This is a genomic window from Streptomyces sp. NPDC047072 (assembly GCF_040643855.1).
Classification (GTDB): Bacteria; Actinomycetota; Actinomycetes; order Streptomycetales; family Streptomycetaceae; genus Streptomyces.
Window position 1 is genome coordinate 1 of the sequence record NZ_JBEYVC010000008.1, and the last position, 57,279, is coordinate 57,279.

Genomic DNA, 57,279 nt, shown 5'->3' on the forward strand with positions numbered 1-57,279 from the left:
GTCGCCGCGGCCCGCCGCAACAGCCCCGGTGGCCAGGGCGGCGGTGCCCTCGGCGCCGGTGCTCCCGGCGGGGCCGGTGCGGGCGGCGGCGCCCTCGGTTCCGGTTCGCCCTCGGGCGGGCTGCTCGGTGCCGGTCAGGGTCCGCGGGCCGCGCTGCCCGGCAGTGGTGGTCAGGGTGGTCGTCCCGGTGCGCCGGGCGGACCGCGCGGGCCGCAGGGTCCGGGTATGCCGCCGCAGGGCCGGCCCGCTCCGGCGGGTGCCGGCGCCGGTTTCGGCGGTCAGGCCCCCGGTGCTCCGCAGGGCCTGCAGGCCGCGGGCACCGGTGGTCCGGGCCAGGACGCCTTCAGCAACCAGGACGCCTTCGGCAGCGGTCAGGACGCGTTCGGCGGCAGCCGGAACCCCGTGCCCCCGCAGTCGGCCCCGAACCAGGGCGGCGGTGAGCAGGGCCGGCGCCGTCGGCCGCTGCTGCCGGGCCGCGGTGGCCCCCGGGCCGAGCTGCCGGGCGGCGACCCGCAGCCGCGCACGCCGAGCTGGAGCGACGAGAACGCCCAGCCGCCGGTGCCGCGCGCCTCGCTGGACGCCCCGCGCGGCCACGACGAGCAGGACGTGGCGCAGACGTCCCGGATGCCGCGGATCGACGACCGCCAGAACCCGGCGACCACATCCGAGTTCCCGCGGCCGGACTTCGACGCCCCGCAGAACACCGGCTCCTACCCGCGCCCCCAGGACACGGGATCCTTCCCGCGCCCCGGCACCAGCAGCCCGCAGGACACCGGTTCGTTCCCCCGTCCCGGCACCAGCGGTCCGCAGGACACCGGCTCCTTCCCGCGGCCTCCGGCTCCGCAGAACCCGTCGGCCGGCAACGGGCAGTACGTCCGCTCCGACGTCTTCGGCACCCCTGGCGGGCAGCCGGGCGGGCAGCACAACACCGGTCATCAGACGGGCCAGTTCGCGAGCCCGCAGGCGTACGACAACAGCTCGACGGGTCAGTTCGCCGTGCCGGGCTACGACGGCAGCTCCACGGGTCAGCACTCCCTGCCGGGCCGTCAGAACCCCGGTTCCACCGGGCAGTTCGAGCGCCCGCAGGACTTCGGCGCCCCGCGGCCGCCCATGCCGCCGCGGCCGCAGCAGCGTCCGGCCCGTCCGGAGCCCGAGGCGCTGCCGCCGGCGTCGGGTCCCGGCGACGGCCGTACCCCGCTGTACGACACCCTGGAGACCAACTGGTTCCACGGCAGTCAGAACGGCGGCCAGAACGGCGTTCAGCAGGGTGCCCAGCCGACGAACGGCAACGGCGCCCCGGCCCCCCGGCAGCCCCAGCAGGCTCCCGCGGCGGCCGCCGCTCCCCAGCGTCCCACGGCCACCTCGTCGTGGCGCTCCTCCCCGAACGACGAACTCGTCCGCCAGGCGGAGCGCGTACGGCAGCCGGCCGCGGGCGGTGTCACCACCTCCGGTCTGCCGCGCCGGGTCCCCAGGGCGAACCTCGTCCCGGGCACGGCTCAGCAGCAACAGCACCAAACCGGTCCGCAGGTCTCGCGTGCGCCCGATGACGTACGCGGCCGGCTGACCAATCTCCGTCGGGGTATCGCGCAAGGTCGTCAGGTCGGCGGTAACGGCCAGACGGGCAGCTTCCCGAACCCCACTCACCAGCAGGAGCGTTAGTTGAGCCCGATGAGCCAGGCGGCACAGAACCTCAACTGGTTGATCACCAACTTCGTGGACAACACCCCCGGGGTGTCCCACACCGTCGTCGTGTCCGCCGACGGTCTCCTGCTGGCCATGTCCGAGGGCTTCCCGCGCGACCGTGCCGACCAGCTGGCGGCCGTCGCGTCCGGGCTGACCTCGCTGACCGCGGGCGCCTCCCGGATCTTCGAGGGCGGCAACGTGGCCCAGACGGTCGTCGAGATGGAGCGGGGATTCCTCTTCCTCATGTCCGTCTCGGACGGCTCGTCGCTGGCCGTGCTCGCCCACCCGGAATGCGACATCGGCCTCGTCGGCTACGAGATGGCGCTGCTGGTCGACCGCGCGGGCGCCGTGCTCACGCCCGACCTGCGCGCCGAACTGCAAGGCAGTCTGCTCCACTGAGCCCCACCGGCACCACCCGTCTCACGAAACAACCGTCCGGCCGCCACAAACCCCCCACCGGCCCCCCGACGGCTCGCCCGATCGACTTGCTGTCCTGCCCGGAGGATTCATGACCCCGCCCACCGCCTCTCATGATCCGTACGCGGAGTCGTACGAGGATGAGGGCGACCAGCCGCTGGTCCGTCCGTACGCGATGACCGGCGGCCGGACCCGGCCGCGCTACCAGCTCGCCATCGAGGCCCTGATCAGCACCACGGCCGACCCGGCGGCGCTGATGGGGCTGCTCCCCGAGCACCAGCGCATCTGCCACCTGTGCCGCGAGGTGAAGTCGGTCGCCGAGGTCTCGGCGCTGCTGGCCATGCCGCTGGGTGTGGCCCGGATCCTGGTCGCCGACCTCGCCGAGGCCGGCCTGGTCGCCATCCACCAGCCGGGCGGCGACGAGAACAACGGCGGCGCTCCGGACGTGACGCTGCTCGAAAGGGTGCTCAGTGGACTTCGCAAGCTCTGACGGGGGCCGGGCCACCACCTCCGCGAAGATCGTGGTGGCGGGTGGCTTCGGTGTCGGCAAGACCACGTTCGTGGGTGCCGTCTCCGAGATCAACCCGCTGCGCACCGAGGCCGTGATGACGTCCGCGAGCGCGGGCATCGACGACCTCACCCACACCGGGGACAAGACGACCACCACGGTCGCCATGGACTTCGGCCGCATCACGCTCGACCAGGACCTGATCCTGTACCTCTTCGGTACGCCCGGACAGGACCGCTTCTGGTTCATGTGGGACGACCTGGTCCGCGGCGCCATCGGCGCGATCGTCCTCGTCGACACGCGCCGTCTCGCCGACTGCTTCCCCGCCGTCGACTACTTCGAGAACTCCGGCCTGCCCTTCGTCGTCGCCCTCAACGGCTTCGAGGGACACCAGCCGTACACGCCCGAGGAGGTGCGCGAGGCCTTGCAGATCGGGCCAGACGCACCGATCATCACGACGGACGCCCGACACCGCTCGGACGCCAAGAGTGCGCTGATCACGCTGGTGGAGCACGCACTCATGGCCCGTCTGCGGTAACGCCCTCAGGGTGTGCCGTTCCGTCCCAAATCAACAGTGCTGTACGGCAGTTGTCGTAGATGCACCGGAGCCGGCTGTGGCCTTGGACACGGTCGGCCCCGGTGTTCATAACGTTTCGGCAGAGGAATCGGTTCAATCGGCCACGCGTGGTTGCCGACCGGTCTCACTGTGCTCACAACGGCCCCGCCTTTTGGCGGGGCTCGCTCTTTATGACCGTTTTATCTGGGGCTTACATCACTCGGAATCCGCGCGTACCAATGTTTGGAGGTGCGCACGCCGTCGTGCTGGAATGCCTGAACTGCCCAATAGTCAAAGACGTACTCATCAGTCGATGACGAACCGGGCTCTGAGACACTGCGGCACAACGTAGGTGCCGACCGCCGGAAGGTTGTTGGTCGAGTGAGGCGAAGCAAGAACGGTCCCGAGCCGTCGGCGCGGGGCAACTTCACCCCGCCGCCGCGCGGAGCGGCGCCCGCCCCTGTGCCCGTACCCGAGCCGACGGCCGCGCCGGCGTCGAGCGGAGGCCGTTTCTCGCCGCGCAACTGGCGCGTGCCGACCCGGCTGAACGCGATCCTGCTCATACCCGTGATCGTCGGGCTCGTCATGGGCGGCTTCCAGGTGAAGAGCTCGATCGACACCTGGCAGCAGGCCGAGGACGCGGAGAACACCGCGCGCCTGGTCCGGGCGGCCCTGAGCTACGGCGACGCCCTCTACAACGAGCGTGACGTCTCCGCGGCCCCCCTCCTGGAGGGCAAGGGCCAGGACGACCCGACGGTCGTCGCCGCCCGCAAGACCACCGACAAGGCCGCCGACGTCTTCGACGAGGCCGCCCAGAACATGCCGCAGAAGGCGGGCCTGGAGCGCCGCCTCAAGCTGTTCCGGGACGTGGAGCCGCAGCTTCAGACGCTGCGTGCGGGCGCCTACACCTCCTCCAAGCTCACCGGCGTCAAGACGGAGGAGGGCTACGTCCAGGTCGCCCACCCCCTGATGGAGTTCGCCAACGAGCTGGGCCTGGGCACCGGAAACATCACCAGCTACGGCCGTACGGTCTACGCCATCGCACTGACCAAGGCGTCGCTGTCGCTGGAGCGGTCCATCGGCATGCACCTGCTGATCAAGCCCGGCCCCGGTCTGAGCAGCTTCGCCAGCCAGAAGGTCGCCCTCTCCTCGTACGCCTATCTGGAGGGCATCGCCGTCGAGGAGTACATCGGCGGTGGCACCGAGGCCGACGCGGCCAAGCTCGACGCGGCCAAGAAGCAGATCCAGACCGACGGCGCCGCCCTGGCCAAGCAGGCCGCGGCCAAGGACCCGAGCTACGTCCCGCCGCCGTCCGACCCCGTCCAGATGGTCACCGGCATCGCCTCGCTGCCCTCCATGGACCCGAGCGCCCGCCAGGCCCTCGCCAAGGACGGCATCTCGGCCACCAACTGGTGGGCGGTCAACACGCTCAAGTACAACGCCTACCGCCAGATCGAGTCGGACATGGCCGACACCGCGGTGAACGAGGCCGCGAGCATCGCCGACGACGCCAAGCGTGACGCCCTCATCGTGGGTGCCGCCGTCGTGGTCGCCCTGCTGCTGGCCTTCATCCTGGCCGGTGCGGTCGCACGCCAGATGTCCCGCTCCATGCGCCAGCTGCGCAACGCCGCCTTCGGCATCGCCGAGCAGCGTCTGCCGATGCTGGTCGACCAGCTCTCCCGCACCGACCCGGGCCGGGTCGACACCCGGGTCGCCCCGATCCCGATCCACACCAAGGACGAGATCGGCGAGGTCGCCCGCGCCTTCGACCAGGTCCACCGCGAGGCCGTACGGCTCGCCTCCGAGCAGGCCCTGCTGCGGGGCAACATCAACGCGATCTTCACCAACCTGTCCCGGCGCAACCAGTCGCTGATCGAGGGCCAGCTGACCCTGATCACCGACCTGGAGAACAACGAGGCCGACCCGGACCAGCTGGAGAACCTCTTCCGCCTGGACCACCTCGCGACCCGTATGCGCCGCAACGGCGAGAACCTCCTGGTCCTCGCCGGCGAGGAGCCCGGCCGCCGCTGGGACCAGCCGGTCCCGCTGGTCGACGTGCTCCGCGCCGCCTCCTCCGAGGTGGAGCAGTACGAGCGCATCGAGCTGTCCGGCGTCCCGGAGGCCGAGATCCACGGCCGCGCGGTCACCGACCTCGTGCACCTGCTCGCCGAGCTCCTTGAGAACGCCACCACGTTCTCCTCGCCGCAGACCAAGGTCCGCGTCACCGCGACCCGGCTGCCCGACGGCCGCATCATGATCGAGATCCACGACAAGGGCATCGGCCTGACCGCCGAGGACTTCGCGGACATCAACCACAAGCTCGCGAACCCGCCGACCGTCGACGCCGCGATCTCGCAGCGCATGGGCCTCTTCGTGGTCGGCCGGCTGTCCGACCGGCACGGCATCCGGGTCCAGCTGCGCCCCTCGGGCGAGCAGGCCGGCACCACCTCGCTGGTCATGCTGCCCGACGCGATCACCCACGGCGGTGGCGGCGAGCAGCAGCCGCAGCACGACGAGTTCACGGTCTCGCAGATCATCCCGGAGCAGCAGTACCAGGGTGAGGACTTCAACACCGGTCTGCCGATGCGGACGGCCGCGGAGCTCGGCTTCGACGACAGCCGCTACTCCGAGGTCCCGGACGACATACGCGAGCTGGACCCCGTCGGCCGCTCCCTGATGCGTGAGGAGCGCCGGGCGGCCCTGGAGTCCCAGGCGCAGCCCTCGGCGCTCCAGGGCCCGGAGAACGGCTCGTACGGCGAGTCCTTCGACGGCCCGCAGACCGGCTTCGAGGGCCGGAACGGCTACCCGGAACAGCAGCCCGCCGCGTTCGACCAGCGGACGGCGTACGAGGAGCCTCAGCAGGCACCGTACGAGGAGCCCCGGCAGCCGTCGTACGACGAGCCGTACTACGCGCCGAACGGCGGTCTACCGCAGAACGACACCTTCTCGTCCAACGGCGGCTACCCCGACCCCGCGTATGCGGAGCCGGTCCGCGAGGAGCCGGCGACGGCGCACGCGGCCGCCCCGGAGACCTTCCCGGGTCTTGAGGAGCGCCGCTACCAGGATGACTGGCCGCAGCCGGACGGTTACCAGAACGGCTACCCGGACCAGTACGCTCCGGAAGCGGAATCCGTGCAGGCCGCTGACGCGGGCGAGCGGGACCGCGTAGGCTTCGAACGTCCGGGACCGGCCCCCTCCGCCGTCCACGAGATGACCGACGCCGGGCTTCCCCGCCGCGGCTCCACCGGGAGCGGCGCGAACGGCTCGCCCGCCTCGAACGGCACGAGCAGCGCGGGCAACCTGTTCGGCGCGCGGCCCGTGGACCCGGAGCCGTCGGCCCCCGCGGCGGAGACCAACGGCAGCGACATCTGGCGCTCGGCCAACGACGAGCGCTGGCAGCAGGCCTCCCAGCTCCGCAAGCCCAAGGCGGGCGGGGTCACCTCCTCCGGCCTGCCGCGGCGGGTACCCAAGGCCAACCTGGTCGAGGGAGCCGCCGAAGCCACCCCCCAGGGAGGCCCCTCGGTCTCCCGTGCCCCCGAGGACGTCCGGGGCAGGCTGAGCAACCTGCGTCGCGGTGTGCAGCGCGGCCGCAACGCAGGCAGTGAAACGAACGGTCAGGGCTTCGGCTCTGACAGCACCTACAACCAGGAGCGTTAGTGTGAGCCCGATGAGCCAGGCGGCACAGAACCTGAACTGGTTGATCACCAACTTCGTGGACAACACCCCCGGGGTGTCGCACACGGTGGTGGTCTCCGCCGACGGACTCCTTCTGGCGATGTCCGAAGGCTTTCCGCGCGACCGGGCCGACCAGCTCGCGGCCGTCGCCTCCGGTCTGACCTCGCTGACCGCGGGTGCCTCGCGCATCTTCGAGGGCGGCGCCGTGAACCAGACGGTTGTGGAGATGGAGCGGGGATTCCTCTTCATCATGTCCGTTTCCGACGGTTCCTCCCTCGCGGTTCTCGCACATCCGGAGGCGGACATCGGCCTCATCGGGTACGAGATGGCCCTCTTGGTGGACCGTGCCGGTTCGGTCCTGACCCCCGATCTTCGTGCGGAGCTCCAGGGCAGCCTGCTCAACTGACAGACAGACGGTGCGTTTTGGCGTCCCGGGGCCGTAAGGTTTCGGGACGCGGCTCCACAGTGATGGGTGCCCGGCGCAGTCGGAGGAGGAGAGAAAGTGGCAACACCCCCAGGTGGTTCATCTGGCAATTGGTCGTACGGTCCTGGCCAGGGCCAGAACGACGGTTCCCAGAACCCGAACCGCTACAACTTCCCCTCCGCACCGAGCCAGCGGCGCCAGCAGCCGTACGCGCCCCAGGGCCCCCAGGGTCCCGGTCCGTCGCCGTACGACCAGCCGCCGGCCCCGCGCATCCAGCCCGTGCAGCCGCAGCGACGCTCTGAGCCGGCGCCCGCGGGGGCGTCGAACAACCCCTTGGTGCGCCCGTACGCCATGACCGGCGGCCGGACGCGCCCGCGCTACCAGCTCGCCATCGAGGCGCTGGTGCACACCACCGCGCAGCCGCACCAGATGCAGGGCCAGTTGCCCGAGCATCAGCGGATCTGCAACCTCTGCCGAGAGATCAAGTCGGTGGCCGAGATCTCGGCCCTGCTGACGATCCCCCTCGGCGTGGCCAGGATCCTCGTCGCCGACTTGGCGGAGGCGGGACTGGTCGCCATCCATCAGCCCGGCGGCGACGAGAACGCCGGCGGCCAGCCAGACGTGACACTGCTCGAAAGGGTGCTCAGTGGACTTCGCAAGCTCTAGCGGCGGTCCTTCCCGCTCCACCACCTCGGCGAAGATCGTGGTGGCGGGTGGCTTCGGCGTGGGCAAGACCACGTTCGTCGGGGCCGTCTCGGAGATCAACCCGCTGCGTACCGAGGCCGTGATGACGTCCGCGTCAGCCGGCATCGACGACCTCACCCACACCGGGGACAAGACGACCACGACGGTCGCCATGGACTTCGGCCGCATCACGCTCGACCAGGACCTGATCCTGTACCTCTTCGGTACGCCCGGACAGGACCGCTTCTGGTTCATGTGGGACGACCTGGTCCGCGGCGCCATCGGAGCGATCGTCCTCGTCGACACGCGCCGTCTCGCCGACTGCTTCCCCGCCGTCGACTACTTCGAGAACTCCGGCCTGCCCTTCGTGATCGCCCTCAACGGCTTCGACGGCCAGCAGCCGTACAACCCGGACGAGGTGCGCGAGGCGCTGCAGATCGGCCCGGACACCCCGATCATCACCACGGACGCCCGGCACCGGGCGGACGCGAAGTCCGCGCTCATCACGCTCGTGGAGCACGCGCTCATGGCGCGCCTGCGGTAGCAAGACCGCGGAACGACAGAAGGGGGCGCCCTCTCCGACGGGAGAGGGCGCCCCCTTGCTCTGTACCCACTCATGCTTGAGGGGGCCCACCCGGACGGGTGGGCCCCCTCAAGGAGCTCAGTGCCAGCTGTGCGGGGCCCTGAAGCCGCCCTCGCGCTCCAGGCGGCGCCAACCCGCCTTGGGGTGGGGGCGGGCGGGCTCGGTGGGGTGGGCGGCGGCGCGGGCCAGGAGGACGGCCGTGATCGCGGCCACTTCCTCGGGCTCGGCGTGGCCCTTCTCGACGCGGATGTCGGGGAGGTTCATGGGTGTCAGTCTCCGTGAGAGAGGTTTCCGCCGGATTACTGCGGGGGGTTGCCGTGTTTACGGGAGGGCAGGTCCGCGTGCTTGGAGTGCAGCATCGCAAGGGACCTGATGAGGACCTCGCGGGTCTCCGCGGGGTCGATCACGTCGTCGACCAGGCCGCGCTCCGCCGCGTAGTACGGGTGCATCAGCTCGGACTTGTACTCCTTGACCATGCGGGCCCGCATGGCCTCGGGGTCCTCGGCCTCGGCGATCTGGCGGCGGAAGATGACGTTGGCCGCGCCTTCCGCGCCCATCACGGCGATCTCGTTCGTCGGCCAGGCGTAGGTGAGGTCCGCGCCGATGGACTGGCTGTCCATGACGATGTAGGCGCCTCCGTACGCCTTGCGCAGGATCAGGGAGATCCTGGGCACGGTCGCGTTGCAGTACGCGTACAGCAGCTTCGCGCCGTGGCGGATGATTCCGCCGTGCTCCTGGTCGACGCCCGGGAGGAACCCGGGGACGTCCAGGAAAGTGACGATCGGGATGTTAAAAGCGTCACACATCTGGACGAAACGCGCAGCTTTTTCCGACGCCTCGATGTCCAGGACACCGGCCAGCGACTGGGGCTGGTTGGCGACGATGCCGACGACCTGGCCGTCCAGGCGGGCCAGCGCGCAGATGATGTTGCGCGCCCACCGCTCGTGGACCTCCAGGTAGTCGCCGTCGTCGACGATCTCCTCGATGACCTTGGCCATGTCGTACGGCCGGTTGCCGTCCGCCGGGACCAGGTCCAGGAGGACGTCACCGCGCCGGTCCGCCGTGTCCGTGGGCTCCACGCGCGGCGGGTTCTCACGGTTGTTCTGCGGCAACAGCGAGAGCAGGTAGCGGACTTCGGCGATGCAGGTCTCTTCGTCGTCGTAGGCGAAGTGGCAGACGCCGGAGGTCTCGGCGTGGACGTCGGCGCCGCCGAGGCCGTTCTGCGTGATCTCCTCGCCGGTCACCGCCTTCACCACGTCGGGACCGGTGATGAACATCTGGGAGGTCTCGCGGACCATGAAGACGAAGTCGGTCAGGGCGGGGCTGTAGGCCGCGCCGCCCGCGCACGGGCCCAGCATCACCGAGATCTGCGGGATGACACCCGACGCCTTGGTGTTGCGCTGGAAGATGCCGCCGTAGCCGGCGAGGGCTGAGACGCCCTCCTGGATACGGGCGCCCGCGCCGTCGTTCAACGACACGAGCGGCGCCCCGGCCGCGATGGCCATGTCCATGATCTTGTGGATCTTCGTGGCGTGGGCCTCGCCCAGCGCGCCGCCGAAGATGCGGAAGTCGTGGGCGTAGACGAAGACCGTACGGCCCTCCACCGTGCCCCAGCCGGTGATCACACCGTCGGTGTACGGCTTCTTGGCCTCCAGGCCGAAGCCGACCGCGCGGTGCCGCCGCAGCTGCTCGACCTCCTGGAAGGACCCCGCGTCCAGGAGCAGCTCGATGCGCTCGCGCGCGGTCAGCTTGCCCTTGGCGTGCTGTGCCTCGGTCGCCTTCTCGCTCGGCCCGGCCAGGGCCGCGGCACGGATCTCGTGCAGCTCGGCCACCCGTCCGCGCGCGTCCGTGGGCTCACCCGTCGACTCACCCGGCGCCTCATCCAAAACGGTCATGTAGCGACCTTACGAAGCCCCGCGAGGAAAGCGAGCCGTCGACTCCGTACAGTCTCCGGCCCGTTTTCCTGGTGCGACTGAACAGAACCCCGGAGGCATGCAAGCCTTCCGACTGCTCAGGGGGGCTGTCGGTTGTAGGGGTCGTACAAAGTCAGGTCGTGAGAGTCACCTCACACCGGTGGGTGGCGCAGGTCGTGCCCGGGGTGATCCGCAGGTGCAGCCGGCGGCCCGTCGCCCGTACCTCGACCGTGTCGTCCGCCCGGATCACCGCGCGGACCGGGTGGTCCCAGACGATCTCCAGCGGTTCACCCGTTCGGGGCGGCTCGCTGACGCAGAGGGTAGCGGTCCGGCCCCTGCGCCGGACCAGCACGCTCGCCCCGGCGGAGGCGGTCAGCGGGCCCGCGGTGCCGGCCTGCCAGAAGTTCGCCGCCGTGAGACCGAGGGGGCCGAGGTGGACGGCCTGGCGGGTGCCGTCGTTGGCGAGGACCGACAGCCAGTGCCGGTCGGCGGCGCGGGTCGCGACGGTGCGGCGGGAGGCTCCCGGCAGCAGGACGTAGGCGTAGGTGGCGTCCACCGGGTCGGTGCCGTGGTCGAGCCAGAGGGTCTGCCAACGCCGGGTGCGCTGTTCGGTCGTAGAGCCGGTGTTGATGTCGGACCAGGCTCCGGTGCGGTCCTCACGGAGGGCGCGGAGATCGCCGTACGGGATGAGCCAGCCGCCGTGGCCCTCCAGGTGCGCCCAGCCCCTCCCCCGTACGAAGGGCTGCGTGCCGCCCTCCCCCAGGTTGCGGTTGTCCACGACCGTCTCGACCGGGACGCCGTCCGCGCAGGTGATGCCGGCGCCGAGGCAGATCACCGCGTCCGCCGCGCAGAACCAGGACTTGCGGGCCTCAAGGGTCGAGCCGAGGCCCTTGAGGTGCTGGCCGATCGCCGCGTACTCGCCGTCGGTGGTGCCGCCGACCCAGCGGACGTCCGGTTTGGGCTCGCCCCATTCGCCGCCCGCGCGGTCGGGAAGGGGCTTGGTGGAGACGGTCGTGCCGGGGAGGCGGTACCAGTCGACGGTGGGCCAGTACCAGTCCGTGTACTGATCGGCCCGGCCGCCCGTGCCCTCCGCCCACCAGGAGACGAGACCGGCTCCCGTGTGCCAGCCGCGCGGGTTCTCGCCGTTGCCGCACTCGTAGTGGGCGATGCGGTCACTGGCCATGGCGATGTTCGCGACGAAGTGCGGGCGGCGGTGGACGGCGCGGTCCATGGCGGCGAAGAGGTGGTGGCCGGTGGGTTCGGGGAGGGCGGGGGTCTCGGATGCGGCGACGGCGTGGAGTCGGGCGAGGTCGGCGACGTCGAACTGAGGGGCCGTCAGGATCGGTGTGACGGTGTCCCGTTGGATCCATCCTTTGATACGGCCGTGCCAGCGCGTTCGCTCCGACTCGCTCGCGCCCGCCGCCAGCAGCGCGATCGCGGCGATGATGCCCTGGCCGTGGAAGTGGTCGCCGCGCATCACATGGCGGTCGTCGCTCTTGAGGTAACCCCTGCTGATCGCACGGCCGTTGACGCTGTCCATCACCAACCCGTCGTGGATCAGCGGGGCGTAGGCGTGCTCGACGCTGTCGAGGACGATCTGCCGGTTCGGGTCGGTCACCTCCCACGGGGAGCCGGCGAGCAGGGCGAAGAGGCGGCCGAGGCCGTCGAGCATGACCTGGCCGTAGGTGCCGGAGTAGGCGACCCAGGTGTGCTGGACGAAGGAGCCGTCGGCGTGGAGGCCGTCGCCGTGGGTGACGTACGGGAAGACCGGCGAGAGGCCGTCGCGGGCGAGGGCGGTCTTGGCGTCCTCGCGCCCCAGGATGCCGCGCAGGGCGACCGAGCGGCACAGGTCGACGCGGTTGGCGCCGGTGGAGGTGCCGGAGTAGTCGGTGAGCATGGTGTCGGGGATGAAGTGGTCGACGGCGGCGCAGGCGGCCTGGACGCGGGCCGGGCCGAGGTCGTCGTAGAGGGCGGCCGTGATGTCCATGAGGAGGCGGGGGCTGCCGATCTGCCATTCCCACCAGTTGCCGTAGCGGGTGGTCGTGGGGTTGTAGACGGTTTCCGTGAGGTGGTCGAGGCCGCGCAGGACGTCCGCGAGCAGTCCCGGGTCCCCCGTCGAGCCGGTGCCCTGCTGGACGTAGGCCCGGGCCATGGTCCACAGGCGGCTGTAGCTCTGGGTGATGCCGGCCGGGGGGTCGTAGGGGAGGCCGGGCCAGAGGGAGGTGGGGGTGGGGGCCATGGTGTCGCGGAAGCCGCGGGCGAGGGTGCCGGTCTCGGCGAGGCGGGAGGCGTAGGGCTCAGCGGTGGGGTCGTAGCCGGTGCCGAGGGCGATGTCGAGCCAGCGGCGGCGGAGGGTGTCGTGGGGGTCGGGGGCGGCGGCGCGGCTCACGGAGGTGCTGGTCGCGAGGAGGGCCGCCGCGAGGAGGACGGCTCTGCGGGTGAGGTGCATGGGGTCCCCGTGGGGTGGGTTCATGCCCTGGGCATCTACCACCACAGAGGCTTCACGCCAACACTTTGCGGATGATGTTGAAGCCGCAACGGAATAGGTCTACGGTCTCCCGTGTTGAGTAGTTCAACATTCAACGTCCTGACCCCGAAGGAGCACGTCATGACGAACGCAGACCTCTCCGCGCTGACCGGCGACTACACGATCGACACGGCCCACTCGACGATCGGCTTCACCGTCCGGCACGCGATGGTGACCAACGTCAAGGGGAAGTTCCTCGACTTCAGCGGCTCGCTGCACCTCGACGGCAGTGACCCGTCGGCGTCGACGGCCTCGATCGACGTCAAGATGGACAGCATCGACACGGGGTCCGCGGACCGGGACGGTCACCTGAAGAGCGCCGACTTCTTCAAGATCGACGAGTTTCCGACGATGACCTTCCGCTCCACCAAGGCGGAGGCCCTCGGCGACGAGGACTACCGGATCACCGGTGACCTGGAGATCCTCGGCACGACCAAGCCGCTCACCATCGACCTGGAGTTCAACGGCTCGGCGAAGGACCCCTTCGGCAACGAGCGCGTCGGCTTCGAGGGCAAGGCCGAGATCAAGCGCTCCGAGTGGGGCCTGACCTGGAACGCGGCCCTGGAGACGGGCGGCGTCCTGATCTCCGACAAGATCAAGCTGAACTTCGACATCTCGGCGATCAAGAACGCGTGAGGCGTCGGCGCGGGCACCGGTGAGTCGTGGACTCGCCGGTGCTTCGTCGTTTCCTCACCCGCCGCCGAGACGGCGCCGGAAGTCCTCGGCCACGGTGGTGCCAGCGGCGTCGAGCAGGCGGACGGTCACCGGGTGCAGCAGCAGGCTCGTCACCGCGCTGGCGAGCTCCGGCAGCCTGCGGCGGAACCAGCCCAGCGCGTACTCCATGGTGGTCAGGTCCGGCTCGGGCGCCGTCGCGGACTCCTCCACCTCGTCGAGGAGTTCACGGGCCCGCCCGGCGTCCGGCGCGTCCGCCGGGACGAGCTCCCGCAGCCGGGCGAACTCGGCGCGCAGCACGGCCAGTTCGGCGTCGGTGACCGGGTCGGGCGGGGGCCCGCCGACCGTGGCCTGCGAGACGGTGTTGTGCCGGCCGACGACCACCTGGCCGGACACGGCGTGCGTGCGGACGTCGTAGTGGTCGGGCCGGTCGGCGGGGTGCTCTCGGTCGGGGGCGGGGCGGTCGGCCATGGGCGGTCTCCTTCGGGTGGGGGGTCAGGTGGTCGGCGGGTCAGGTGGCCGACCAGGTCAAGTGGCCGACGGGTCAGGTGGTCGACGGGTCAGGTGGTCGACGGTGTCGGCTCGGTGGGCCCGGGGCCCGGTGTCGTCTCGGACGGCGGGGGCGAGACGGGGACGTCGGTCTCCGACGGCGGTGCGCTGGGGCCCACGGGCGAACTGGGGGCGGCTGCCACGCCGACCCCGGTGACCTCCATGTACAGGTCGTCCTGGCCCCAGTCGTCGCGGATGGTGACCCTGGCGTGGTACGTGCCCGGCGCGCCGGGCTTGAAGGTCACGGTGAACCGGCACTCCCGGGACCCCGCCGGCGGCGGGCAGGCCGTCCGCCGGACCTCCCAGTTGGTCTTGTCGGACACGGCCAGGGTGTTCTCGTCGTCGCAGGGCAGCCAGGCGTCGAAGACGACCTCGTGGGTCTCCCGCTCATGCGCCCTGACCTCACCGAAGGTGGGTGCGGGCATCTCGAAGCGCACGCACTGCCCCGAGCCGTCGGGCGTGGCCGGCCTCGGGACGGACGCGGGGTCCGAGGCCGTCGGCGACGAGACGCTCGGCCGCGGCCCGGAGGGTAAGGGGTACGAGGGGTGCGGCCTCGGCGGCGGGGAGTACGCGCTGTACACGGAGGCCGCCGGAGCGGACGGTCCGGCGACGGCCGCGTGCCCGTCATCGGCGTCGGCCATGGAGACGAAGACCCCGCCCCCGATCAGGGCCGCCACCGCGGCCCCGATCACCGCCGGGTTCGTGGCGAGCGCGCTCAGCCCGGACTTGCCCGCGGTGACGGTGCCCTTGCCGCCCGCGCCGAGCGAGTTGTGGAGCGCCGCGGCACCGGCTCCGGCCCCACCGCCGACCGCCACCCCGGCGACCAGGGCCGCCAGCCCCAGCGCCTTTCTGCGCACCTCCTCCTCGTGCGTGAAGTAGGCGTGGTCCGCGGCCGAGCCCAGCGCCACGGCGGCCGCCCCGCCGTGTTCCAGGACAAGTCGCCAACTGCCCCAGCGCAGTGACCGGGCCAGCACGGGAGCCGCGGCCCGGGCCAGATCGCGTACGGCGGTGTGGTCCTGGCGCCGGGCCGCGTCCGTGAGCACCCTGCGGATCACGGGAGCCTCGGCCGCGGCCTGCTGCCGGGTGGCACTGGCCCCCAGCCAACGGGTCACCGCGGCCGCGAACTCCCCCGGGTCCGGCGCCCGCCCGGTACGCCGGGCGACGAGCGCGGCGAGTTCACCCCGACCGCGCCACGCCGGACCGTCCCGCTCGACCAGGTGCAGGTTCTCCAGGGTCTGGAGGGCGGGGGTGGTGGAGGCCGGGGCATCGACAGTGGAGGTGGGCGAAGGGCCGCCAGACAGCGCGTCCAGGAGCCGTGAGGACACCGGCAGGGGCGCCAGGGCCGACAGCACCCGCAGCAGTCGTACGGCGATGTCGTCCAGCCCCTCGGCCAGACCCACCGCCCGCGCCGCCTCGTCGGGGGCCCAGAGGCTCATCCCGGCACCGTCCCCCGCGGTCTCCACCCCCTCCCCCGCGCTCTCCCCCGCCCGCACCGCGGCCGCCGCCTGTACCAGGGTGAGCGGGTGTCCGCGTACCGCGCCGGTCAACTCCCGTACGGTGGCGCGCTCTTCGCCCTCCGGTGTGCGGCGCAGTTCCCGGGCGAGCAGGTCCAGGGCGGCGGCCTCGGGCAGTCCGCCGAGGCGCAGGGTGCGCGCCTCCTCCGAGGGGCAGCGGTCTACGCCGGCCACCAGGAGGTCGCAGCCGGGGGCCGCGTCCGCGAGGGCCGCGAGGTCCTGTGGTGTCCCCGCGAAGTCGTCGACGACGAGCAGCGCCTGGACCGTGCCCATCAGCCGGCGCATCCTGGCCGGTTCGGGCTTGTAGTCCTCGGTCTCGAAGCAGGCGTGGAAGAGCTCCTGGACGACGTCCTCGACCGGGAGCCCGGCCGCCGGCAGGTAGACGAGGTCGCGCTCCCGCGCGGTCTGTTCGGCCGCGTAGTGGCGGAGCAGGGCGGACTTGCCGATGCCCGGGGGCCCGTACACCTGGACGAGGTGGCCCGCGCCCAACCACTCGTCCACGGTGGCGAGTTCGCCCTCCCGGCCGAGCAGGGCGGCGGGCCTGCGGGGCAGGGCCCGGCCCGCCGGACGGTCGCGGCGGCGCACCGCGGGCGGACCGTCGGAGCGCAGGGCCACGGAGGAGCCCTGCTGTGCGTTGATCACCACGTTGTGGTCGCCGACGACGATCTGCCCCGCGACGTCCCCCTCGACCCGCAGTGTGCTCGAACCGGCCATGTGCTCCCCGTGCTTCTCGCGTTCGGGGGACCATCGTGCGGCGGTGCGTGCGGCACCCACGGGACAGTTCGCTTATTGCGGGGAAGTTGAACGTTTCTGTCCGTACGGGACACGGACCGGGCGCACAGCGCGGGCAACGGCGGTCACGCGTCCCGGGTCCTGAGCAGTACCGACCCCGCCGCGAGCAGCGCCGCCGCGTACGCCGCGAGGACGCCGAGGCCCGGCCAGGGGCCGATCGGGAGGTGGTCCAGGTTCTTCGTGGACTGGATCGCCAGGCCGGCCGGCATCGGGGCCCAGCGCTGGAGGCGGTGCTGCCAGGTCGGGGAGGTCAGGAGGTCGGACAGGAGGGGGATGACGTAGAGGAGGGCCAGGCCCGTGGTGAGGGCGGCGGCCGTGTCGCGCAGGAGGGCGGCGAGGGCCAGGCCCAGGAGGGTCACCAGGGTCAGGCAGAGGACGGAGCCGGCCGCCGCGCGGAGGGTCGCGGGGGCGGTGAGGGTGGGGGCGGGGAAGCCGTTCGCCGGGAGGATGGCGCGGGCCACGGCCAGGGAGGCGAGGATCGCCGCCGCGGCCGCCGCCCCGACGCCCGCCGACAGGGCCGTCGCCTTCGCGGTGAGGACCCGGGTGCGGGCGGGCATCGCGGTGAAGGTCGTGCGGATGGTGCCGGTGCCGTACTCCGCGCCCATCGTCAGGGCGCCGAGGACCAGACAGGTGGCCTGGCCGAGCCAGACGCCGGTGAGGCTCAACTTCACCGTGTCCTCATGGCAGTCGGCGGGCAGCGGGCAGACCCTGGAGGTGAGGGAGGCGGTCGCGGCGGCGCCGACCGCGACGGTGAGCGCCACCGTCGCCGCCAGCAGCCACCAAGTGCTCGGCAGGGTACGGAGTTTGGTCCACTCCGCGTGCAGCGCCCTCACGCGTCCCTCCGGCGCAGGCTCCAGGCGGCGAGCAGCAGCGCGGCGAGCGCGTAGGCGGCGAGGACCGCGAGCCCGTGCCAGGGGGCCAGGGGGTAACAGCCGCTTCCCGGGATGCAGTTGTGGTCGACGAAGCGGGGGTACGTCACTCCCTGCTCGATCGCGAAGGCCGCCGCCGGGGTCGCCCGCAGCAGCCAGTGGGCGACCGGGAGGGGGAGGGCGAGGGAGAGGATCTGCGGGAGGATCACGAGAACGGCGACGATCGCGATCGCGCCCGCTCCGGTACGGAGCAGCACCCCTGTGCCCAGGGCCAGGACGGCGACCAGGGTCAGCAGCAGCGCACTGCCCACGACCGCGTGCAGGGCCGGTTCCGCCAGGAGGGACAGGTCGGGGAAGGCGGGCGGGGTGAAGCCGTTGTCGCGCAGGGTGGACTGGGCGAGCGTGAAGCCGAGGGCGGTCGCGGGCAGGGCGACGGCGAAGGTGACGGCCGAGAGCACCAGGGCCTTCGCCGCGAGCACCTTCGTCCGGGCCGGCGTCGCCGTGAACGTCGTGCGGAGCAGGCCCCGTTTGTACTCGCTCGTCACGAACAGCGCGCCCAGCGCGACCATGAACAGGACGCCGACGAAGACCCCTTGGAAGCTCATCTGGACGGTGTCGCCGCGGGTGAGGTCGGGGGCGATGTCGCCGCGCCCGGTGAGGGTGTAGGTGCCGGACGCGGACACGTGTGTGGTGCCGGGCCGGGCGTCGGCCGCGGTCGGGCCGCTCGGGATGCCGCCGCTCACGTCCGCGCTCGCCCACCGGGCGCCCGCCGGGGCACCTTCGGCGGTGAGGTGGTCGAAGGTGCCGGTCGCCTCTCCCCCGCCGGCGGTCTGGGAGGTGCCGCCGAAGGAGCGCTGCACGACCTGGTGCATCGGGGTGGCGACGAAGGCTCCGACCTGCACGGTGTCCGGCAGTCCGGCCAGTCGTACGGCCTCGATCGCCGTCCAGTCCCGGCCGTCGTGTGACATGTAGCCGGTCACGCGGTCGCCGCCACGGGTCAGCCGCAGCCAGACGGGGCCGTCGGTGGCTCCCCCCGAGGTGTCATGGGTGAAGTCCCACTGCATGCGCACCCCGTGGTCGCCGGTGGCCATGACGGCGGCGTACGGCGATCCCGGCTTCAGGCTCTCCTTGAGGATCAGGCCGGCTTTCGCCCAGGGCTCCAACTCCCCGCCGTCCGCGCTCTTCAGGCCGGTCACGCGGACCGTGACAGTGCCGTCGCCGGTGAGGGTGCGGTGGGCGGTGTGGAAGCCGTCGGTGACGACGGTGCCGTCGGGGGCGAGCGTCACGGCGGGGCCGCCGCTGGTGACCGAACCCGCGGCGCCCAGCTGGGAGACGGCGACGGTCACGGCCGCCGCCAGGGCGAGGACCAGCGGCCAGGCGCGGACCGTACGGAACTTGGTCCACTCGGCCAGCAGCAGACGGCCGAACCCGGCCTTGGCGGGGTGCAGTTGAGAGCGGTACGACGTGCCGGTCGGGGTGGGGGTCGTGGTCACCGTGTCACCTCGTCGGCTGCGGTGGTGCTGCTGAACTCGGCGGCGTCCCTGGTGAGTTCCATGTACGCCTCCTCCAAGGTGGCGCGGTGGGCGCCCACTTCGGCGAAGGGGATCTCGGCGGCGGTGAGGAGTTCGACCGTGCGGCGGGCGGTGAGGCCGGTGACGGTGAGCGCGTCGCGGCCGGTGACGGCGACGGTGGCGCCCTCGCGGGCGAGGAGTTCCATCGCCTGCGTACGGGCGTCGGTGCGCAGGGCGACCCGGTCGCCCGAGGCGGCGGCGAGCAGGTCGGCGACCGTCCGGTCCGCGATCAGGCGGCCGCGGCCGATGACCACCAAGTGGTCGGCGGTGTCCTCCAGTTCGCTCATCAGATGGCTGGAGACGAGGACCGCGCGGCCCTCGGCGGCGAGGCGGCGCAGCAGGCCGCGGATCCACTGGATGCCCTCGGGGTCGAGGCCGTTGACGGGCTCGTCGAGGATGAGGACCGGGGGGTCGCCGAGCAGGGCGGCGGCGATGCCGAGCCGCTGACGCATGCCGAGGGAGTAGCCGCCGGCCCGGCGGCGGGCGGCGCCCGTCATGCCGACCTGGTCGAGGACGTTGTCCACGCGGTGGGTGGACAGGCCGTGGGAGTGGGCGAGCCAGCGCAGGTGGTCGCGGCCCTTGCGGCCGGGGTGCAGGGCGGCGGCGTCCAGGAGGGCTCCGACCTCCAGGAGCGGGGTGCGCAGGGCGTGGTACGGGCGGCCGCCGACGAGTGCCTCGCCCTCGTCGGGGGCGTCCAGGCCGAGGATCGTGCGCAGGGTGGTGGACTTGCCGGCGCCGTTGGGACCGACGAAGCCGGTGACCGTGCCGGGCTCGACCGTGAAGGAGAGGCCGTCGACGGCGAGGGTCCGGCCGAACCGCTTGCGCAGGTTGCGGACTTCGATGGTTGCGTCGCTCATGGGGAGGGAGGCTAGGTCGGGGTGCGGGGTGGTGTCGTCACGCTGCGGGGGTCCCCCGTGTGGGGGACGTGGCGACGGGGTGGGGTCGGCACAATGACCGTTCGGGGGTGCGGTGGGTCCGGCACCGCCGGGGAGCGCCGTGGGGGTGCGGGCCGTCGTGGCGGAGAGGGGGACGGCGAGTGATGAAGGTGCCGGGTGGGGTTCGTGCCCTTCCCGCCGTACTGGCCGTGTTCGCCACCACGGAGGTGTTCGTCCGCGGTGGTCCGGGCAGCGGTCTGGCCACCCTCGTGCTGCTCGCGCTCGCCACCACCCTGCCGCTCGTCCTGGTTCTCGGGGGTGAGCGGCTCGCGCGGGTGGGGGCCGCCCTCGCGCTCAGTGCGGTCGCGGTGCTCGCGCTCACGTCCTTCCGGGCCCTCACGCTCGCCGGGGTCGTCGCCCAGCTCGTCTGCGTGTACGTCCTGGGGCGGGCCGGCGCCGGACGGGTGGCGGCCGGGCTCGTCGTGCCGTACGTCGTCGTCGCCCTGGTCGTCGGGGACGAGGGGACCCGGATCGTCGCCGTGCTGGTGGCGACGCTCGCGTCGGCCGCCGCGGCGACCGGGGTCGCCCACCACACCCGCAGCACCGCCCTCGCGCACAGCGCCACCGAGCGGGCCTTCGCCGACACCCTGCTGGAGCACGCGGCCCGCGGTGAACGCGCGCGCATCGCACGGGAGTTGCACGACGTCGTCGCCCACCACATCTCGATGATCGCCGTACAGGCGGAGTCCGCGCGGCTGACCACGCCCGGGATGCCCGCCGAGGGCGCGGCGCGGCTGCTGGCCATCGGGGACACCGCGCGCGGGGCGCTGACGGAGATGCGGCGGCTGCTGGGGGTGTTGCGGGAGGACGCCGACCCCGGGGTGCAGCGGCGGCCCCAGCCGGGGCTCGGGCGGCTGGTCGAGCTGATCGACGAGTCCCGGGACGCGGGCGGCTCCCGCACCCGTCTGATCGTCAGCGGACCGGTGGCCCCGCTGGACCCGGGCGTCGAGGTCACCGCGTACCGGATCGTCCAGGAGGCACTCACCAACGCGCGACGGCACGCGAGAGGGGCGGCGGTGGATGTGGAACTGCGGTACGGAAAGGGCGAGTTGAGCGTGCGGATCAGGGACAACGGGCCTGGGCCCACCGGCTCCGGCCCGGGCGACTCCGGCGGGTCCGGCAACTCCGGCGGCTCCTCCGACTCCGGCGAGTCCAGAGGCTCCGGCGGGTCCAGAGGCTCCGGTGGTTCCGGAGGCTCCGGTGGTTCCGGAGGCTCCGGTGGTTCCGGAAGCTCCGGCAACCCCCACGGCTCCCCTGACTCCGGCACCCCCGGCCACGGCCTCCTCGGTATGCGCGAACGTGCGGCGACCCTCGGCGGCACCCTTCACACGGGCCCGGCCCCCGGCGGCGGCTTCCTCGTCGAGGCGAGGCTGCCGGTGGAGACCGGGGTGAGCGGGTGACCGGCGCGGCGGCGGTCCGCCTGGTCGTCGCCGACGACCACGAGATCGTCCGGGTCGGGTACGCCCAACTGCTCTCCACGCAGCCCGACTTCACCGTGGTCGGGACCGCCCGCGACGGCGCCGAGGCGTTGCGGGTGTGCCGGGCGCAGGACCCCGACGTGGTGCTGATGGACGTACGGATGCCGGTGATGGACGGGATCGAGGCGACCGAGCGGCTGCAGCAAGGGGCGGGCGCGCCACGGGTGTTGGTGCTGACGACCTTCGACCTCGACGAGTACGTGTACGACGCGCTCGCCGCCGGGGCCAGCGGGTTCCTGCTGAAGGACGTGACGGCGGAGCGGCTCTTCGAGGCGGTGCGGGTGGTCGCCGCCGGTCAGGCGCTGCTCGCGCCCGCCATCACCCGGCGCCTGATCGCGGAGTTCGCCCGGCAGCGCCCCAAGGCCCGTCCCCAGGGCACCCTTTCGTCCCTCACCCCGCGCGAGACCGATGTCCTGCGCCTGCTCGCCGAGGGCCTGTCCAACCCGGAGCTCGCCGAACGGCTGGGCGTGGGCGAGGAGACGGTGAAGACCCACGTCAGCCGCATCCTGTCCAAGCTGGGCCTCAGGGACCGTACGCAGGCGGTGGTCATGGCGTACGAGTCGGGGCTGATCGTGCCGCGGGCGGAGTGAGGACGGCCGGCGACGGTCGCCGCGCCCGGACCGGGAGCACCCACCACGCCGACGCCACCGTCAGGACCGCGCCGACTCCGATCGCGGCGAGGCGGGTCGGCAGGAGGCTGCTCGCGTTCTCGCCGAAGTAGCCGAGGAGGAGGGCGAGCGCGGTGGTCATTCCGGCCGCCCAGTAGGCGTAGTTGAGGGGGCGCAGCCACAGGGCGACCGCCAGGACCGTGAACATCAGGACCACCGAGACCGGGCCCGTCACCCCGGCCGCCGTCACGCCCGTCGCCAGCAGCGTGCCCGCGCAGGCGCCTGCCAGTCGCTGAACCCCCTTGCGCACGACGTCCGTTCGCCCCCGGTTGCCGCTCGCGGCGACGTACGCCGTCAGTACCGCCCAGGGCCAGTGGTCGTCGAAGAGCAGCCGCCCGGCGACGAAGGCGAGGGCGACGGCCGCCGCCATCTGGAGGGCCATCCGGGTGCTGGGGCGCGGATGCAGGGCGGACACCCGCCGGGGAGCGGGCAGTTGGGGTTCGTCGCGCCGGGGACCGAGGCGGTCGCCCACGCCCTGGACCAGCCACACGCACACCACCGCCAGCACCCCGATCAGCGCGCCCCACCCCCAGGTCACCAGCCCGCCCTGCGCCTCGGGTGGCAGCGCGGGGCCGGGGACGACCAGCAGGGCGATGAAGGGCAGCGTCATCAACGTGCCCGCCTTCGCGGCGAGTTGGCCGTAGCGGCGGATCCAGATGGGGACCGACATCCCCGCCGTGAAGACCGCTGCGCCCACCACGAAGTGGGTGACGATCAGCCGTCCGACGAAGATCGAGACCGCCGCGGTCGCCGGCAGCAGCACGAGCGAGACGAGTCGGCGGCGGGTGTCCGCGTCGCGCTGCGTTCCGGACAGGGTGAGGGCGAGGGCGACCGCCAGAACGAGCACGTCCGTGTGGAGCCCGGCGGCGCCCTCCAGCCACAGGGCGCAGGCCCAGCAGAGCAGTACGGCCGTCATCGTCAGGGCCGCTTCGTACGCGTTGCGTAGTAGTTTCGCGGTCACCGGTCGAGAGTACGGCCATATCCGAGTCCACCAATAGTAAGAGGACGCTTACAATTGCCGACCATGGATCACCTCCCCTCCGCCGCCCGAGTCCGCCGCGGCATCGTGCGGCTGAACCGGCGGCTGCGTCAGGAGCGCCGCGACGGCAGCCTCAGCACCAACCGGCTGGAGGTGCTCGGCCGACTGCACCGGCACGGCCCCGCCACCCCCGGCGAGGTCGCGGCGGCGCTTCGGCAGCGGCCGCAGTCGCTCACGCGGGTGTTCGCGGAGCTGGAGACGGAGGGGCTCATGGCGCGGGCCGCCGGGACCGTGGACCGGCGGCAGTCCGTGCTGTCGCTCACGGACGCGGGGCGGCTGGCGCTGGAGGGGGACATGAGCGACCGGGACATCTGGCTGGCGGAGGCGATGAAGTCGCTGAGCCCCACCGAGCGCGGGGTGCTGGAGCTGGCGGCGGCCCTGATGGAGCGGCTGGCCGATGGCTGAATCCCACCCCTTGTGCGCCGGTTCACAGGGTTCCCATAATCCATCAACGGATTTGACCCGCCCATGTCAGAACTTGGGCTTTTCTTTGTCACCCGCGTTTGGCATGTGCTCGTCAAAGCCACCCCCCACGGAAGGCATGACGTTGAAGAGACTCCTCACCACCCTCAAGAGATGTCTGGCCGTCTCAGCCGCCGCGCTCGCCATCGCCAGCCTCCAGCCGCTCTCCTCCGCGCAGGCGGCCCCCGCGCCCGTCATCGGCGGAACCCGCGCCGCGCAGGGCGAGTTCCCGTTCATGGTCCGGCTCTCCATGGGCTGCGGCGGGGCGCTGTACACCCAGCAGATCGTGCTGACCGCCGCGCACTGCGTGAACGGCACCGGCGCGAACACCAGCATCACCGCCACCGCCGGTGTCGTGGACCTCCAGTCCACCACCGGCCGGGTCCAGGTCAGGTCGACGTACGTCTACCGGGCCCCGGGCTACAACGGCAACGGCAAGGACTGGGCGCTCATCAAGCTCGCCTCGCCGATCAACCTCGCCACGCTGCCGATCGCCACGACGACGCAGTACAACACCGGGACCTTCACGGTCGCCGGGTGGGGCGCGGCCACCCAGGGCGGGGCCCAGCAGCGGTATCTGCTCAAGGCCCAGGTGCCGTTCATCAGCGACGCCACCTGCCGTTCGTACAGCGGCTACAGCGGGCTCGTCGCGAGCGACGAGATCTGCGCCGGGTACGCGGCCGGCGGTGTCGACACCTGCCAGGGCGACTCCGGCGGCCCGATGTTCCGCCGCGACGCCAACAACGCCTGGATCCAGGTCGGCATCGTCAGCTGGGGCATCGGCTGCGCCCAGCCGAACGCCCCCGGCGTCTACTCGGAGGTCTCCACCTTCGCGTCGGCGATAGCCGCGGCGGCGGCCACGCTGTGAGCTGAGACGCGTCGCGTACGGTCTTCCGCGGGTCCGGTGCGCGATGTGCCGGGCCCGCGGTTCGCACCCCTCGAAGCCCTCCGCTCCCCGGAACCCTCCGCCACCTCAGAACCCGCCGCCTCCGAAGTCCCCGCCACCCCCGAAGTCCCCTCCCCCGCCGAAATCGCCGCCGCCCCCGAAGTCGCCGAAGTCCCCGGAGTTGAAGTCCGCCCCCGACAGGTCGCCCCCTTCGTAGCCGCCGCCGAAGTCGCCGTAGCCGGAGCCGTAGTCCGCCGCGTACGCGGGCCCCGCCATCATGCTGCCCAGCAGTGTGCCGACGAGCAGGCCGGGCAGGATGCCGCCGCCGAAGTAGCCGCCCGCCCAGGGGCCGTAGGCCGGGCCCGCGTCCCAGTACGGGCGGCGGCCCTGGTCGGTGTCGACCTCGCGCATCACCGGGTCACGGCCGTCGGCGAGGCGGGTCGCGTCGGCCGCGCAGACCGGGACCTCGCGCGCGGCGCCGCCCGGGGGCGTCCAGGTGGCGTCGGTGACCGAGGGGCCGTGGCGCGGGTCGAAGAAGCAGGGCACCCGGCGCTCGGGCAGCGGCCGGTGCTCGCGGCGGGCGGCGAGCTGGGCGAGCGAGAAACGGCCGTCCTCCAGGGCCTGGGTGACGGCCCGCACCTCCTCGGGCCTGGTCGCGGCCGCCATCAGCGACTTCGCCTGGTCGTAGGCGTCCAGCGCCCGCTCGTAGTCCGCGCGCATGGCGTCGTCGGCGCCCGCCTCGGCGGGGTGGAAGTCGAGCCGGTCCAGTTCCTCGCCGAAGGCGGTGATGTCCTCGTCGACCACCACCCGCAGCTTCTCCAGCGCGGCCCGCTGCTCCTCCGCGTGCCTGCGCCGGTTGCGGCGGACGAGGGTGTACGCCCCCGCGCCACCGGCGACGAGCACGGCACCCACGGTGACCAGCGCGGTCGTCGACACGCCGTTGCCGTCCTCGCCCGAGGAGGTCCAGGTGGAGGGGGCCGAGCCGCCCATGTTGGTGAGCGCGGCGGTCGTGAAGTCGGTGAGCTGGGTCTTCGTGTCGGACTCGCCCGCGACGGTGGTGACGAGGTTGCGTACGGCGCCGGTCGACAGCACCGAGGAGTCGGCCCGGGCGTCGAAGGCGTCCCCGAGCCGGACCGCGTACAGCCCGGTGATCCCGGTCGCGGTCCGCAGCTTCGTGAAGAGCGTCTGCTTGGGGTAGTCGGCCGGCAGCACCACGACGAAGAGCGGCTTGTCGGCGTCCTCGATCTGCTTGGCCAGGGCGTCGGCGTCCGAGGAGGACAGCTGGTCGGAGGCGGCGGGGTCGACGTAGACGGGGTTCTTGCGGAGGGCTTCGCCGATGGTGGAGACGCTGGTGGCCGCGGCGGCGGGCGGCGCCCACAGCGCGGCCAGGGCCAGGAGCACCAGGGCGACCAGCAGTCCCGGGAGGCTTCGGGTCCGTACGGCGGCCCGAGCGGAGGCCTTCATACTTCGACGCTACCCGAAGCCTCCCGAAACGGACCTGTCAGGCGGCGCGCCAAGCCGCCGTCAGCTTCTCCACCGCCGCTCCGTAGCGTCCGGTGAGCAGGAGGTGGTCGGCGTCGGCGAAGGGTCCGGCGAGCCCGGCGGTGACCCCCTTGGCCTGCACGATCAGGCGTGCCTTGGCGACCAGCGCCCGCCCGGCCTCGTCGGCCCCGGCCCGCTCCGCCGCCCGGGCCGCGAGCCCGAGCGCCTTGAGCGTGGTCAGCCCGCCCGCCGGGACCTTGGTGAGGGTCGTCAGGCCCCAGCCGTACGGGAACTGCGGATCGTACGACGGGTCGCCGACGTTGATCGGCAGCTGGGCCTCCGACTTGGGCCAGGTGACCGGGAGTTGGCCGGTGAAGGGCCGCTTGCCGTAGAGGACGTCGGCGACGCCGTCGCCCTCGGTGCCGGGCAGCCAGGAGGCGACCAGGGAGTCGATCTCGCCGAGCCGGTCGCCGATCAGCTGCGGCCGCCCCGAGACGATCAGCACCACGCACTTCATGGCCGCGCACACCGTGTCCACGGCGGCCTTGTCGGCGGCGGACAGCTCCAGGTCGTGGCCGTTGCCGACGTCACCGACGCCCTCGGCGTACGGGGTCTCCCCGACGACGACCACACCGACGTCGTAGCCGCTCGTCGGGGCGGAGGCGTCCTTCGAGTACGTCAGGGTCGCGGAGTTCTTCCGCAGGGCCTCCAGGATCGTCGTGCCGGGCACGGTGGCGCCGGAGGAGCCCTGCCAGGTGACGGTCCAGCCGCCGGACTGGTTGCCGATGTCGTCGGCGTTGGATCCGGCGACGTACACCTTCTGTGTCCTGGCGAGGGGCAGCAGGCCCTGGTCGTTCTTCAGCAACACCTGGGATTCGGCGGCCGCTTGACGCGCGACGGCCCGGTGCTTCTGTGATCCGATCGCCGAGGCGCCGCTCGTGTCGGCGTACGGCTTCTCGAAGAGCCCGAGCCTGAACTTCTGCGTGAGGATGCGCGATACGGCGTCGTCGACCCGCTTCTCGCTGACGCGCCCGGCGTGGACCTCGGCGAGCAGTGCGGTCTGGAAGTCCCGGTAGGCGTACGGGACCATGACCATGTCGACGCCGGCGTTGACCGAGGTGCGGACGTCAAAGGCGCGGTCGCCGGGGATCTGGTCGATGCCGTCCCAGTCGCTGATGACGAACCCGTCGAAGCCGAGGCGTTGTTTGAGCACACCGTTGATCATGTCGGCGCGGGCGTGCATCTTGACCGGCCCGAGGCCGTCGCCGACGACGTCGAGGGAGGAGTACGACGGCATGACCGTACCGACGCCCCGGTCCACGGCGGTCTCGTACGGCGCGAGGTGCACCGCCTCCAACTGCCCCCGGGTGACGGTCGTGACGCCCTGGTCGATGGTGTACGTCCCGGTCGTGGAGGAGCCGTAGGCGGTACCGCCGTCGCCGACGAAGTGCTTGGCGGTGGCGAGAACCTTGTCGTTCCGGTCCAAGTCCTTGCCGTTACGGGCGCCTTGGAGGCCCTGAATGATCGTCTCCAGGGACTCGACGAGAGCCGGGTCCTCGCCGAAGGACTCGTAGGAGCGGCCCCAGCGTTCGTCGCGGGTGACGCAGAGGCAGGGGGCGAAGTCCCAGGGGATGCCGGTGGCGCGGACCTCGGCGGCGGTCACCGCTCCTGTCTGCTGGACGAGTTGGGGGTCCCTGGTCGCGCCGAGTCCGATGTTGTGGGGCATGACGGTGGCGCCGACGAGGTTGTTGTGACCGTGGACGGCGTCGACACCGTAGATGAGGGGGATCTGGAACCGCGTTGCCCGCGCCCGGAGTTGGAAGGAGTCGATCATCCTGGCCCAGGCTTCCGGGGTGTTGGGCGTCGGTGTGGACCCACCGCCCGAGAGCAGCGAGCCGAGGGCGTACGCGGTGACGTCGCCGCCCGTTCCGACGGCACCGCGCTCCGCCTGGGTCATCTGGCCGGCCTTCTCCTCCAGGGACATCCGGGACAGGAGGTCGGCGACGCGCTGTCGTACCGGCAACTTGCTGTTCAGGTACGGCAGTCCGTGCGCGTCGATGACGACCTGCGGGGTCTCGGCGGGGGCCTTGGCGCCGGTGACGGTGAGCCGGAGGGGGATGGTTTCGGCGGCCTCGGCAGCCTTCTCCTTCAGGGTCGGGACCTGGACGGTCCGGGTGGTGCCGGAGGCCGTACCGGCCGGGAAGGTGAGGGTGCCGGAGACGGGGGTGTAGTCCTTGCCGGGCTCGGCGGTGCCGGTGGTCGCGGTCTCGTAGGCGACGGTGACGGGTTCGTCGAGGGGCGCGGAGCCGGTGGTGGCGACGGTGACCTTCACGGTCGCGGTCTTCCCCTGCGCGACCGGGTAGACGGCGGAGTCGGTGGTGACGTTCGCGCGCAGGGACTGGTCGGCCCTGCCGTACAACTCGACGTCGTCCATGGCGAATTGGCCGGGGGCGCCGACGGGGAGGGTGAGGGCGTATCCCCAGGTCTCGGTGAGCCCGAGGACGTGGTCGATCCCGCCGACCGGCTGGTAGTCCGTCCGGTAGACGAAGTCGGTGAAGGGGATCTCGATCTGCTTCCAGCCGGTGAAGTCGTCGGTGAAGGAGGTCGTCCACAGCTCGGAGGCCTCGCCGTTGGCGCCGCCGTCCTTGAGTTCGAAGGCGATCTTCTTGCCGTTGTTCTGGCCGTCCCACCAGAAGCGGATGCCCTGGTGGGCGGACCAGTCGTGGGCGGGTTCGGCGAAGGCGAAGTCGTGGGTGAAGCCGCCGTAGCCGCTGATGTCGTAGGTACCGGTGAGGACCTTGTCACCTTCGGGGGCGTCATCTCGACTGGTCAGCCGGAGAGTTGGCGGGTCGTCGGTGTCGCTGCCCCAGGTGAAGATGCCGCCGTCGGGTGGGCCGGCGAAGGGAACCTCGCCTTCGAAGCGGTCGACGGGGACGGGGGGTGGGTCGTCGGCCTGTGCCTGCGCTTGTGCCTGTGCTTGCGCCTGGGCCAGGGGCAGCAGGGCCGTCAGTAATGCGGCGGAGGCGAGCAGGGCGGTTCTTCGTACGGAACGCATGGAGCTTCCCCCTTGGCTCTCGTGGCTTCCCTCACGTCGTGATGTAACTGGCGGCCCAGAGACCGTCAAGGCACCGCACAGCCCCAGAACTCACACCACACGACTTTGCCCGGTTCCCGTTCCCGCACGCCCCACTTGTCGGCCAGCGCGGCCACGAGCAACAGGCCGCGCCCCCGCTCGTCGTCCGGCCCCGGCGTCGGCGTCCTGACGTCACCCGGGCCACTGTCGTGCACCTCGACCTGGAGGACCCCGTCGGCGGCGAGGGTGAGGCTGAGGCGGAAGCAGCGGTTCGGGGGAACGCCGTGCAGAAGGGCGTTGGTGGCGAGTTCACTCACACAGAGCAGGACGTCGTCCTGACGGTGGGTCACCTTCCAGTCGGAGAGGGTGACACGAGTGAAGTCCCGGGCGACGGCGACCGACCTGCGGTCTCGGGGGTAGAGGGCGATGCGGTTCACGGGACGAATGTCACAGGGGGTGACTATGGTGGGGCAGAGAGTGGAGTCGTAGTTCTGATTACTACGACTCCACTACGAGGACTTGGGGTGCGGACGGGGGAAGGGGTTGGCCATGCCCAAGAAGGTCGGTTCATGGCACATGGTCGGCGCGCTGGTGGCGCACTACCGGAAACAGGCTCGCCTGACACAGGAGCAGTTCGCGGAGTCGGCGAACCTCCACGTCGACACGGTGGGGTCGATCGAGCAGGGACGGCTGGCACTTCAGCCGGATCGGGCGGAACAGTTCGACGAACTGCTCGGCACGAAGGGTGCGTTGGCGTTGCTCGTGGAGCGGATGCCGGTGCGGGAGAAGGTGGTGCAGTTCGCGCAGTCGTTGGTGGACCATGAGCAAGAGGCCGTGGGAATCCTGTCGTTCCAGAGCCTGGCGGTGCCCGGGCTCCTCCAGACCCGCGACTACTGCCGAGCCGTCTTCGGCTACCGGTACCCGGCCATCGGCACGGAGACGGCCGAACAGTGGGTGAACGCCCGCATGGAACGGCAGTTGGTCTTCGAGCGGGAGCGGCCTCCGGTGTGCCACTTCGTCATCGAGGAAAGCGTCCTGCGGCGGCAGGTCGGCGGCCCGGAGGTGATGCGGGAGCAGTTCCGGCAGATCCTGGAGTACACCGAGCCGGTCCACATGAGCTTTCAGATCATGCCGATGGACCGGGCGCCGCACGCCTGTCTCGACGGCCCCATGGTGCTGTTGGAAACTCCCGAGCACGAGCTTCTCGTCTACCTGGAAGTCCAGCGCGCCAGCTTTCTCGTCGATGATCCAGATGAGGTCAGCGACTACCACCTCCAGTATGGAATGCTGCGGTCACAGGCCCTCTCACCGGACGAGAGCGTGCGCTTCCTGCACGGATTGCTAGGAGACCGATGAGCACCGCACTGCAGTGGTTCAAGTCCAGCTACAGCGGCAGCCAGGGCGGCGACTGCGTCGAGGTCGCCACCCAGCCGTCCGCCATCCACATCCGCGACTCCAAGACCCCCGGCCCCAACCTCACCGTCACACCCGGCACTTGGGCCGCCTTCGTGGAGCTTGCCCGGAGAGCATGACCGTCGACGGGGGATACGACTGGACGAACGAGCACGAGAAGGCCGTCTACCAGAGGGCCGTCCTCGACTGTCTCGGCGACGGACGGCCTGGCGAGCTGCTGGCGTTACGGCCGGCGATCACGCCCCAGGCCGTCGCGGAGACGATGTGCTCGTCGCCGTACGTCGAGAGAGTGCTGGGCACGGATGAATTCGAGCCAGGGCATGCGCGTTACCGGACTGCCCATCGCCGCGCGGCTCTCCTCCGCTGGGCGATGCCCGCGTCCCGGTCGCCGCTGGAGCTGATCAGGTCCTGGAACTCCGGCAATTTCGCGGGGTACCTCGTGCTCTTCGCCATCAGCGGTGCGCTGCTCTCGACACCGGCTCACCCCTGGTGGTTCACCGTCCCGGGAGTCATCCTCGTCCTCTACCTTCTCGGCAGTCCCGGTCTGCGCTATCTCAGGTGGGTCAAGGGCCGTCTCATCGACACGGACCCTTGGCGGCTGCGCCGACGAGCCGTCCTCGCTCTGCTGATCACGCCCTGGACGTTCTTCGTGTGGATCGAGGAAATCACAGCGGAGAAGAGCTGGCTCGACGAGTTGCGCGAGAGACTCCCCGATGAGGTGATGCGCGCCGTCGAAGACCTCCTCGGGGAGGATCTCGACACACTCCTCGTGCTCCAGGACCACGACGGTCTGCGTTCCCCCCGCCAGAACTCCTACTTCGTCAGGAATGCCTCGGCCGCCGAACTCGCCCGGAAGATGGGCCAGCTGTCCGGCGGGGCCATCGCTCTGAGCGGGCCGCGCGGAGTGGGCAAGACCACGCTCATGGAACACGGCGTGCGGCACGAGGATTTCGCGGTCTTCGCCCACGCTCCGGCGACCTACGCGCCGTACGACTTCCTGGCCTCCTTGTTCGTGAGTGTCTGTCGGCGGTACATCGTCAGGGCGGGTTACGAAGCGCCGAAGTTCGACCGGCTGTCGTATCTCCACCGGGCGCTGGACCGGGGGGTGCGACCGCTAGGACGCTGGGCAAGACGGTTCGTCCGCGTTCTGCCGGTTGTCGTCCTCCTCGGTCTCGGTCTGACCGCGGGGATACTGCACTGGTTCGAGCGGTTCGGAGAATCGGAGGCATGGCGGAGCTGCGTCGGGGTCTGGCATCGGACCGTGGGCCTCACCGACGACGTCGCCGTGGGCAGGGCACCAGCGACGGCCCTGCTGCTCGCGTTCGCGGGGCTCACATGGTGGATGCTGCTCCGGTTCTCGCCTGCGGGAAGGATGGTGAGGGGAGCGGGCTCGACGCTCATGGTGTGCGTTGTCATCGCGCTCCTCTTCGGTCCTTTCCTCTCCCTCGCATGGGACGACGAGTTCCGCCGTCAGGTCGAGGCCTCCTCCGGCAACCCGCCGCTGTTGCTTCTGATAGTCCTCTGGCTCGTCTCCCTCATAGAGGGCAACGACCAAGATCCGCCACTGCGCATCGGTGCATGGACGGTGAGCAAGAAACAGTTCTGGATCCCCCTCGCCATCCTGCTTCCTTTCGTACTCCTGGCCGCGCTCGCCCTCAACCCGTCCTCACGCGCACCCTTCACCGACCGCGACCACCCCATCCGCATCGGCGCGTTCCTGCTCGGGCTGCTCCTCATCAAGCTCATGCGGAAGCGCTGGTCCTTCCTCAGCCCCGCCCCCCGTCTCGTCACCACCTGCCGCAACCACCTCTACCGCCTCCAGACCGTCCAGAGCTCCAGCGCCGCCTTCACCACCGGCGCCACCCAGCTCCTCACCCTCGGCTCCTCGCACACCTCGTCCGTGACCACGGTCCCGCCCAACTACCCGGCGCTCGTCGGCGAGTTCAAGCAGCTGCTCACGGAGATCGGGCGCGACGAACACGGAAAGGGCAACCGTGTCGTCGTCGCCATCGACGAGGTCGACCGGCTCGGCAGCGACACCCAGGCCCTCGCCTTCCTCGCCGAGATCAAGGCGATCCTGGATGTGCCGCATGTCCACTACCTGATCTCCGTCGCCGAGGACGTCGGCGCGACCTTCGTACGGCGGGGGCTGCCGAACCGGGACGTGACCGACAGCTCGCTGGACGACGTGGTCCATGTGCGCCGGTGCACGCTCACCGAGTCCGCGGAGATACTCAAGAAGCGGGCGCCCGGCATCGGCGAGGCGTACATCGTGCTGGCGCACGCGCTGTCGGGCGGCATCCCGCGGGATCTGATCCGCTACGGGCGTCGGCTGCTGGAGATCCAGGTCCGCGAGGAATGGTCCGAACTCACCGACGTGGCCCAGACGTTGATCGTCGAGGAGCTGTCGGAGACGCTCGCCGGATTCCGTACGCTCCTCGCCAAGCAGCAGTGGTCACCCGGGACGCAGGAAGTCCTCGGGTCGTTCCGGAGTCTCGCGGCGCACCTCAGGGTCGCCTGCCCCTGCCAGGAACCGATGGACCAACTGCGCGGCGCGCTCGCGCACTTCGTGGCGTACGACGTGGACGGCATCGGCATCCCCGAGGAGTCCCGCGTGCTCCTGGACGAGGCCGCGGCCTACGCCTACCTCTCCTTGGCCCTGCTCGACATCTTCGGCCGGCCGGACTTCCCCCAGCGCCGTGCGGAGGCCTCGCGTCGCTCCCCCGACGGCAACCCCGATCTGCTCGCCGAGGCCCGTCAGGAGCTGGCCGTCTCGCCGTACAGCACGCGCCCGGTCATCGACGCCATCCGGCAGGCCTGGGAGCTGGCACCGGTGTCTCTGCAGGGGCCACGACCGACGGGCCTGATTCCGCCGCCCCGCGGCACGGCCTGTACCGCGGGGCATCACTCCGGCGTCTGATCTACTCCGCGGGCTGCACACCCGCCCGCAGCAGCCCGTACGTGTAAGCGTCCTCCAGCGCCTGCCAAGACGCCGCGATCACGTTCGGCGCCACGCCCACCGTCGACCACTCGCCCGTGCCGTCCGATGTGGAGATCAGGACGCGGGTCGTGGACTCCGTGCCGTGGACGCCCTCCAGGATGCGAACCTTGTAGTCGACGAGGTCGAGCTTGGCGAGCTGGGGGTAGATCTTTTCGAGGGCCACGCGCAGGGTGCGGTCGAGGGCGTTGACCGGGCCGTTGCCCTCCGCCGTGGCGACGATGCGCTCGCCCTTGGCGAAGAGCTTCACCGTGGCCTCGTTGGCGTGGGAGCCGTCGGGGCGGTCCTCGACGATCGCGCGCCAGGACTCGACGGAGAAGTACTTCAGCGGGCGGCCCTCGACCTCTCCGCGCAGCAACAGTTCGAAGCTCGCGTCCGCGGCCTCGTACGTGTAGCCCTTCAGCTCGCGCTCCTTGACCCGCTCGACCACCCGGCCGACCAGCTCGCGGTCGCCGCCGAGGTCGACGCCGAGTTCCTTGCCCTTGAGCTCGATGGAGGCGCGGCCCGCCATGTCGGAGACCAGCATCCGCATGGTGTTGCCGACCCGCTCGGGGTCGATGTGCTGGTACAGGTCCGGGTCGACCTTGATCGCGGAGGCGTGCAGGCCGGCCTTGTGGGCGAAGGCCGAGACGCCGACGTAGGGCTGGTGGGTGGAGGGGGTGAGGTTGACGACCTCGGCGATGGCGTGGGAGATGCGGGTCATCTCGCGGAGTTTGCCCTCGGGCAGGACCTTCTTGGCGTACTTCAGCTCCAGGGCCGCGACCACCGGGAACAGGTTGGCGTTGCCGACCCGCTCGCCGTAGCCGTTCGCCGTGCACTGGACGTGGGTCGCGCCCGCGTCCACGGCCGCGAGGGTGTTGGCGACCGCGCAGCCCGTGTCGTCCTGGGCGTGGATGCCGAGGCGGGCGCCGGTGTCGGCCAGCACCGTCGCCACGACCGCCTGGATCTGGGCCGGGAGCATCCCGCCGTTGGTGTCGCAGAGGATCACGACCGAGGCGCCGGCTTCCGAGGCCGCCCGTACGACGGCCTTCGCGTACTCCGGGTTGGCGCGGTAGCCGTCGAAGAAGTGCTCGCAGTCGACGAAGACCCGGCGGCCCTGGGCCTTCAGGAAGGAGACCGTGTCGCGGACCATCTCCAGGTTCTCGTCCAGCGTCGTGCGCAGAGCGAGTTCGACGTGGCGGTCGTGGGACTTGGCGACCAGGGTGATCACCTCGGCGCCGGAGTCCAGCAGGGCCTTGACCTGCGGGTCCTCGGAAGCCTTGGCCCCGGCCCGGCGGGTCGCGCCGAAGGCGACCAGCTGGGCGTGCTTGAAGTCGATCTCCTCGCGGGCACGGGCGAAGAACTCGGTGTCCCGCGGGTTGGCGCCGGGCCAGCCGCCCTCGATGAAGCCCACGCCGAAGTCGTCCAGGTGCCGTGCGATGGCCAGCTTGTCCGCGACGGTGAGGTTGATGCCCTCCCGCTGGGCGCCGTCGCGCAGGGTGGTGTCGAAGACGTGGAACTGATCGTCGAGCTCGCTGGTTGCGGTCATGGTCTCAAGGCTCCTGAGGATTGGATCTCGGTCGTACCGGAATGACCGGCTCCACCGCCCTCACATACTCCCTCGCGCTCTCGCCTCCGGCTGCGGGTGGGCCAGAAAAGCGAAAAACCTCTCGCGGGTGCGAGAGGTCTGCGCGCGGGTCGAGGACGACGGTGTCCGCCCGTACCTGGTCGTACGTGGCGGTCACTGCGGACCGGCGCGCCTGCTGCCAATAATCATGGCGAACGAGAGCACGGGGGCAGTCTGGCACAACCCCCGTGCCCCGCTCACGCCTGTCTCAGGATGCGGTCGGTCACTTCAGGTGACGGACATAGACGTGGGTGGTGAAGTCGGTCTGCCCGGCGTCCTCGGGTACCAGGTCGTTGGCCCAGCTGCTGAAGGCGACCGTACGGCCGTGCCGGTCGATCACCGGGAAGTCGACCCCGTAGTTGCCCGACGGGCCACCGTCCACCGCGGGGCTGGCGAGCACCGTGCGGCCGGTGCGCAGGTCGCGGACGTACGCCTGGCGGGTGTGGCCGGCGTCCGCGTCGGCGACGTAGACGAGGTGCCTGCTGTCGGCGCTGAGCTGCGGGTACGCGGTGTACCCGGCCGGGTCGGCGGCGTCGATCCGGCGCACCTGCCCGGTCTCCAGGTCCCGTACGAAGACGTTGTGCCCCTTGTTGGTGTCGTCCGGGGTCAGCTGCGAGTCCAGCGAGTTGAAGACCATGTACCGGCCGTCCGCGCTGACCTGCGGGAACTCGGTCTGTGCGTCGGAGACCTTGCCGTCGGGCGCCTTGTCGGCCTGGATCAGCTCGCCGGTACGCACGTCCCGGACGTAGGCGTCGCTCCAGTCGCCCGAAGTGGGGTACGGGACGAAGAACTGGTAGCCGACCCGGCCGCCGTCCGCGCTGATGGTCGGGCGGGTGGCCGCGGACTTCCAGGCGCCCTCGCCCGGCACCTGGCTGACGCGGACCCGCTCCCCGGTCCGGAGGTCGAGCCGGTAGATCCTGGTCGACCGGTCGCCCGCCGGCCCCTCCCAGCCGGTGTGGAAGGCGGAGAAGGCGAGGTAACGGCCGTCGGCGCTGAGGGCGGGCTGGCCTGCGGTGGTGTAGCCCGCCTCCGGGTCGACGGCGTCGTCTGCCCGCCGGACGTCTCCTGTCCTCAGGTCCTTGATCCAGATGTGGTCGTCGGCGGTGTACGCCAGATACCGGCCGTTCCCGCTCAGGGAGAGGCTCCCGACCCCACTCTCCCCGACGGTGCTCGCCAGCCGGGTGGTGCCGGTCCTGAGGTCGCGTACGAAGGCGTCGGCGGCGCCGTCGGTGTCGTGCGCGACGAGGTTTTCGGCGTGGGAGACGAAGGCCACGTAGCGGCCGTTCGCGCTCAGGGACTGGTCGCCGGAGGAGGCGTCGCCCTCCGTGCCGTCCGGGGCCACGGTCACCTTCTCGGTGTACGGGCCCCCGGGGGCGGCGCTCGCCGTGGGCGCGGCGAGGACCGCGGCGGCGACGGCGGCGATCGCCGTCAGGTACGTCTTGCTGTGCATGGTTGTCCCCCGTGATCGGTCGTTGTCATTGCACTGTCCGCAGGAACACGTCCGACACCCCGTTGGTGTCCCCTTCCACCAGATCGGGTGATGCCGACTCGAAGGCGACGACCGTGCCGTCCGCGTTGACGGAGGGGTGTCCGGCCGGGAGGTCGTTGCGGCCGCCCAGGCGGTCGACGCTGATCAACTGCTTCTTTCCGGTGGCGAGTTGGAGCCAGTACACGGAACGGCCCGAGGTGTACGCCACAGCCGTGCCGTTTCCGGCGAGTGAGGGCTGGGTGCCCTTGACGCGGGTCGTGGTGCCGGTGTCCAGGTCGCGGACGGCGATCCGGGAGCCCCGCTGGAAGGCGACCTTGCGGCCGTCCTCGCTGATCGACGGGGCCGAACCGGTGCCCAGCGCCGACAGGGCGCCGGTGTCCAGGTCACGGACGTACACGGAGCCGCCCTGCTCGAAGGCGATGTACTGGCCGTTGTAGCTGATGGCCGGGTGCCCGGCCGGCTCGTCGGTGGGCGCGCTGACCACGTCGGTCGTACCGCCGTTGAACTTGAAGCGGTAGACGCGGGGTTGGGGCGCGGGGTCGGTGTCCGTGGCGGGCAGGGTCGCCGCGTAGGTGATCCACTGGCAGGAGGGGTCCACCGCGGGCTGTCCCATCCAGGTGAAGCGGACGCCCTGGTAGGAGCCGATGCCGGTGAGCTTGCCGACCGAGCGGTTGCGGACGTAGACCTCCGGAGCGCCGTCGGACTCGAGTGGGGCGACATAGCCGACCATGCGGCCGCTGGAGCAGGGGGTGCCCTGCGAAGACGGCTTCTGGGCGGGCGAGTTGACCTGGGAGACACCGGCGGGCGTGTTGACGAACACGCTCCCGCCCGACCTGAAGGCGACGACCTTGTTCTCCCCCATCACCGGGTCGTACGACGCTCCGTCCGGCCTGGTGAGCCGTTCGGTGACGGAGGGCATCGGGGCGGGGTTCCTGCGGAGTCCGCCGGAGAAGACGAAGACGTCGGACTCCTTGTTGGTGTCGCCCGGCACGAGGTGGGAGGCGTCCGAACTGAACACCACCGCACGGCCCTTGGCGGCCAGCGAGTAGTCCGTCACCTGGGCGGCCCAGGGCAGGGCGGCTCCGCGCAGGCCCGTGCGCAGGTCCCGCACCCGCGTGCCGTCCTCGCCCGAGACGACGGCGTACCGGCCGTCCGCGGTGGCCGTCGCGGCGGTCCCGTCGGCCACCCGTCGTGAGGCGCCCGTGCGCAGGTCGTGGACGTACACCCCGCCGTCGGCGTCCAGCAGGACCCGTCGGCCGTCCGCGGTGATGCGGATCAGATAGGCGGCACCGAGGCCCACGTCGACCTGGGTCCGCTCGCCGGTCGTCCGGTCCTTGACGAAGACGTCGCTCGGATCGGGGCCTTCCACGTCGCCGCGGATCGAGTAGGCGACCCGCTTGCCGTCGCCGCTCACCGAGGCCCCGCCCTTCCGGCCCTCCTCGGCGGGCGAGATCAGCTCGTCGGTGCCGGTGGCCGTGTCGCGGACGTACAGGAGGCGGGTGTTCTCCGTCGCGTTGCGGTTGCCGATGGTGTAGGCGACGTGCGTGCCGTCCGGACTGATGGACTGCACATCGCCCAACTCGTTGCGGTCGGGCGGGTTCTGGGGCCACAGCGGCTGCGAGACGCCCGTGGCGCGGTCGTAGAGGTACGGCACCGAGAAGCGGCGTCCGGCCGAGTAGGCGAGGCGGCTCCCGTCGGCGCTCAGCAGCGGCGATCCGTAGGCGTACCCGGGACCGAGGTCGATCGCGGTGAGTTCGCCGGTGGCCAGGTCCTTCACGCGCAGGCACTGGATGATCGGTTCGCAGCCGAAGCTCGGCGCGGTGGAGGTGAACGCCGCGTACCGGCCGTCCGCGCTGAGCACGGCCCCGTACGACGGCCCGTCCCCCTGCGTCCCGTCCGCCGCCGTACTCGCCCGCACCGTACGGGACTTGTCGGGCCCGGCCGCCGCGACCGTCGCGGACGTCCAGGCGAGGGAGAGCGCAACCACCGTACCCAGGGCGGCCCTTGACGTGGCGGACATCAGCGCGCCCCCCAACGGAACACGTCGGACACGCCGTTCGTGTCCCCGGCGACGACGTCCGCGTCCGCGGTGGACCAGACGACCGAGCGGCCCCGGTCGGCGACCGAGCCGTCGGCCGCGCTGCCGTGTCCGACGCGGATCCGGTGTCCGCCGTGCAGCAGCCAGAGGTCCGACTGCGCGTCCTGGAGCAGGAGTCGGCGCCCGTCGGGGCTCACGGCCCGTACCCTGACGCCGGGGAAGTGCTGGACCCGGCCGGTGCGCAGGTCCCGTACATAGGAACCGTCCGCCGAATCCATCGCCAGGACACGGCCGTTGGCGCTCAGCTGCACGACGGTCGAGGCGGTGCCGTCGTCGGCCTCGGTCCGCGTGCCCGTGGTCCGGTCGGCGACCCAGACGTCTCCGGTGCCGTGGTCCTGGTAGGCGACCCGGCGGCCGTCACCGCTGATCGACGGGTTGCCCATGTCCCGGGCGGTGTCGGCGGGGCCCGTGCTGACGGTCTCGGTGGTGCCGGTGACCCGGTCGTACAGGTCGACACGGGTGGGGAACTCCGGGTGCCCGGACCAGGTGTAGGCGATGTAGCGCCCGTTGGCGCTGATCTCCGGAGAGCTCGCGGTGTCCCGGCCGTTGCCCCCGACCCGGGTCCTGGTGCCGGTGGTCAGATCGGTCAGGAAGACGTTGATGGTACGGCTGCCCCAGTCGGTGTACGTCGCCCAGCGGCCGTCGGCACTGAGCCGGGGCGTGCTCAGCGCGTTCTCCATCTTGGTGACCTCGCCGGTGCGCAGGTCGCGGATGTACGCGTACGTGCCCGGGTGGGTGATGCCCTCGGGCACGAGGTTGGTGGCGGACGAACGGAACGCGAGGTAGCGGCCGTTGGGCGTGATGACGGCCCCGCCGGAGGCTCCGTCGCCCTGGGTGCCGTCGGCCGCGGTGCTGACGCGCTCGGTGCGGGGCGCGGCGACGGCCTGCGTGGTGGTGAGCGCGAGCAGCAGCGCGGCTCCCGCGCCGGCTAAGGAAACTGCGGACACACGTCTGGCTCTGGACATGCTTCCCCCTGATGGTCCCCGTGGCGCTTGTGGTCCTTTCGAGGCAAACGCACCCCTCACCACAGGGTCAATCGGCCTTATTGCGTACAACCCGGGCGGGAGGTCACGCGTCCGCGAGAAGGCTCTCCTCCAGGAACTCCCGTACGTGGCCGAGAATCGTCCCCCGGTCGGTGCCGCGCAGACCGATCGCCACATGGATGGAGAAGCCGTCCAGGAGCGCCCGCAGCCGGGCCGCGAACCGGTCCGGGTCGACCGCCCGGAACTCCCCCCGGGACACGCCTTCCGCGAGCAGCGCGACCAGGTCGCGGTGCCAGGCGCCCTCGATGGCGGCCTGGCGCTCGCGCGCATCGTCGTCGGCGTTCTGCGAGCGGTTCCAGACCTCCAGCCACAGGGTCCAGTGCGGGTCGCGGTGGCCGTCGGGGACGTACAGGTCGACGTAGGCGTCGAGCCGTTCACGGGCCGACGCGGTACGGGTGAGCAGCCGGCCGCGCTCCACGCCGAGCCGTCCCTCGCTCCACTCCAGGGTCTGGAGCAGCAGTTCGTCCTTGGTACGGAAGTAGTAGAGGAGGTGCCCGCTGCTCATGCCGACCTCCCGGCCGAGCCCCGCCATGGTGAGCTTCTCCAGCCCACGCGCGGCGATCATCTCCATGGCGGCGGCGAGAATCCGGTCGCGGGGCGGGGCGGGGGTGCGGCGGGGGGTGCTCATACGGCGGTGATCCGTACGGCGTCGGGCAGGAAATCCGTCTCGTACGCGCCGGTGCAGTCGGCGTACAGGGTCGCCACCACCGAACCGCACTCCGCGCACAGGGAGTTGGGCCCCTCGCGCCCGGGCGGACCGCAGCAGCCGATCTCATCGAGAGCCGGGTTGTCGGTCAGGTGGGCCCGGCTGTCCTCGGGGTGGGTCACCAGGGTGCCGCGCGGCCCGGCGGACATCAGACACCCCTCCCCGGACGGCTCCGGGTCCACCGCGTACGCCCCGCGCGGCACGGTCGCCGGAGGGTGCCGGGAGCCGTCGGGGTTCTTGTAGCCCTCGTACACCGGCCGGGGCGGCACCTCGGGCAGGAGCCGCAGCGGCCCGGTCAGCGGGCTTGCGCAGGTGGCGCAGGTCAGCACGTTCATCCCTACGTTCTACCGGACCACGGCACGTGGCTGCTGCTGGGTGATGCAGTGGACGCCCCCGCCGCTCGCGAAGATCGTCCGGGCGTCGACCGTCGTCACCGTGCGCTCGGGGAAGAGCCGGCGGAAGATGCCCACCGCGATCTCGTCCCGCGGGTCGTCGAAGGCGCAGAGCACGAGGCCGCCGTTGCAGAGGTAGTGGTTGATGTAGGAGTGGTCGACCCAGTGGCCGTCGGCCTCCAGGGCGGTCGGTGCGGGCACCTCCACGACCTCAAGAGCCCGCCCCCGCGCGTCCGTCGCCGACTTCAGCAGTCCTACGACCTCCTTGGTCACCTCGTGGTCCGGGTGCGCGGGGTCGGGCTGGACGTGGGCCACGACCACGCCCGGGCGGGCGAACGCGGCGACGATGTCGACATGGCCCTGGGTGCCGTACGTGCCGTAGTCGGCGGTCAGTCCGCGCGGGAGCCAGATCGCCTTGCGGGTGCCGAGCTTGGCGTGGATCTCCGTCTCGACCTGCTCGCGGGTCCAGCCGGGGTTGCGGCCCGCGCCGAGCTGGACGGTGTCGGTGAGCAGGACGGTGCCCTCGCCGTCGACGTGGATCGCGCCGCCCTCGTTGACGAGCGGGCTGCTCAGCACGGGTACTCCCGCCAGGTCGGCCACCTGGCGGGCGATCTTGGAGTCGTGCTCCCAGCGGGCCCAGTCCTGGCCGCCCCAGCCGTTGAACACCCAGTCCACGGCGGCGAGTCGCCCCTGGTCGTCCTGGACGAAGGTCGGGCCGATGTCCCGCATCCAGGCGTCGTCGAGTTCGCGTTCCACCAACTCGACGTCCGGACCGAGCAGTTCGCGCGCGGAGTCCCCGTGGCCGGGGCCGTGCACCATCGTCACCGGCTCGAAGCGGCGCACCGCGCGGGCCACGGCCGCCCAGGCGGCGCGGGCATCGGCCAGCTCCCGGTCGTCGGTGAAGGTCGGGTTGGGGCCGGGCCAGGCCATCCAGGTGCGGTCGTGCGGTGCCCACTCGGGGGGCATGCGGTAGGTCATGACACGTCCCAAGTCCTAGAGGAAGTAGAGGCGGTTGAGGGATACGGACTCGGCCGGTTCGGAGTGCAGCGGCTCGCCGTCCAGCGTGACCAGCCCCGTGCGCTGGTCCACCTCCACCGCTCCGGTACGGGAGTTGAGGAGCAGGTCGGCCGGGCCGATCCCCCGGGTACCGCGGACGGCGACCCTGCGCCGCCGGGTCGGCATCGAGTCGGCGCCCTGGTCCAGGGCCGCCTGCGCGACGAACGCGACCGACAACTCGGCGGGCGCGACGCCGTGCGCGCCGAACTGCGGGCCCATCACGAGGGGTTCGCAGGTGTCGGTGGCCGCGTTGGGGTCGCCGACCACGCCGTAGGCCGGGAATCCCGCCTTGAGGACGAGCTGCGGCTTGGCGCCGAAGTACTCCGGCCGCCACAGCACGAGGTCGGCCAGCTTGCCGACCTCGATGGACCCCACCTCGTGCGAGAGCCCGTGGGCGATCGCGGGGTTGACGGTCAGCTTGGCGATGTAGCGCAGGACGCGTTCGTTGTCGTGATCCTCCGGCGCCCCGAACTCGGCCTTCATCTTCCCGGCCATCGCGAAGGTACGGCGGACCGTCTCACCGGCCCGTCCCATGCCCTGCGCGTCCGAGGAGGTGATGCCGATCGCGCCCAGGTCGTGCAGGACGTCCTCGGCGCCCATGGTCCCGGCGCGGATGCGGTCGCGGGCCATGGCGGCGTCGCCGGGCAGGTCGGTCTTGAGGTCGTGGACGGAGACGATCATGCCGTAGTGCTCGGCGACGGCGTCCCGTCCGAAGGGCAGCGTGGGGTTGGTGGAGGAGCCGATGACGTTCGGGACGCCGGCCATCTTCAGGACGTTCGGGACGTGGCCGCCGCCGCAGCCCTCGATGTGGAAGGCGTGGATGGTGCGGCCCTCCAGGACCCGCAGGGTATCCTCCACCGACAGGCACTCGTTCAACCCGTCGCTGTGCAGGGCGACTTGGACGTCGTACTCCTCGGCGACGCGCAGCGCGGTGTCCAGCGCGCGGGTGTGGGCGCCCATGTCCTCGTGCACCTTGAACCCGCAGGCGCCGCCCTCGGCGAGGGCCTCGACGAGCGGTGCGTCGTGGGAGGACGAACCCCGGCCCAGGAAGCCGATGTTGACGGGCCAGGCGTCGAAGGCGCCGAAGGCGTGCCGCAGGGCCCAGGGCGAGTTGACGCCGACGCCCCATACCGGGCCGAACTCCTGCCCGATGATCGTGGTCACGCCGGATGCCAGCGAGGCCTCCATGATCCGGGGCGAGAGCAGGTGCACGTGGGTGTCGACGGCTCCGGCGGTGGCGATGAGCCCCTCGCCGGAGACGATGGACGTACCGGTGCCGACGACGACGTCCACCCCGTCGAGGGTGTCGGGGTTCCCGGCCCGCCCGATGGAGCAGATCCGCCCTTCGCGGATGCCGATGGAGACCTTCCGGATCCCCTGCACGGCGTCGATCACGACGACATTGCTGACGACGACGTCACAGGTCTCCCGCACGGCCGCGGCCTTGAGATGCAGCCCGTCCCGCGCGGTCTTCCCGAACCCGGCGAGGAACTCGTCCCCGTACCGCTGCGAGTCGGCCTCGACGCGGATCGTCAGCCCGGAATCGCCGAGGCGGATGCGGTCCCCGGCGCGGGGGCCGTGGGTGGCCGCGTACTCGTGAGGGGTGAGCCGCCGCGACTCGGCGGGATGCCCTCCGGGCCGGCTCATCGGGCCACCTCCAGGTCGTGCGCGGCGGGCAGGCTCGTCGGGGAACCCGCGTGAGGGCGCGCGGGCCGACCCCACGAGAGCCCCGCTGCACGCCTCATCGGGCCGCCCCCAGGTCGTGCGCGGCGGGCAGGCGCGTCGGGGAAACCTCGTGAGGGCGCGCGGGCCGACCCCACGAGAGCCCCGCCGCACGCCTCATCGCGCCGCCTCCTCGTCGCGAACCCCCAGATACCCGCAGGCGGCAGCCCTCCGCAGCGCCTCCGCCTTCGCCCCCGGCGCGTCCAGCGCCCCGTCGACGAGCCCCGCGAAGCCGATCGCGATCCGCTCGCCCCCGATCGGCAGCAGGCCGACCTCGACGCTCTCCCCCGGCCCGAACCGCACGGAGGACCCGGCGGGGACGGCGAGCCGCATGCCGTAGGCGCGCTCCCGGGCGAAGTCCAGGCGCGGGTTGGCCTCGAAGAAGTGGAAGTGGGAGGTGACGGAGACGGGCACGGTGGCCGTATTGGTGACGGTCAGCCGTACGACCGCCGCGGGCTCCTCGTGCGCGGGCCCCGGCAGAAGCTCGCCCGGGGCCGCGCCGCCGAGCCCGCCCCCGATCGGATCGGTGACCACCGCGAGCCGCGACCCGTCGTCGAAGACGGCCTCGACATGCACCTCGGTGACGACGTCGGCGACTCCGGGCAGCACGTCGTCCGGCCCGAGCACAGCCCGCGCGGCCTCGATCGCCTCGGCGAGCCGCGCCCCGTCCCGCGCGGCCTCGCACACGGCGTCCGCGATCAGCGCGGTGGCCTCCGGCACGTTGAGCCTGAGACCCCGGGCCTTCCTCGCCCGGGCCAGCTCGGCCGCCCCGAAGAGCAGCAGCCGGTCGCGTTCGGTGGGAGTCAGCCGCATGTCGTTCCCTCCTTTTAGAGCATTACTCTAAACATAGAAATCACACGACGGAAAGATTGACGGCAGACCATCGCACACATCACATTGAACGTCGCTCTAACTGAGGAGACACGTCATGCCGATGGAACAGCGCGGAGTCGACACCGTCCCCGAGGAGGAACGGACCAGCGGTCCACGGGACCTCGTCTCGATCCTGCTCGGATCCAACCTCTGCCTGGGCGTGATCGTCTTCGGCTGGCTGCCGCCCTCCTTCGGCCTGGGCTGGTGGGCCTCGGTCGCCTCGATCGTGGCCGGCACGGTCGTCGGCACGGTCCTGACCGCTCCCCTGGCCCTGATCTCGCTGCGCACGGCGACCAACCTGTCGACGTCCTCCGGCGCGCAGTTCGGCGTGCGGGGCCGCCTCGTCGGCTCGGTCGTCGGCCTTCTGCTCGCCCTCGGCTACACCGCGCTGACCGTCTGGATCGGCGGCGACGTGATGGTGGGCGTGCTCGGCCGGCTGACCGGGCTCCCGGCGAGCGGATGGTCGTACGGCGTGGTCTACGGGCTGCTGGCGGCGGCGACGGTCGCGGGCGCGGTGTACGGCTACCAGGTCCTGCTGGCCATGTCCCGGGTCCTCACCGTCGGCATGACGGCCCTGCTCGCCCTGGGCGTGGTCGCCTACGCCCCGCACTTCACGACCGGCGCGCTGCCGGAGGCGGGCGGCTATCTGCTGGGCGGGTTCTGGCCGACGTGGCTGCTGGCGGCGGTGGCGGCGGGGCTGTCGGGCCCCATCGCCTTCATCACCCTGCTCGGCGACTACACCCGCTACATCTCACCGGTCCGCCACACCTCCCGCCGGGTGCTGCACGCGACCTGGCTGGGCCTGATCGCCGGGCTGCTTCTCCCGCAGCTGTTCGGCACGTTCACGGCGTACGCGGCGCGCGCGGCGGCCGACTACGCGGGACCGCTGGTCGCGGCCTCCCCCGGCTGGTACCTGCCGCCGCTCCTGCTGGCCGCCTCCGCGGGCTCGGTCGGCAACGCGGGCCTGATGCTCTACTCCATGGGCCTGGACCTGGACGCGATCCTGCCGCGCGCGTCCCGGGCGCGGGCCACGTACACGGTCGCCGTGGTCGCGACGGCCTGTGTCTTCGTCGGCCACTACTACTCGTCCGCGCAGGACGCGATGACGTCCTTCGTCCTCCTGCTGACGGCGATCGGCACCCCCTGGGCGGTCATCACCCTGATCGGCTTCGCGCGGTGCCGCGGGGTGTACGACGCGGAGGCCCTCCAGGTGTTCAACCGCCGTTCCCGCGGCGGGATCTACTGGTACCGGGGCGGCTGGAACATCCCGGCGACGGTGTCCTGGGCGCTGGGCGCGGGGGTGGGCCTGCTGGCCGTGTCGCTGCCGTCGTACCAGGGACCGCTGCTGGGCCTGACCGGCGGGGTGGACTGCAGTTTCCTGCTGTCGGGCCTGGTGGGAGGGGTGGCGTACCGGTTGCTCGGACACCGCGCACCGGCCGCCCCGGCTCCGGACCCGGCGGACGTCCGCGCGCCCCGGACACCGGTCGCGGATCGGTGAACCGGTGTCGGGGCGGTGGGGCGAACGGGGCGGCGGTCAGCCGAGCTTGTGCATCCAGCCGTGCTTGTCCTCGGCCGTGCCCCGCTGGATGTCCAGCAGCGCCCGGCGCAGCCGCAGCGTGACCTCGCCCGGCTCGCCGCCCGACTGGCGCCACTCGGCGCCCTCGCGCTTGACCGTGCCGACCGGGGTGATCACCGCGGCCGTGCCGCAGGCGAAGACCTCGGTGAGGGTGCCGTTCTCGGAGTCGCGCTGCCACTGGTCGACGGAGACGCGGCCCTCCTCGGCGGTGTAGCCGAGGTCCCGGGCGACCGAGAGGAGCGAGTCGCGGGTGACGCCCTCCAGGATGGAGCCGGTCAGCGACGGGGTGACGATCTTGTCGCCGTAGACGAAGTACAGGTTCATGCCGCCGAGTTCCTCGACCCACTTGTGCTCGACCGCGTCGAGGTAGCAGACCTGGTCGCAGCCCTTCGCCGCGGCCTCCGCCTGCGCGAGCAGGGACGCCGCGTAGTTGCCGCCGGTCTTGGCGTCGCCGGTGCCGCCGGGGACGGCGCGGACGCGGTTCTCGGAGAGCCAGATGGTGACCGGCTTGACGCCGCCCGGGAAGTACGCACCGGCGGGCGAGGCGATGACCAGGAAGAGGTACTCGTTGGCGGGCTTCACACCCAGCCCGACCTCGGTCGCGATCATGAACGGGCGCAGGTAGAGGGACTCCTCGCCGCCATGCGCCGGCACCCACGCCTTGTCCTGCTGGACCAGGACGTCACAGGCCTCGATGAAGGTCTCGACCGGCAGCTCGGGCATGCCGAGACGGTGCGCGGAGCGCTGGAAGCGCTCGGCGTTCTTCTCGGGGCGGAAGGTGGCGACGGAACCGTCGGGCCCGCGGTAGGCCTTGAGACCCTCGAAGATCTCCTGCGCGTAGTGCAGGACCATGGTGGCCGGGTCGAGGGAGATCGGCGCGTACGGGACGAGCTGGCCGTCGTGCCAGCCGCGGCCCTCGGTCCACTTGATGACGACCATGTGGTCGGTGAAGTGGCGGCCGAAGCCGGGGTTCGCGAGGATCGCGTCGCGTTCGGCGACGGAAAGTGGCGAGGCCGAGGGCTTGAGCTCGATCGTGGGCGTCGTCATGAGTGGTTGTCCTTCACCGGTTGGGTAGTGACGGGCCGCGCTCACGCCCTTTTACTGTCAGTGACCAGTGCTAGGACGTCCGAGCATTCCCTCATTCCGCGGCTCCGCGTTCGATTATCGCGCGCGGGCCGCCGTGGACGAAAACGGCGTGAATGCGACCCAGGGGATGATGGTGACACCCCGGCGGGGACATGCGAAAGCCGCCGGGGACGGAAGTGACCCGGCGGCTTCGTGGAGCACGGAGAAGCGCGGGTCAGCCGGCTACTCGTACGGCCAGCGCGTCGCCGATCTCCGACGTGGAGCGGGCGGGCTTCCCGGTGCGCTCGGCGAGGTCGGCGGAGACCGCCTCGTCGATCCGGGCGGCCTCGGCCTCGTAGCCGAGGTGGCGCAGGAGCAGGGCGACGGACAGGACCGTGGCGGTGGGGTCGGCCTTGCCCTGGCCGGCGATGTCGGGCGCGGAGCCGTGGACCGGCTCGAACATCGACGGGAACTCGCCGGAGGGGTTGATGTTGCCGCTCGCGGCGACGCCGATGCCGCCGGAGACGGCCGCGGCGAGGTCGGTGATGATGTCGCCGAAGAGGTTGTCGGTGACGATCACGTCGAAGCGCTCGGGGTCGGTGACCAGGTAGATGGTCGCCGCGTCGACGTGGATGTAGTCGGTGGTGACCTCGGGGAACTCCTTGGCCACCTTGTTGAAGACGTTCGTCCACAGGTGCCCGGCGAAGGTCAGCACGTTGTTCTTGTGGACCAGCGTGAGCTTCTTGCGGGGGCGGGCCTGGGCGCGGGCGAAGGCGTCGCGGACCACGCGCTCGACACCGAAGGCGGTGTTCACGGAGACCTCGGTGGCGACCTCGTGCTCGGTGCCCTTGCGGATGGTGCCGCCGTTGCCGGTGTACGGGCCCTCGGTGCCCTCGCGGACGACGACGAAGTCGATGGCGGGCTCACCGGCGAGCGGCGTGGCCACGCCCGGGAGCAGCTTCGAGGGACGCAGGTTCACGTGGTGATCGAAGGCGAAGCGGAGCTTGAGCAGGAAGCCGCGCTCCAGAACACCGGACGGGACCGACGGGTCGCCGATGGCGCCCAGCAGGATCGCGTCGTGCTTCTTGAGGGAGTCGAGGTCGGCGTCGGTGAGGGTCTCACCGGTGGCGTGGTAGCGCTGCGCGCCGAAGTCGTAGTCCTGGGTCTCCAGCTTCACATCCTGCGGAAGGACGGCGGAGAGCACCTTGAGGCCTTCGGCCACGACTTCCTGGCCGATGCCGTCACCGGGAATCACTGCGAGATTGATGCTGCGAGACATGCGGGAACCCTACTCCTCGTCCCATGGGATGACACACCCGGTCCATCATGCGGACGTCGGCGGCTGTCCGGGCGTCAGGCCTTCGACTCACGTTCACCCGTAGGTATGGCGGCCGTTGGGAGTCGCTGGGAACTTCACAGCCATGGACCTCCCCGACTTCGGCATTCCGCCGCACCTCGCACGCCGGATGAGCATGGCCGAGCAGTACGAGTACCTGCGTACGACGTTCTCCCGGCGGCGCACGCTGGTGACGGCGGGCGCGGTCGCGGGCGGCCTGCTGACCGGCTGTTCCTCCAGCAGCACACCGACCACCACGAAGGCCAGCCCCTCCCCCCCCGCCCGGGTCCACGGCTCCGCCGTAGCCCCCTTCGGCCGCCATCTCGCCCTCGGCGCCGACCCGAAGACGCAGATGCGGATCTCCTGGCAGCTCCCGCTCGCGGTGAAGAAGCCGTACGTCCGCATCGGCCTCGCGCCCGACGACCTCAGCCGCAGGATCGAGGCCGAGGTCCGCGCCCTGCACACCCCGGGCGTCACCGGCGTACGCCTGGCGCTGGACCAGTACTACGTGCACGCGGCCCTGGACGGCCTGCGCCCCGGCACGACGTACTACTACGGCGTCGGCCACGACGGCTTCGACCCGGCCGCGCCCGCCCACCGCTCCACCGTCAGCTCCTTCCGTACGGCGCCGGCGAGCCCGGAGTCCTTCGTCTTCACCGCGTTCGGCGACCAGGGGGTCGGCAAGGCGGCCGCCGCCAACGACCATGTGATCCTGCGCCAGCAGCCCGCCTTCCACCTGCACGCCGGTGACATCTGCTACGCGGACAGCAACGGCAAGGGCATCGAGTCGGACGGCTACGACCCGGGCTTCTGGGACCTGTTCCTCAAGCAGAACGAGCAGGTCGCGCGCACCGTGCCGTGGATGGTGACGACCGGAAACCACGACATGGAGGCCTGGTACTCGCCCGAGGGCTACGGCGGCCAGCTGGCCCGCTGGTCCCTCCCGGACAGCGGCTTCGACCCCCGTACGGCGCCGGGGGTGTACTCCTTCACCTACGGCAACGTCGGCGTGGTGGCGCTGGACGCGAACGACGTGTCGTACGAGATCCCCGCGAACCTCGGCTACAGCGACGGCCGGCAGACGGCCTGGCTCGACCAGCGGCTGGGCGAGCTGCGCGCGGCGGCGGACGTCGACTTCGTCGTCGTCTACTTCCACCACTGCGCGTACTCGACGTCCGCGCACGCCTCCGACGGCGGGGTGCGCGCCGCGTGGCTGCCGCTCTTCGCCAAGCACCAGGTGGACCTGGTGATCAACGGGCACAACCACGTGTACGAGCGCACGGACGCGATCAGGAACGACGAGGTGGGACGGGCGGTGCCGATCGGCGGCAGCACCGATCCGACGCGGGACGGGATCGTGTACGTCACGGCCGGCGGGGGCGGCAGGGATCTGTACGGCTTCCCGGCGGACGTGCGGGAGAGCTACGAGGGGCGGGTGCACGACCACGAGTCCGTCGAGAGCTTCCGGTGGACGAAGTCCCAGCAGTCCGAGAAGGAGACGGTGGAGTGGTCGCGGGTGCGCTACCGCGGGTTCTCGCTCCTGAAGGTGGAGGCGGAGGCCGGGGCGCGGCCCCGGCTGGCGGTCTCGGCACTGACGTCCGAGGGGCGGCGCATCGACCATTTCGAGGTGCGGCGCGGTACATGAGACCGCGCCGCACCCCGAGCGGGTGCGGCTCCCGGCTTTTTCGTGCGGATGGCCCTCAGTGCCCGGTCGAGCCGCCGTTGTCACGGCGGTCGAGGGCGCGCTGCAGGGCGGCCGCGGCATTCTTGCGGTCGGACTCACTCGTACGCGAGATGTGACGGACTCGACGGCGGGCGGTCGTCTCGGCCATGAGAAATCGACTCCTTCAATAACCAGGGAAGGGATAACGAGACGCCGGAAGGGGCGGGGAGCGGGGGCCGCAGGGGTTGCCTGCACGGGGCCCGGCTCACGACCGCCATTCGCTTGGTCGAGCGAGACGTTCGGCTCCTACAAAGCTAAGCGAGGAGGGCCGGTCTGTCTCCACAATTACTCGGACTTCCTACTATCTGAGACGGTGGATTGGGTCACACCGCGCTGACCTGCGGATCTGAGCTCCCGGACCAGGGCGCGCACGGCCGCGGCCGCCGCCAGTTCGGGGGTGGCGACGTAGCCGATCCGGCGGGTGGGCCGCCGCGGTCCGAGGTCGGTGATCTCCAGGCCGGGCGGGGTCGCGGTGAGGGAGAGCGCGGGCATGATCGCCATGCCGAGACCGCTGCCGACCATCGACAGCACGGCCCCGTCGTCCTCGGCGCGCACGGTCGCGGCGGGGATCCAGTCCTGCGCGGCCCACCATTCCCTGGTGTAGGAGGAGCAGTTCTCCCACCAGTCGACCAGGGGCAGCGACCGCGGGGCGGGGTGCCCGGCCGGGTGCACCAGCGCGTACGGCTCCTCCAGCAGGACGTCCCCGACCAGCCCCTGCGGAGGTCCGTCGTTCAGGGTGGCGATCCCGAGGTCGGCCCGCCCCTCGGCGACCTCCCCGGCCGTTCCCGGACCGATCTCCCGTACGACGGTGACGGTCGCCTCGATACCGGGGTGCCGTGCGGCCAGGCGTTCCAGGACGGGCGGGAGCAGGTGCAGGGCGGCGCTGCGGAAGGCGGCGACGCGGAGGGGGCCGGTGGGCTCTGTGGGCTCCGCGGGGTGTCCCCGCGTCTCGGCGACCATGACCTCCAGCATCCGCAGGACCCGGCGAGCATGGGCCACCGCCCGCGTCCCCGCCGGGGTCGGCCGGGCCCCGTACCGCCCCCGCTCGAACAGCACCGCCCCGAGCTTCCGCTCGATGCCCCGGACTGCGTGAGACATCGCCGACTGGGTCGTCCCGAGCCGGACCGCGGCCGCCGAGAAGCCGCCCTCCTCGGCGACCGCGACGAGGGTGCGCAACTCCTGTGGCACCAGATCCGTGCCGCTCATTCAGGGCCCCACCTGCCACTATGAGGGCGGCTCATGGATCCGCCCGTTCCATGAACCCAACCCTCTGCCCGGACCGGGGATTCCTTCCTACGGTCGCCTCCATGACCGCGCTCACCGTGCACCAGACCGCCCGCCCCACGGGCTTTCCGACCCCCGGCCACTTCCGCTTCGCCGAGTCCCCCGTCCCCTCCCCCGCGCCCGGAACGGCCGTGGTGGAGAACCTCTACTGGTCGGTCGACCCTTACCACCGCGAAATGATGGACGGGGACTTCGAGTTGAACGCCCCGCTGGAGGGACGCGCACTGGGCCGGATCGTCGAATCCCGCGAACCGGCACTCCCCGAGGGCGAGTTGGTCTTCCACCGCAAGGGCTGGCGGACGCACTCGGTGGTGACCCCGGCGGAGGTCAGACGCCTGCCGCCGCACGAAGGGGTGCCACTCTCCGCGTACTTGAGCGTCCTCGGCGGCACGGGCCTGACGGCGTACGTCGGCCTCACCCGTGTAGCCCGCCTCCGCGAGGGCGACGACGTCTTCGTCTCCGCGGCGGCGGGCGGGGTCGGCACGGCCACCGGCCGCTTCGCACGGCTACTCGGCGCGGGCCGGCTGATCGGCAGCGCGGGCTCGGCCGAGAAGGTGCGGTACCTCACCGAACGGGTCGGCTACGACGTGGCGTTCGACTACCACACGGGCCCGGTCGGCGACCTGCTGGCGAAGGCCGCCCCCACCGGATTCGACGTGTTCGTCGACAACGTCGGCGGCGAGCACCTGGGCGCCGCGATCGGCGCGCTGCGGGAGCGCGGGCGGGTGGTGCGGATCGGAACGGTCGGGCAGTACAACGCGGTCGAGACCCCACCGGTGGTGTTCAACCACGCGGACGTGGTGGAGAAGAGTCTTCGTCTGGAGGGCTTCCTGGTACGCGACTACCTGGACGTCCAGGAGGAGTTGTACGCGTTCGCCGTACCGCACCTGCTCAGCGGGGCGCTCGCCCTCGACGAGACGCTGGTCGACGGCTTCGAACGGATCGTGGAGGCCTTCCTGTTGATGCTGCGGGGCGGGAACACCGGGAAGATCCTGGTACGGGCGGCTGTCTGACCGCTGGACCCTCCCGGTGTCTGACAGGCCGTCAGCCCATGTGCGGGTAGCCGTAGTCGGTCGGCGGGACCAGGGTCTCCTTGATGGCGCGGGTCAGGGTCCAGCGCATCAGGTTCTGCGGGGCGCCCGCCTTGTCGTTGGTGCCGGAGGAGCGGCCGCCGCCGAAGGGCTGCTGGCCGACCACGGCGCCGGTCGACTTGTCGTTGATGTAGAAGTTGCCGGCCGCGTAGCGGAGCTTGTCCATGGTGTACGCCGTCGCCGCGCGGTCGGCCGAGATCACCGAGCCGGTCAGGGCGTAGTCGGAGACCGACTCCATCTGGGTCAGCATCTCCTCGTACCGGTCGTCCTCGTAGACGTGGACCGCGAGGAACGGGCCGAAGTACTCGGTGGTGAAGACCTCGCCCGCCGGATCCGTGCACTCCACGACGGTCGGGCGGACGAACCAGCCGACCGAGTCGTCGTACGAACCGCCCGCGACGATCGTGCAGTTGGGGTCCGACTTCGCGCGGTCGATGGCGGCCTTGTTCTTGGCGAAGGCGCGCTCGTCGATGACGGCGCCGATGAAGTTCGAGAGGTCGGTGACGTCACCCATGGCGAGGTGGTCGACCTCGGCGGCGAACTCCTCCTTGAAACCGGAGTTCCAGATCGACGCCGGGATGTACGCCCGGGAGGTAGCGGAGCACTTCTGGCCCTGGTACTCGAAGGCGCCCCGAGTCAGGGCCGTCTTGAGGACTGCGCGGTCGGCGCTCGGGTGGGCGACGACGAAGTCCTTGCCGCCGGTCTCGCCGACCAGACGCGGGTAGGAGCGGTACTTCTCGATGTTGGCGCCGACCGTCTTCCACAGGTACTGGAAGGTCTTCGTCGAACCCGTGAAGTGGATGCCCGCCAGGTCCCGGTGCTCCAGGGCGACCTTGGAGACCTCGATGCCGTCGCCGGTGACGAGGTTGATGACGCCCTTGGGCAGCCCGGCCTCCTCCAGCAGCCGCATGAGCAGCACGGCGGCGTGGGTCTGCGTCGGGGACGGCTTCCACACGACCACGTTGCCCATCAGCGCGGGCGCGGTCGGCAGGTTGCCCGCGATCGCCGTGAAGTTGAAGGGCGTGATCGCGTAGACGAAGCCCTCCAGCGGGCGGTGGTCGAGGCGGTTCCACACACCCGGGGAGTTCGCCGGGGGCTGCTCGGCGAGCAGGTCACGGGCGTACTTCACGTTGAAGCGCCAGAAGTCGACCAGTTCGCAGGGGGTGTCGATCTCCGCCTGCTGGGCGGTCTTCGACTGGCCGAGCATGGTGGAGGCGGCCAGCGTCTCGCGCCAGGGGCCGGCGAGGAGGTCGGCGGCGCGCAGGATGATCGCGGCGCGGTCGTCGAAGGACATCGCGCGCCAGCCGGGCGCGGCGGCGAGGGCAGCGTCGACGGCGTCCCGCGCGTCCTGCTGGGTGGCGTTGCGGTAAGTGCCGAGGACGGCCTGGTGGTTGTGGGGCTGGACCACCTTGAACTCTTCGCCGCCGCCCATCCGCTTCTCGCCGCCGATGGTGCAGGGCAGGTCGACGGGGTTGTCGGCCAGCTCCTTCAACTTGGCTTCCAGCCGGGCGCGTTCGGGCGAGCCGGGGGCATAGCCGTGCACCGGCTCGTTGACGGGGATGGGGACCTGGGTCACAGCGTCCATGGGTTCCGTAACTCCTTGTGCTTGAGCGGGTGCTTGTAATGAGCGGGCGCTTCAGCCCTTGGTGATCATGCTGCGCGCGAAGAACCGCAGGTTCGCCGGCTTCTCCGCCAGCCTCCGCATGCTGTGCCTTCCCGGGGGACAACCCCCGGACCCCCGGCCGAAGACGCAGCACAGCCTCGCTTCCTCAGCCATGGGTGATCATGCTCCGGAGGAAGAAGCGCAGGTTCGCCGGCTTCTCCGCCAGGCGCCGCATGAAGTAGCCGTACCAGTCCGTGCCGTAGGCCGTGTAGACGCGCATGCGGTGGCCCTCGGCGGCCAGGCGGAGGTGTTCGTCGCCGCGGATGCCGTAGAGCATCTGGAACTCGTACTCGTCGGGCTTGCGGCCTGCCTGCCGGGCGAGTTCCTGGGCGATGGAGATCAGGCGCGGGTCGTGGGAGCCGACCATCGGGTACCCCTCGCCCTCCATGAGGATCCGCAGGACCCGGACGTACGCCTTGTCGATCTCGTGTTTCTGCTGGTAGGCGACCTCGGCGGGCTCCTTGTACGCACCCTTCACGAGCCGCACCCGGCTCCCGGCCGCGGCGAGCCGGCGCGCGTCCGCCTCGGTGCGGAAGAGGTACGCCTGGATCACACAGCCGGTCTCCGGGAAGTCCTTCCGCAGCTCCTCGTGGATGGCGAACATCGAGTCGAGGGTGGTGTGGTCCTCGGCGTCGAGGGTGACGGTCGTCCCGATCGCGGCGGCGGCCTCGACGACGGGACGGACGTTGGCGAGCGCCAGCTCGTGGCCGCCGGGGAGGGCCTGCCCGAACATCGACAGCTTCACGGACATCTCGGCCCTGGTCCCCAGTTCAAGGTCCTTCAGCCGGTCCACCAGCTCCAGATACGCGTCGCGTGCGGCCTCGGCCTGCTCCGGGCGGGTGATGTCCTCGCCGACGACGTCCATCGTCAGCTCCAGGCCACGGTCCGTGAGCTCCCTGATGATCGGCACGATCTCGTCGACCGTCTCGCCCGGGATGAAGCGGTCGACGACCTGCCCGGTCACCGGCGCCGCCGAGATCAGACGTCGCATCCGGTCGCTGCGCGACGCGGCGAGAATCACGGGACCCAGCACGGGGCACCTCCACAGACCAGCAGACAGAACCACCGTGAAACCTAAGGATCCTCCCGATCGTGGGCCATCGACAGCTGTCACGCATCCGTGCCGCAGATCTCAGACAGATGTATGAAGGCGGCCCGAGGATGGGGCAGAATGCCCGGATGACGACGGATTCCCAGCGCTTCAAGGGCGACTACCAGGAGCTGGTCGACGAGATCTCCGAGCTGCTCGGGGCGCCGGCAACGCTGGAGAACCGCGACTTCGAGCTGATCGCCTTCGGGGCGTACGACAGTGAGGGCGACCTCGACCCGTCGGCGCTGGACCCGGTGCGCACGCGCTCGATCCTGACCCGGCGCTCCACGGCGGCGGTGCGGACGTGGTTCGAGGGGTTCGGGATCACCCGGGCGACGGCGCCGGTGCGGATCCCGCCGACGCCGGAGGCGGGGGTGTACCGGGGGCGGATCTGTCTCCCTGTACGGCATCGGGGCATCGTCCACGGATACGTCTGGCTGCTGGACTCCAACCCGGGCCCCACCGACCGGCAGCTGGACGCGGCGATGGAGGTGACGGCCCGGATCGGCGCGCTGCTCGCGGACGAGGCGCAGCACGGGGCGGATCTGAGCCGGGAACTCCGCGCGGTCCTCACGGCCGACCGCGGCTGGCAGGCCGACATGGCGGTGGCGGCCCTCCGCACGGCCCTCGGCACCCGGGCGGACGGCCCCTACACGATCCTGTGCGCGGCCCCCTGGCCCTCCCCCGACCCCGACGACGCCCCCTCGGCCCGCACGGTCCCCCACACGACCGCCCTGTGCACGGTGCCGTGGGGGGTGTCCGGGCAGGCACTGGCAGCACTGGTGCGACTGCGGTCGACGGACACGCTGGGCTCCGCCCATGCGGTGGCGGGACGGTTGTTGGAGAGGGCGCGGGAGATGGGGGACGGAGTCGGTGGTGCTGGGGCCGGTGCCGTGGCCTCCGGTGGGCTCGCCGTAGGGGTCGCCGCTGGCCGGGGCTCGCTCGGGGAGCTCGGGGGTGCGTGGCAGGAGGCGTGTGCCGGGGCTCGGGCCGTGCGGGCTGAGCCGCGGCTCGGGCCGGTCGTGGAGTGGGGGGCGCTCGGGCCGTTCCGGTTGCTGACCGCGCTGCCGCGGGAGAGCGCGCACGACCCCGTCGTACGACCGCTGCAGTCCCCCGCCCACCGCGAACTCGCCCGCACCGCCGAGGTCTACCTCGACTGCGCGGGCCAGGCCGGCCGCACCGCCGCCGCGCTCGGCATCCACCGCCAGACCCTCTACTACCGCCTCTCCCGCGTCGAACAGCTCACCGGCCTCGACCTGGACGACGGCGAGGACCGCCTGCTGCTGCACATGGCCCTCAAGACCGCACGCCTGTGAGGGCACGTCAGCGAGCGTCGGCCCCCTCCCGCCGCGCCTGCGTCGCGTCGCGGAACGCGGCCAGCGCGGCCCGGCGGCGGCGCAGCTCCGCGATGTCCGTGTCCATCCGCTCCAGCCGCTCGGCCATCGTCCGCAGCACCTCGGGACAGGGCTCGATCCCGGGCCCGGCACCGGTGGCGCACGGCAGCATCTCGCGGATGGCGTCGGTGCTCAGTCCCGCCGCCAGCATGCCCCGGATCCGGGCGACGACGTACGGCGCGTCGACGGCGTAGACGCGGTAGCCGTTGCCGTCGCGCTCGGGGCACAGCAGGCCCTGCTCCTCGTAGTACCGCAGCAGCCGGTGCGGCACCCCGGTCTGCCGTGACAGCTCGCCTATCAGCACTGACTCTCCCCTCACGCCCGCGACTTGACCTTCACACCGATGTGATGGGTCAACGTACGGGGCATGACCGATTCATTCCCCGTCCTCGCCACCGCCGTCGCCGGAACCGGCCCCGGACTGCTGCTCGCCCACGGCGCCACCGGCAGCATCGAGGGCAACTTCGCACCGGTCCTGCCGGCCCTCGCCGCCGCCCACACCGTCGTCGCCCCGGACTACCCCGGCTCGGGCGCGACCCCGGTCGCCGACGCCCCGCTGGACCTCGACGGGCTCGCGGACGCGGTCGTCGACTCCGCCGTACGGCACGGCGTGGAGCGGTTCGCGGTGCTCGGCTTCTCGCTCGGCACCCTGGTGGCGGTCCGTGCCGCCGTACGCCATCCCGAGCGGGTGACCGCGCTCG

At 71.5% G+C, this 57,279-nt stretch carries 48 protein-coding genes and 1 pseudogene (1 of these 49 only partly in view); 21 read left to right on the forward strand and 28 right to left on the reverse strand.

Annotated elements, in window-relative coordinates; all coding sequences use genetic code 11:
- From ABZ896_RS05385 to ABZ896_RS05420, 8 genes and pseudogenes are all read left to right on the forward strand, one after another.
- A pseudogene (locus ABZ896_RS05385) lies at positions 1–1,659 on the forward strand (hypothetical protein); the annotation flags it as partial.
- A gap of 9 nt (positions 1,660–1,668) precedes the next feature.
- On the forward strand, positions 1,669–2,082 hold the full coding sequence (locus tag ABZ896_RS05390) for a roadblock/LC7 domain-containing protein (RefSeq protein ID WP_003973453.1): 414 nt from the start codon (positions 1,669–1,671) through the stop codon (positions 2,080–2,082).
- 109 nt (positions 2,083–2,191) lie between these two features.
- A complete protein-coding gene (locus ABZ896_RS05395) occupies positions 2,192–2,590 on the forward strand; it encodes a DUF742 domain-containing protein (RefSeq protein WP_360922281.1) in 399 nt (132 codons plus the stop codon).
- On the forward strand, positions 2,571–3,146 hold the full coding sequence (locus tag ABZ896_RS05400; protein WP_360922284.1) for an ATP/GTP-binding protein: 576 nt from the start codon (positions 2,571–2,573) through the stop codon (positions 3,144–3,146). The genes ABZ896_RS05395 and ABZ896_RS05400 overlap by 20 nt, the downstream gene beginning before the upstream one ends.
- 399 nt (positions 3,147–3,545) lie before the next feature.
- Positions 3,546–6,821: a nitrate- and nitrite sensing domain-containing protein gene (locus ABZ896_RS05405; protein ID WP_360922287.1), complete on the forward strand. Its 3,276-nt coding sequence runs from the start codon at positions 3,546–3,548 to the stop codon at positions 6,819–6,821.
- Between the two features lie 10 nt (positions 6,822–6,831).
- Positions 6,832–7,245 (forward strand): roadblock/LC7 domain-containing protein, encoded by a 414-nt coding sequence (locus ABZ896_RS05410; protein ID WP_007384910.1) that lies wholly within the window; start codon positions 6,832–6,834, stop codon positions 7,243–7,245.
- Positions 7,246–7,341: 96 nt separating this feature from the next.
- A complete protein-coding gene (locus ABZ896_RS05415) occupies positions 7,342–7,929 on the forward strand; it encodes a DUF742 domain-containing protein (RefSeq protein ID WP_164429757.1) in 588 nt (195 codons plus the stop codon).
- The gene (locus ABZ896_RS05420) at positions 7,910–8,491 is read left to right on the forward strand and encodes an ATP/GTP-binding protein (protein WP_009314218.1); all 582 of its coding nucleotides are present in this window, start codon (positions 7,910–7,912) and stop codon (positions 8,489–8,491) included. The genes ABZ896_RS05415 and ABZ896_RS05420 overlap by 20 nt, the downstream gene beginning before the upstream one ends.
- Before the next feature lie 117 nt (positions 8,492–8,608).
- On the opposite strand, the gene ABZ896_RS05425 is transcribed toward ABZ896_RS05420, so the two are convergent.
- The 3 genes from ABZ896_RS05425 to ABZ896_RS05435 all read right to left on the reverse strand — a co-directional run bounded on the left by ABZ896_RS05425 (position 8,609) and on the right by ABZ896_RS05435 (position 12,892).
- Complete coding sequence (locus tag ABZ896_RS05425; protein WP_360922292.1) at positions 8,609–8,794, reverse strand: acyl-CoA carboxylase subunit epsilon; 186 nt, start codon at positions 8,792–8,794, stop codon at positions 8,609–8,611.
- A gap of 35 nt (positions 8,795–8,829) precedes the next feature.
- Complete coding sequence (locus ABZ896_RS05430; RefSeq protein ID WP_360922294.1) at positions 8,830–10,425, reverse strand: acyl-CoA carboxylase subunit beta; 1,596 nt, start codon at positions 10,423–10,425, stop codon at positions 8,830–8,832.
- A 151-nt stretch (positions 10,426–10,576) separates the two neighbouring features.
- Positions 10,577–12,892, reverse strand: coding sequence for a polysaccharide lyase 8 family protein (locus ABZ896_RS05435; RefSeq protein ID WP_360922575.1), 2,316 nt, complete (start codon positions 12,890–12,892; stop codon positions 10,577–10,579).
- A gap of 159 nt (positions 12,893–13,051) precedes the next feature.
- On the opposite strand from ABZ896_RS05435, the gene ABZ896_RS05440 reads away from it, so the two are divergent.
- Complete coding sequence (locus tag ABZ896_RS05440) at positions 13,052–13,606, forward strand: YceI family protein (RefSeq protein WP_360922297.1); 555 nt, start codon at positions 13,052–13,054, stop codon at positions 13,604–13,606.
- Positions 13,607–13,660: 54 nt separating this feature from the next.
- Here the strand turns inward: ABZ896_RS05440 and ABZ896_RS05445 are convergent, their stop codons facing one another.
- From ABZ896_RS05445 to ABZ896_RS05465, 5 genes are all read right to left on the reverse strand, one after another.
- Positions 13,661–14,113 (reverse strand): hypothetical protein, encoded by a 453-nt coding sequence (locus ABZ896_RS05445; RefSeq protein ID WP_360922300.1) that lies wholly within the window; start codon positions 14,111–14,113, stop codon positions 13,661–13,663.
- A gap of 89 nt (positions 14,114–14,202) precedes the next feature.
- Positions 14,203–16,479: an ATP-binding protein gene (locus tag ABZ896_RS05450; protein WP_360922303.1), complete on the reverse strand. Its 2,277-nt coding sequence runs from the start codon at positions 16,477–16,479 to the stop codon at positions 14,203–14,205.
- An 83-nt stretch (positions 16,480–16,562) separates the two neighbouring features.
- The gene (locus ABZ896_RS05455) at positions 16,563–17,330 is read right to left on the reverse strand and encodes an ABC transporter permease (protein ID WP_360922306.1); all 768 of its coding nucleotides are present in this window, start codon (positions 17,328–17,330) and stop codon (positions 16,563–16,565) included.
- Positions 17,327–18,859, reverse strand: a complete 1,533-nt coding sequence (locus ABZ896_RS05460) for a hypothetical protein (RefSeq protein WP_360922309.1) — start codon at positions 18,857–18,859, stop codon at positions 17,327–17,329. The genes ABZ896_RS05455 and ABZ896_RS05460 overlap by 4 nt, the downstream gene beginning before the upstream one ends.
- Positions 18,856–19,794: an ATP-binding cassette domain-containing protein gene (locus ABZ896_RS05465; protein WP_360922312.1), complete on the reverse strand. Its 939-nt coding sequence runs from the start codon at positions 19,792–19,794 to the stop codon at positions 18,856–18,858. Before ABZ896_RS05465 ends, ABZ896_RS05460 begins: the two co-directional genes overlap by 4 nt.
- Before the next feature lie 182 nt (positions 19,795–19,976).
- On the opposite strand from ABZ896_RS05465, the gene ABZ896_RS05470 reads away from it, so the two are divergent.
- Together ABZ896_RS05470 and ABZ896_RS05475 are read left to right on the forward strand one after the other, a co-directional pair.
- On the forward strand, positions 19,977–21,272 hold the full coding sequence (locus tag ABZ896_RS05470) for a histidine kinase (RefSeq protein WP_360922314.1): 1,296 nt from the start codon (positions 19,977–19,979) through the stop codon (positions 21,270–21,272).
- The gene (locus ABZ896_RS05475; RefSeq protein ID WP_360922317.1) at positions 21,269–21,940 is read left to right on the forward strand and encodes a response regulator transcription factor; all 672 of its coding nucleotides are present in this window, start codon (positions 21,269–21,271) and stop codon (positions 21,938–21,940) included. The genes ABZ896_RS05470 and ABZ896_RS05475 overlap by 4 nt, the downstream gene beginning before the upstream one ends.
- On the opposite strand, the gene ABZ896_RS05480 is transcribed toward ABZ896_RS05475, so the two are convergent.
- A complete protein-coding gene (locus ABZ896_RS05480) occupies positions 21,897–22,979 on the reverse strand; it encodes an FUSC family protein (RefSeq protein WP_360922320.1) in 1,083 nt (360 codons plus the stop codon). The genes ABZ896_RS05475 and ABZ896_RS05480 overlap by 44 nt on opposite strands.
- Positions 22,980–23,042: 63 nt before the next feature.
- Between ABZ896_RS05480 and ABZ896_RS05485 the strand changes: the two genes are divergently transcribed.
- On the forward strand, positions 23,043–23,462 hold the full coding sequence (locus ABZ896_RS05485; protein ID WP_360922323.1) for a MarR family transcriptional regulator: 420 nt from the start codon (positions 23,043–23,045) through the stop codon (positions 23,460–23,462).
- A 142-nt stretch (positions 23,463–23,604) separates the two neighbouring features.
- Positions 23,605–24,387 carry a serine protease gene (locus tag ABZ896_RS05490; protein WP_360922578.1) on the forward strand — a complete coding sequence of 261 codons (783 nt, stop codon included), beginning with the start codon at positions 23,605–23,607 and terminating at the stop codon, positions 24,385–24,387.
- Between the two features lie 105 nt (positions 24,388–24,492).
- Here the strand turns inward: ABZ896_RS05490 and ABZ896_RS05495 are convergent, their stop codons facing one another.
- The 3 genes from ABZ896_RS05495 to ABZ896_RS05505 form a co-directional block, all read right to left on the reverse strand.
- Complete coding sequence (locus ABZ896_RS05495; protein ID WP_360922326.1) at positions 24,493–25,869, reverse strand: hypothetical protein; 1,377 nt, start codon at positions 25,867–25,869, stop codon at positions 24,493–24,495.
- 37 nt (positions 25,870–25,906) lie between these two features.
- The gene (locus tag ABZ896_RS05500; RefSeq protein WP_360922329.1) at positions 25,907–28,942 is read right to left on the reverse strand and encodes a glycoside hydrolase family 3 N-terminal domain-containing protein; all 3,036 of its coding nucleotides are present in this window, start codon (positions 28,940–28,942) and stop codon (positions 25,907–25,909) included.
- A gap of 65 nt (positions 28,943–29,007) precedes the next feature.
- Positions 29,008–29,397 carry an ATP-binding protein gene (locus ABZ896_RS05505; RefSeq protein ID WP_360922332.1) on the reverse strand — a complete coding sequence of 130 codons (390 nt, stop codon included), beginning with the start codon at positions 29,395–29,397 and terminating at the stop codon, positions 29,008–29,010.
- 112 nt (positions 29,398–29,509) lie between these two features.
- Here ABZ896_RS05505 and ABZ896_RS05510 point away from each other — a divergent pair, with 112 nt between their 5' ends.
- From ABZ896_RS05510 to ABZ896_RS05520, 3 genes are read left to right on the forward strand one after another with little or no spacing between them, the layout of a single operon-like run.
- Complete coding sequence (locus ABZ896_RS05510; RefSeq protein ID WP_360922335.1) at positions 29,510–30,316, forward strand: helix-turn-helix transcriptional regulator; 807 nt, start codon at positions 29,510–29,512, stop codon at positions 30,314–30,316.
- Entirely contained in the window at positions 30,313–30,492 is a 180-nt protein-coding gene (locus tag ABZ896_RS05515; protein WP_360922338.1) for a DUF397 domain-containing protein, read from the forward strand. Before ABZ896_RS05510 ends, ABZ896_RS05515 begins: the two co-directional genes overlap by 4 nt.
- The gene (locus tag ABZ896_RS05520; RefSeq protein WP_360922341.1) at positions 30,489–33,293 is read left to right on the forward strand and encodes a hypothetical protein; all 2,805 of its coding nucleotides are present in this window, start codon (positions 30,489–30,491) and stop codon (positions 33,291–33,293) included. The genes ABZ896_RS05515 and ABZ896_RS05520 overlap by 4 nt, the downstream gene beginning before the upstream one ends.
- A gap of 1 nt (position 33,294) precedes the next feature.
- Here ABZ896_RS05520 and cimA read toward each other — a convergent pair whose 3' ends face one another.
- The 9 genes from cimA to ureA all read right to left on the reverse strand — a co-directional run bounded on the left by cimA (position 33,295) and on the right by ureA (position 44,296).
- Positions 33,295–34,899 carry a citramalate synthase gene (gene cimA / locus ABZ896_RS05525; RefSeq protein WP_360922344.1) on the reverse strand — a complete coding sequence of 535 codons (1,605 nt, stop codon included), beginning with the start codon at positions 34,897–34,899 and terminating at the stop codon, positions 33,295–33,297.
- Between the two features lie 301 nt (positions 34,900–35,200).
- Positions 35,201–36,427 carry a hypothetical protein gene (locus ABZ896_RS05530; RefSeq protein ID WP_360922347.1) on the reverse strand — a complete coding sequence of 409 codons (1,227 nt, stop codon included), beginning with the start codon at positions 36,425–36,427 and terminating at the stop codon, positions 35,201–35,203.
- 25 nt (positions 36,428–36,452) lie between these two features.
- Complete coding sequence (locus ABZ896_RS05535) at positions 36,453–38,486, reverse strand: hypothetical protein (protein ID WP_360922350.1); 2,034 nt, start codon at positions 38,484–38,486, stop codon at positions 36,453–36,455.
- On the reverse strand, positions 38,486–39,511 hold the full coding sequence (locus ABZ896_RS05540) for a protein TolB (protein ID WP_360922353.1): 1,026 nt from the start codon (positions 39,509–39,511) through the stop codon (positions 38,486–38,488). Before ABZ896_RS05540 ends, ABZ896_RS05535 begins: the two co-directional genes overlap by 1 nt.
- A 121-nt stretch (positions 39,512–39,632) precedes the next feature.
- Complete coding sequence (locus ABZ896_RS05545; RefSeq protein WP_360922355.1) at positions 39,633–40,235, reverse strand: TetR/AcrR family transcriptional regulator; 603 nt, start codon at positions 40,233–40,235, stop codon at positions 39,633–39,635.
- Positions 40,232–40,648, reverse strand: a complete 417-nt coding sequence (locus ABZ896_RS05550) for a hypothetical protein (RefSeq protein WP_360922359.1) — start codon at positions 40,646–40,648, stop codon at positions 40,232–40,234. The genes ABZ896_RS05545 and ABZ896_RS05550 overlap by 4 nt, the downstream gene beginning before the upstream one ends.
- 9 nt (positions 40,649–40,657) lie before the next feature.
- Complete coding sequence (locus ABZ896_RS05555) at positions 40,658–41,683, reverse strand: agmatine deiminase family protein (RefSeq protein ID WP_360922362.1); 1,026 nt, start codon at positions 41,681–41,683, stop codon at positions 40,658–40,660.
- 15 nt (positions 41,684–41,698) lie between these two features.
- Entirely contained in the window at positions 41,699–43,408 is a 1,710-nt protein-coding gene (locus ABZ896_RS05560; RefSeq protein WP_360922366.1) for an urease subunit alpha, read from the reverse strand.
- Between the two features lie 192 nt (positions 43,409–43,600).
- Complete coding sequence (gene ureA, locus ABZ896_RS05565; RefSeq protein ID WP_360922369.1) at positions 43,601–44,296, reverse strand: urease subunit gamma; 696 nt, start codon at positions 44,294–44,296, stop codon at positions 43,601–43,603.
- Positions 44,297–44,411: 115 nt separating this feature from the next.
- On the opposite strand from ureA, the gene ABZ896_RS05570 reads away from it, so the two are divergent.
- Positions 44,412–45,854 carry a cytosine permease gene (locus tag ABZ896_RS05570; RefSeq protein ID WP_360922372.1) on the forward strand — a complete coding sequence of 481 codons (1,443 nt, stop codon included), beginning with the start codon at positions 44,412–44,414 and terminating at the stop codon, positions 45,852–45,854.
- Between the two features lie 36 nt (positions 45,855–45,890).
- Here ABZ896_RS05570 and ABZ896_RS05575 read toward each other — a convergent pair whose 3' ends face one another.
- Together ABZ896_RS05575 and ABZ896_RS05580 are read right to left on the reverse strand one after the other, a co-directional pair.
- Positions 45,891–46,979: a branched-chain amino acid aminotransferase gene (locus ABZ896_RS05575; protein ID WP_360922375.1), complete on the reverse strand. Its 1,089-nt coding sequence runs from the start codon at positions 46,977–46,979 to the stop codon at positions 45,891–45,893.
- A 253-nt stretch (positions 46,980–47,232) separates the two neighbouring features.
- The gene (locus tag ABZ896_RS05580) at positions 47,233–48,276 is read right to left on the reverse strand and encodes a 3-isopropylmalate dehydrogenase (protein WP_360922378.1); all 1,044 of its coding nucleotides are present in this window, start codon (positions 48,274–48,276) and stop codon (positions 47,233–47,235) included.
- 142 nt (positions 48,277–48,418) lie between these two features.
- Between ABZ896_RS05580 and ABZ896_RS05585 the strand changes: the two genes are divergently transcribed.
- Positions 48,419–49,978, forward strand: a complete 1,560-nt coding sequence (locus tag ABZ896_RS05585) for a metallophosphoesterase family protein (RefSeq protein ID WP_360922381.1) — start codon at positions 48,419–48,421, stop codon at positions 49,976–49,978.
- A 55-nt stretch (positions 49,979–50,033) separates the two neighbouring features.
- On the opposite strand, the gene ABZ896_RS05590 is transcribed toward ABZ896_RS05585, so the two are convergent.
- Together ABZ896_RS05590 and ABZ896_RS05595 are read right to left on the reverse strand one after the other, a co-directional pair.
- Positions 50,034–50,165, reverse strand: coding sequence for a hypothetical protein (locus ABZ896_RS05590; RefSeq protein WP_107056436.1), 132 nt, complete (start codon positions 50,163–50,165; stop codon positions 50,034–50,036).
- Between the two features lie 176 nt (positions 50,166–50,341).
- Positions 50,342–51,262 carry a LysR family transcriptional regulator gene (locus tag ABZ896_RS05595; RefSeq protein ID WP_360922384.1) on the reverse strand — a complete coding sequence of 307 codons (921 nt, stop codon included), beginning with the start codon at positions 51,260–51,262 and terminating at the stop codon, positions 50,342–50,344.
- A gap of 101 nt (positions 51,263–51,363) precedes the next feature.
- Between ABZ896_RS05595 and ABZ896_RS05600 the strand changes: the two genes are divergently transcribed.
- The gene (locus ABZ896_RS05600) at positions 51,364–52,353 is read left to right on the forward strand and encodes an NADP-dependent oxidoreductase (protein WP_360922387.1); all 990 of its coding nucleotides are present in this window, start codon (positions 51,364–51,366) and stop codon (positions 52,351–52,353) included.
- Between the two features lie 31 nt (positions 52,354–52,384).
- On the opposite strand, the gene pruA is transcribed toward ABZ896_RS05600, so the two are convergent.
- Both pruA and ABZ896_RS05610 read right to left on the reverse strand, forming a co-directional pair.
- Positions 52,385–54,016 carry an L-glutamate gamma-semialdehyde dehydrogenase gene (pruA, locus tag ABZ896_RS05605; RefSeq protein ID WP_360922390.1) on the reverse strand — a complete coding sequence of 544 codons (1,632 nt, stop codon included), beginning with the start codon at positions 54,014–54,016 and terminating at the stop codon, positions 52,385–52,387.
- Positions 54,017–54,200: 184 nt separating this feature from the next.
- Entirely contained in the window at positions 54,201–55,127 is a 927-nt protein-coding gene (locus ABZ896_RS05610) for a proline dehydrogenase family protein (protein WP_360922393.1), read from the reverse strand.
- Between the two features lie 128 nt (positions 55,128–55,255).
- On the opposite strand from ABZ896_RS05610, the gene ABZ896_RS05615 reads away from it, so the two are divergent.
- A complete protein-coding gene (locus ABZ896_RS05615; protein WP_360922396.1) occupies positions 55,256–56,500 on the forward strand; it encodes a helix-turn-helix domain-containing protein in 1,245 nt (414 codons plus the stop codon).
- 7 nt (positions 56,501–56,507) lie between these two features.
- Here the strand turns inward: ABZ896_RS05615 and ABZ896_RS05620 are convergent, their stop codons facing one another.
- Positions 56,508–56,882, reverse strand: coding sequence for a MerR family transcriptional regulator (locus ABZ896_RS05620; RefSeq protein ID WP_360922399.1), 375 nt, complete (start codon positions 56,880–56,882; stop codon positions 56,508–56,510).
- 63 nt (positions 56,883–56,945) lie between these two features.
- Between ABZ896_RS05620 and ABZ896_RS05625 the strand changes: the two genes are divergently transcribed.
- A protein-coding gene (locus ABZ896_RS05625; RefSeq protein ID WP_360922402.1) for an alpha/beta hydrolase crosses the window boundary here: on the forward strand, positions 56,946–57,279 show its 5' end (the start). 356 nt of this gene lie beyond the right edge of the window; 334 of the gene's 690 nt are visible here — the first part of the coding sequence; the start codon lies at positions 56,946–56,948; its stop codon lies off the right edge, out of view.

Coding starts and splice junctions, on each gene's coding strand:
- ABZ896_RS05395 (WP_360922281.1), top strand. CDS start 2,192: ATGACCCCGCCCACCGCCTCTCATGATCCGTACGCGGAGTCGTACGAG.
- ABZ896_RS05485 (WP_360922323.1), top strand. CDS start 23,043: ATGGATCACCTCCCCTCCGCCGCCCGAGTCCGCCGCGGCATCGTGCGG.
- cimA (WP_360922344.1), bottom strand. CDS start 34,899: ATGACCGCAACCAGCGAGCTCGACGATCAGTTCCACGTCTTCGACACC.
- ABZ896_RS05535 (WP_360922350.1), bottom strand. CDS start 38,486: ATGTCCGCCACGTCAAGGGCCGCCCTGGGTACGGTGGTTGCGCTCTCC.
- ABZ896_RS05390 (WP_003973453.1), top strand. CDS start 1,669: ATGAGCCAGGCGGCACAGAACCTCAACTGGTTGATCACCAACTTCGTG.
- ABZ896_RS05465 (WP_360922312.1), bottom strand. CDS start 19,794: ATGAGCGACGCAACCATCGAAGTCCGCAACCTGCGCAAGCGGTTCGGC.
- ABZ896_RS05580 (WP_360922378.1), bottom strand. CDS start 48,276: ATGTCTCGCAGCATCAATCTCGCAGTGATTCCCGGTGACGGCATCGGC.
- ABZ896_RS05500 (WP_360922329.1), bottom strand. CDS start 28,942: ATGCGTTCCGTACGAAGAACCGCCCTGCTCGCCTCCGCCGCATTACTG.
- ABZ896_RS05575 (WP_360922375.1), bottom strand. CDS start 46,979: ATGACGACGCCCACGATCGAGCTCAAGCCCTCGGCCTCGCCACTTTCC.
- pruA (WP_360922390.1), bottom strand. CDS start 54,016: ATGGACGCTGTGACCCAGGTCCCCATCCCCGTCAACGAGCCGGTGCAC.
- ABZ896_RS05470 (WP_360922314.1), top strand. CDS start 19,977: ATGAAGGTGCCGGGTGGGGTTCGTGCCCTTCCCGCCGTACTGGCCGTG.
- ABZ896_RS05615 (WP_360922396.1), top strand. CDS start 55,256: ATGGGGCAGAATGCCCGGATGACGACGGATTCCCAGCGCTTCAAGGGC.
- ureA (WP_360922369.1), bottom strand. CDS start 44,296: ATGCGGCTGACTCCCACCGAACGCGACCGGCTGCTGCTCTTCGGGGCG.
- ABZ896_RS05550 (WP_360922359.1), bottom strand. CDS start 40,648: ATGAACGTGCTGACCTGCGCCACCTGCGCAAGCCCGCTGACCGGGCCG.
- ABZ896_RS05495 (WP_360922326.1), bottom strand. CDS start 25,869: ATGAAGGCCTCCGCTCGGGCCGCCGTACGGACCCGAAGCCTCCCGGGA.
- ABZ896_RS05520 (WP_360922341.1), top strand. CDS start 30,489: ATGACCGTCGACGGGGGATACGACTGGACGAACGAGCACGAGAAGGCC.
- ABZ896_RS05560 (WP_360922366.1), bottom strand. CDS start 43,408: ATGAGCCGGCCCGGAGGGCATCCCGCCGAGTCGCGGCGGCTCACCCCT.
- ABZ896_RS05600 (WP_360922387.1), top strand. CDS start 51,364: ATGACCGCGCTCACCGTGCACCAGACCGCCCGCCCCACGGGCTTTCCG.
- ABZ896_RS05585 (WP_360922381.1), top strand. CDS start 48,419: ATGGACCTCCCCGACTTCGGCATTCCGCCGCACCTCGCACGCCGGATG.
- ABZ896_RS05425 (WP_360922292.1), bottom strand. CDS start 8,794: ATGAACCTCCCCGACATCCGCGTCGAGAAGGGCCACGCCGAGCCCGAG.
- ABZ896_RS05510 (WP_360922335.1), top strand. CDS start 29,510: ATGCCCAAGAAGGTCGGTTCATGGCACATGGTCGGCGCGCTGGTGGCG.
- ABZ896_RS05440 (WP_360922297.1), top strand. CDS start 13,052: ATGACGAACGCAGACCTCTCCGCGCTGACCGGCGACTACACGATCGAC.
- ABZ896_RS05570 (WP_360922372.1), top strand. CDS start 44,412: ATGCCGATGGAACAGCGCGGAGTCGACACCGTCCCCGAGGAGGAACGG.
- ABZ896_RS05430 (WP_360922294.1), bottom strand. CDS start 10,425: ATGACCGTTTTGGATGAGGCGCCGGGTGAGTCGACGGGTGAGCCCACG.
- ABZ896_RS05530 (WP_360922347.1), bottom strand. CDS start 36,427: ATGCACAGCAAGACGTACCTGACGGCGATCGCCGCCGTCGCCGCCGCG.
- ABZ896_RS05595 (WP_360922384.1), bottom strand. CDS start 51,262: ATGAGCGGCACGGATCTGGTGCCACAGGAGTTGCGCACCCTCGTCGCG.
- ABZ896_RS05555 (WP_360922362.1), bottom strand. CDS start 41,683: ATGACCTACCGCATGCCCCCCGAGTGGGCACCGCACGACCGCACCTGG.
- ABZ896_RS05515 (WP_360922338.1), top strand. CDS start 30,313: ATGAGCACCGCACTGCAGTGGTTCAAGTCCAGCTACAGCGGCAGCCAG.
- ABZ896_RS05435 (WP_360922575.1), bottom strand. CDS start 12,892: ATGCACCTCACCCGCAGAGCCGTCCTCCTCGCGGCGGCCCTCCTCGCG.
- ABZ896_RS05590 (WP_107056436.1), bottom strand. CDS start 50,165: ATGGCCGAGACGACCGCCCGCCGTCGAGTCCGTCACATCTCGCGTACG.
- ABZ896_RS05445 (WP_360922300.1), bottom strand. CDS start 14,113: ATGGCCGACCGCCCCGCCCCCGACCGAGAGCACCCCGCCGACCGGCCC.
- ABZ896_RS05545 (WP_360922355.1), bottom strand. CDS start 40,235: ATGAGCACCCCCCGCCGCACCCCCGCCCCGCCCCGCGACCGGATTCTC.
- ABZ896_RS05410 (WP_007384910.1), top strand. CDS start 6,832: ATGAGCCAGGCGGCACAGAACCTGAACTGGTTGATCACCAACTTCGTG.